At 72.6% G+C, this 55,221-nt stretch carries 50 protein-coding genes and 7 pseudogenes (1 of these 57 only partly in view); 16 read left to right on the top strand and 41 right to left on the bottom strand.

Going from position 1 to position 55,221, the window contains the following annotated elements; translation table 11 throughout:
- Nucleotides 1-356: 356 nt before the first annotated feature.
- Together ACQ86J_RS33035 and ACQ86J_RS33030 are read right to left on the bottom strand one after the other, a co-directional pair.
- Entirely contained in the window at nt 357-1,154 is a 798-nt protein-coding gene (locus ACQ86J_RS33035; RefSeq protein ID WP_431268831.1) for a DMT family transporter, read from the bottom strand.
- Nucleotides 1,155-1,267: 113 nt separating this feature from the next.
- Nucleotides 1,268-2,267 (bottom strand): annotated as a pseudogene (locus tag ACQ86J_RS33030) (NAD(P)H-quinone oxidoreductase).
- A 132-nt stretch (nt 2,268-2,399) separates the two neighbouring features.
- On the opposite strand from ACQ86J_RS33030, the gene ACQ86J_RS33025 reads away from it, so the two are divergent.
- The gene (locus tag ACQ86J_RS33025; protein WP_431268830.1) at nt 2,400-3,632 is read left to right on the top strand and encodes an ABC transporter substrate-binding protein; all 1,233 of its coding nucleotides are present in this window, start codon (nt 2,400-2,402) and stop codon (nt 3,630-3,632) included.
- Between the two features lie 140 nt (nt 3,633-3,772).
- On the opposite strand, the gene ACQ86J_RS33020 is transcribed toward ACQ86J_RS33025, so the two are convergent.
- The 5 genes from ACQ86J_RS33020 to ACQ86J_RS33000 all read right to left on the bottom strand — a co-directional run bounded on the left by ACQ86J_RS33020 (nt 3,773) and on the right by ACQ86J_RS33000 (nt 9,481).
- Nucleotides 3,773-4,612 (bottom strand): glycosyltransferase, encoded by an 840-nt coding sequence (locus tag ACQ86J_RS33020; RefSeq protein WP_431268829.1) that lies wholly within the window; start codon nt 4,610-4,612, stop codon nt 3,773-3,775.
- Nucleotides 4,613-4,926: 314 nt separating this feature from the next.
- Nucleotides 4,927-5,667 (bottom strand): hypothetical protein, encoded by a 741-nt coding sequence (locus ACQ86J_RS33015; protein ID WP_431268828.1) that lies wholly within the window; start codon nt 5,665-5,667, stop codon nt 4,927-4,929.
- A gap of 133 nt (nt 5,668-5,800) precedes the next feature.
- Entirely contained in the window at nt 5,801-6,322 is a 522-nt protein-coding gene (locus ACQ86J_RS33010; RefSeq protein WP_431268827.1) for a hypothetical protein, read from the bottom strand.
- A complete protein-coding gene (locus ACQ86J_RS33005; protein WP_431268826.1) occupies nt 6,220-8,940 on the bottom strand; it encodes an SLBB domain-containing protein in 2,721 nt (906 codons plus the stop codon). The genes ACQ86J_RS33010 and ACQ86J_RS33005 overlap by 103 nt, the downstream gene beginning before the upstream one ends.
- A 181-nt stretch (nt 8,941-9,121) precedes the next feature.
- A complete protein-coding gene (locus ACQ86J_RS33000; RefSeq protein ID WP_431268825.1) occupies nt 9,122-9,481 on the bottom strand; it encodes an STAS domain-containing protein in 360 nt (119 codons plus the stop codon).
- A 135-nt stretch (nt 9,482-9,616) separates the two neighbouring features.
- Between ACQ86J_RS33000 and ACQ86J_RS32995 the strand changes: the two genes are divergently transcribed.
- Complete coding sequence (locus ACQ86J_RS32995) at nt 9,617-11,053, top strand: glycosyltransferase (protein ID WP_431268824.1); 1,437 nt, start codon at nt 9,617-9,619, stop codon at nt 11,051-11,053.
- A pseudogene (locus tag ACQ86J_RS32990) lies at nt 11,050-11,271 on the top strand (Lin0512 family protein); the annotation flags it as partial. The gene ACQ86J_RS32995 and the pseudogene ACQ86J_RS32990, both read left to right, overlap by 4 nt.
- A gap of 120 nt (nt 11,272-11,391) precedes the next feature.
- Here ACQ86J_RS32990 and arsC read toward each other — a convergent pair.
- From arsC to ACQ86J_RS32970, 4 genes and pseudogenes are all read right to left on the bottom strand, one after another.
- Nucleotides 11,392-11,784 (bottom strand): arsenate reductase (glutaredoxin), encoded by a 393-nt coding sequence (gene arsC / locus ACQ86J_RS32985; RefSeq protein WP_431268823.1) that lies wholly within the window; start codon nt 11,782-11,784, stop codon nt 11,392-11,394.
- A gap of 51 nt (nt 11,785-11,835) precedes the next feature.
- On the bottom strand, nt 11,836-12,795 hold the full coding sequence (locus tag ACQ86J_RS32980; protein WP_431268822.1) for a glycosyltransferase family A protein: 960 nt from the start codon (nt 12,793-12,795) through the stop codon (nt 11,836-11,838).
- A gap of 102 nt (nt 12,796-12,897) precedes the next feature.
- Nucleotides 12,898-13,467, bottom strand: a complete 570-nt coding sequence (locus ACQ86J_RS32975) for a hypothetical protein (protein ID WP_431272769.1) — start codon at nt 13,465-13,467, stop codon at nt 12,898-12,900.
- 87 nt (nt 13,468-13,554) lie between these two features.
- Nucleotides 13,555-13,796, bottom strand: a pseudogene (locus ACQ86J_RS32970) (glycosyltransferase family 2 protein); the annotation flags it as partial.
- A gap of 296 nt (nt 13,797-14,092) precedes the next feature.
- On the opposite strand from ACQ86J_RS32970, the gene ACQ86J_RS32965 reads away from it, so the two are divergent.
- The 3 genes from ACQ86J_RS32965 (at nt 14,093) to ACQ86J_RS32955 (ending at nt 17,975) form a co-directional block, all read left to right on the top strand.
- Complete coding sequence (locus ACQ86J_RS32965) at nt 14,093-15,595, top strand: glycosyltransferase (RefSeq protein ID WP_431268821.1); 1,503 nt, start codon at nt 14,093-14,095, stop codon at nt 15,593-15,595.
- On the top strand, nt 15,502-16,722 hold the full coding sequence (locus tag ACQ86J_RS32960; protein ID WP_431268820.1) for a lipopolysaccharide biosynthesis protein: 1,221 nt from the start codon (nt 15,502-15,504) through the stop codon (nt 16,720-16,722). Before ACQ86J_RS32965 ends, ACQ86J_RS32960 begins: the two co-directional genes overlap by 94 nt.
- A 323-nt stretch (nt 16,723-17,045) precedes the next feature.
- Nucleotides 17,046-17,975, top strand: coding sequence for an NAD-dependent epimerase/dehydratase family protein (locus ACQ86J_RS32955; protein WP_431268819.1), 930 nt, complete (start codon nt 17,046-17,048; stop codon nt 17,973-17,975).
- A 49-nt stretch (nt 17,976-18,024) separates the two neighbouring features.
- On the opposite strand, the gene ACQ86J_RS32950 is transcribed toward ACQ86J_RS32955, so the two are convergent.
- The 3 genes from ACQ86J_RS32950 to ACQ86J_RS32940 form a co-directional block, all read right to left on the bottom strand.
- Nucleotides 18,025-18,270 (bottom strand): hypothetical protein, encoded by a 246-nt coding sequence (locus ACQ86J_RS32950; RefSeq protein WP_431268818.1) that lies wholly within the window; start codon nt 18,268-18,270, stop codon nt 18,025-18,027.
- Entirely contained in the window at nt 18,240-19,202 is a 963-nt protein-coding gene (locus tag ACQ86J_RS32945; RefSeq protein ID WP_431268817.1) for a hypothetical protein, read from the bottom strand. Before ACQ86J_RS32945 ends, ACQ86J_RS32950 begins: the two co-directional genes overlap by 31 nt.
- Before the next feature lie 78 nt (nt 19,203-19,280).
- The gene (locus tag ACQ86J_RS32940; RefSeq protein WP_431268816.1) at nt 19,281-19,940 is read right to left on the bottom strand and encodes a GntR family transcriptional regulator; all 660 of its coding nucleotides are present in this window, start codon (nt 19,938-19,940) and stop codon (nt 19,281-19,283) included.
- Nucleotides 19,941-20,473: 533 nt separating this feature from the next.
- Between ACQ86J_RS32940 and ACQ86J_RS32935 the strand changes: the two genes are divergently transcribed.
- Both ACQ86J_RS32935 and ACQ86J_RS32930 read left to right on the top strand, forming a co-directional pair.
- Nucleotides 20,474-22,006, top strand: coding sequence for a sodium:solute symporter family transporter (locus ACQ86J_RS32935; RefSeq protein WP_431268815.1), 1,533 nt, complete (start codon nt 20,474-20,476; stop codon nt 22,004-22,006).
- Between the two features lie 11 nt (nt 22,007-22,017).
- Complete coding sequence (locus ACQ86J_RS32930) at nt 22,018-22,653, top strand: glutathione S-transferase N-terminal domain-containing protein (protein WP_431268814.1); 636 nt, start codon at nt 22,018-22,020, stop codon at nt 22,651-22,653.
- 133 nt (nt 22,654-22,786) lie between these two features.
- Here the strand turns inward: ACQ86J_RS32930 and ACQ86J_RS32925 are convergent, their stop codons facing one another.
- The 7 genes from ACQ86J_RS32925 to ACQ86J_RS32895 are packed head-to-tail and all read right to left on the bottom strand — an operon-like array spanning nt 22,787 to nt 27,762.
- Entirely contained in the window at nt 22,787-24,424 is a 1,638-nt protein-coding gene (locus tag ACQ86J_RS32925; RefSeq protein ID WP_431268813.1) for a GMC family oxidoreductase, read from the bottom strand.
- A 28-nt stretch (nt 24,425-24,452) separates the two neighbouring features.
- A complete protein-coding gene (locus ACQ86J_RS32920; RefSeq protein ID WP_431268812.1) occupies nt 24,453-24,734 on the bottom strand; it encodes a fumarylacetoacetate hydrolase family protein in 282 nt (93 codons plus the stop codon).
- A 41-nt stretch (nt 24,735-24,775) separates the two neighbouring features.
- Nucleotides 24,776-25,234 (bottom strand): hypothetical protein, encoded by a 459-nt coding sequence (locus tag ACQ86J_RS32915; protein WP_431268811.1) that lies wholly within the window; start codon nt 25,232-25,234, stop codon nt 24,776-24,778.
- Nucleotides 25,209-26,138, bottom strand: a complete 930-nt coding sequence (locus tag ACQ86J_RS32910; RefSeq protein ID WP_431268810.1) for an alpha/beta fold hydrolase — start codon at nt 26,136-26,138, stop codon at nt 25,209-25,211. The genes ACQ86J_RS32915 and ACQ86J_RS32910 overlap by 26 nt, the downstream gene beginning before the upstream one ends.
- The gene (locus ACQ86J_RS32905) at nt 26,098-26,406 is read right to left on the bottom strand and encodes an epoxide hydrolase N-terminal domain-containing protein (RefSeq protein WP_431268809.1); all 309 of its coding nucleotides are present in this window, start codon (nt 26,404-26,406) and stop codon (nt 26,098-26,100) included. Before ACQ86J_RS32905 ends, ACQ86J_RS32910 begins: the two co-directional genes overlap by 41 nt.
- 2 nt (nt 26,407-26,408) lie before the next feature.
- Nucleotides 26,409-26,801 (bottom strand): hypothetical protein, encoded by a 393-nt coding sequence (locus ACQ86J_RS32900; RefSeq protein WP_431268808.1) that lies wholly within the window; start codon nt 26,799-26,801, stop codon nt 26,409-26,411.
- A complete protein-coding gene (locus ACQ86J_RS32895; protein ID WP_431268807.1) occupies nt 26,746-27,762 on the bottom strand; it encodes a hypothetical protein in 1,017 nt (338 codons plus the stop codon). Before ACQ86J_RS32895 ends, ACQ86J_RS32900 begins: the two co-directional genes overlap by 56 nt.
- A 154-nt stretch (nt 27,763-27,916) precedes the next feature.
- Between ACQ86J_RS32895 and ACQ86J_RS32890 the strand changes: the two genes are divergently transcribed.
- Nucleotides 27,917-28,285 (top strand): hypothetical protein, encoded by a 369-nt coding sequence (locus tag ACQ86J_RS32890; protein WP_431268806.1) that lies wholly within the window; start codon nt 27,917-27,919, stop codon nt 28,283-28,285.
- Nucleotides 28,266-30,137: a hypothetical protein gene (locus tag ACQ86J_RS32885; protein WP_431268805.1), complete on the top strand. Its 1,872-nt coding sequence runs from the start codon at nt 28,266-28,268 to the stop codon at nt 30,135-30,137. The genes ACQ86J_RS32890 and ACQ86J_RS32885 overlap by 20 nt, the downstream gene beginning before the upstream one ends.
- Nucleotides 30,138-30,759: 622 nt before the next feature.
- Here the strand turns inward: ACQ86J_RS32885 and ACQ86J_RS32880 are convergent.
- Nucleotides 30,760-31,500, bottom strand: a complete 741-nt coding sequence (locus ACQ86J_RS32880) for a hypothetical protein (RefSeq protein WP_431268804.1) — start codon at nt 31,498-31,500, stop codon at nt 30,760-30,762.
- Here ACQ86J_RS32880 and ACQ86J_RS32875 point away from each other — a divergent pair.
- Nucleotides 31,487-32,218 carry an O-antigen ligase family protein gene (locus tag ACQ86J_RS32875; RefSeq protein WP_431272620.1) on the top strand — a complete coding sequence of 244 codons (732 nt, stop codon included), beginning with the start codon at nt 31,487-31,489 and terminating at the stop codon, nt 32,216-32,218. The two genes, ACQ86J_RS32880 and ACQ86J_RS32875, sit on opposite strands and share 14 nt — an antisense overlap.
- Before the next feature lie 201 nt (nt 32,219-32,419).
- Here the strand turns inward: ACQ86J_RS32875 and ACQ86J_RS32870 are convergent, their stop codons facing one another.
- From ACQ86J_RS32870 to ACQ86J_RS32860, 3 genes are all read right to left on the bottom strand, one after another.
- Nucleotides 32,420-33,784, bottom strand: a complete 1,365-nt coding sequence (locus ACQ86J_RS32870) for a response regulator (RefSeq protein WP_431268803.1) — start codon at nt 33,782-33,784, stop codon at nt 32,420-32,422.
- Nucleotides 33,785-33,876: 92 nt separating this feature from the next.
- Nucleotides 33,877-35,250 (bottom strand): hypothetical protein, encoded by a 1,374-nt coding sequence (locus tag ACQ86J_RS32865; RefSeq protein ID WP_431268802.1) that lies wholly within the window; start codon nt 35,248-35,250, stop codon nt 33,877-33,879.
- A gap of 185 nt (nt 35,251-35,435) precedes the next feature.
- Entirely contained in the window at nt 35,436-36,299 is an 864-nt protein-coding gene (locus tag ACQ86J_RS32860; protein ID WP_431268801.1) for a glycosyltransferase, read from the bottom strand.
- Between the two features lie 284 nt (nt 36,300-36,583).
- Here ACQ86J_RS32860 and ACQ86J_RS32855 point away from each other — a divergent pair, with 284 nt between their 5' ends.
- The 4 genes from ACQ86J_RS32855 (at nt 36,584) to ACQ86J_RS32840 (ending at nt 39,569) form a co-directional block, all read left to right on the top strand.
- Complete coding sequence (locus ACQ86J_RS32855; protein WP_431268800.1) at nt 36,584-37,594, top strand: PhoX family protein; 1,011 nt, start codon at nt 36,584-36,586, stop codon at nt 37,592-37,594.
- Nucleotides 37,521-38,528 (top strand): PhoX family protein, encoded by a 1,008-nt coding sequence (locus ACQ86J_RS32850; protein WP_431268799.1) that lies wholly within the window; start codon nt 37,521-37,523, stop codon nt 38,526-38,528. The genes ACQ86J_RS32855 and ACQ86J_RS32850 overlap by 74 nt, the downstream gene beginning before the upstream one ends.
- Before the next feature lie 211 nt (nt 38,529-38,739).
- Nucleotides 38,740-39,096, top strand: a complete 357-nt coding sequence (locus ACQ86J_RS32845) for an NUDIX hydrolase (RefSeq protein ID WP_431268798.1) — start codon at nt 38,740-38,742, stop codon at nt 39,094-39,096.
- Nucleotides 39,093-39,569 carry a protein-tyrosine phosphatase family protein gene (locus tag ACQ86J_RS32840; protein WP_431268797.1) on the top strand — a complete coding sequence of 159 codons (477 nt, stop codon included), beginning with the start codon at nt 39,093-39,095 and terminating at the stop codon, nt 39,567-39,569. The genes ACQ86J_RS32845 and ACQ86J_RS32840 overlap by 4 nt, the downstream gene beginning before the upstream one ends.
- 143 nt (nt 39,570-39,712) lie before the next feature.
- On the opposite strand, the gene ACQ86J_RS32835 is transcribed toward ACQ86J_RS32840, so the two are convergent.
- The 4 genes and pseudogenes from ACQ86J_RS32835 to ACQ86J_RS32820 form a co-directional block, all read right to left on the bottom strand.
- A complete protein-coding gene (locus ACQ86J_RS32835) occupies nt 39,713-40,045 on the bottom strand; it encodes a carboxymuconolactone decarboxylase family protein (RefSeq protein WP_431272619.1) in 333 nt (110 codons plus the stop codon).
- Nucleotides 40,046-40,143: 98 nt separating this feature from the next.
- Nucleotides 40,144-42,490 (bottom strand): annotated as a pseudogene (gene clpA / locus ACQ86J_RS32830) (ATP-dependent Clp protease ATP-binding subunit ClpA).
- Between the two features lie 221 nt (nt 42,491-42,711).
- The gene (gene clpS, locus ACQ86J_RS32825; RefSeq protein ID WP_133219238.1) at nt 42,712-43,059 is read right to left on the bottom strand and encodes an ATP-dependent Clp protease adapter ClpS; all 348 of its coding nucleotides are present in this window, start codon (nt 43,057-43,059) and stop codon (nt 42,712-42,714) included.
- 335 nt (nt 43,060-43,394) lie between these two features.
- Complete coding sequence (locus tag ACQ86J_RS32820; RefSeq protein ID WP_431268796.1) at nt 43,395-44,069, bottom strand: phasin family protein; 675 nt, start codon at nt 44,067-44,069, stop codon at nt 43,395-43,397.
- 507 nt (nt 44,070-44,576) lie between these two features.
- On the opposite strand from ACQ86J_RS32820, the gene ACQ86J_RS32815 reads away from it, so the two are divergent.
- Nucleotides 44,577-45,638 carry a D-alanyl-D-alanine carboxypeptidase family protein gene (locus tag ACQ86J_RS32815; protein ID WP_431268795.1) on the top strand — a complete coding sequence of 354 codons (1,062 nt, stop codon included), beginning with the start codon at nt 44,577-44,579 and terminating at the stop codon, nt 45,636-45,638.
- A gap of 195 nt (nt 45,639-45,833) precedes the next feature.
- Here the strand turns inward: ACQ86J_RS32815 and ACQ86J_RS32810 are convergent, their stop codons facing one another.
- From ACQ86J_RS32810 to ACQ86J_RS32755, 12 genes and pseudogenes are all read right to left on the bottom strand, one after another.
- The gene (locus ACQ86J_RS32810) at nt 45,834-46,940 is read right to left on the bottom strand and encodes a DSD1 family PLP-dependent enzyme (RefSeq protein WP_431268794.1); all 1,107 of its coding nucleotides are present in this window, start codon (nt 46,938-46,940) and stop codon (nt 45,834-45,836) included.
- A gap of 102 nt (nt 46,941-47,042) precedes the next feature.
- Nucleotides 47,043-47,405, bottom strand: a complete 363-nt coding sequence (locus ACQ86J_RS32805; RefSeq protein ID WP_431268793.1) for a hypothetical protein — start codon at nt 47,403-47,405, stop codon at nt 47,043-47,045.
- Nucleotides 47,406-47,507: 102 nt separating this feature from the next.
- On the bottom strand, nt 47,508-47,837 hold the full coding sequence (locus ACQ86J_RS32800) for a hypothetical protein (RefSeq protein WP_431268792.1): 330 nt from the start codon (nt 47,835-47,837) through the stop codon (nt 47,508-47,510).
- Nucleotides 47,838-47,893: 56 nt separating this feature from the next.
- Complete coding sequence (locus ACQ86J_RS32795) at nt 47,894-48,055, bottom strand: hypothetical protein (RefSeq protein ID WP_431272768.1); 162 nt, start codon at nt 48,053-48,055, stop codon at nt 47,894-47,896.
- Nucleotides 48,037-48,627 carry a class I SAM-dependent methyltransferase gene (locus ACQ86J_RS32790; RefSeq protein ID WP_431268791.1) on the bottom strand — a complete coding sequence of 197 codons (591 nt, stop codon included), beginning with the start codon at nt 48,625-48,627 and terminating at the stop codon, nt 48,037-48,039. The genes ACQ86J_RS32795 and ACQ86J_RS32790 overlap by 19 nt, the downstream gene beginning before the upstream one ends.
- A gap of 130 nt (nt 48,628-48,757) precedes the next feature.
- Nucleotides 48,758-48,949 (bottom strand): annotated as a pseudogene (locus ACQ86J_RS32785) (gamma-glutamylcyclotransferase family protein); the annotation flags it as partial.
- Nucleotides 48,950-49,002: 53 nt separating this feature from the next.
- A complete protein-coding gene (locus ACQ86J_RS32780; protein WP_431268790.1) occupies nt 49,003-49,977 on the bottom strand; it encodes a Bug family tripartite tricarboxylate transporter substrate binding protein in 975 nt (324 codons plus the stop codon).
- Nucleotides 49,978-50,063: 86 nt separating this feature from the next.
- Nucleotides 50,064-51,478 (bottom strand): annotated as a pseudogene (gene pgmG, locus ACQ86J_RS32775) (phosphoglucomutase/phosphomannomutase PgmG).
- Nucleotides 51,479-51,519: 41 nt separating this feature from the next.
- Nucleotides 51,520-52,840: pseudogene (locus ACQ86J_RS32770) on the bottom strand (UDP-glucose dehydrogenase family protein).
- Nucleotides 52,841-52,929: 89 nt separating this feature from the next.
- Nucleotides 52,930-53,805 (bottom strand): UTP--glucose-1-phosphate uridylyltransferase GalU, encoded by an 876-nt coding sequence (gene galU / locus ACQ86J_RS32765; protein WP_431268789.1) that lies wholly within the window; start codon nt 53,803-53,805, stop codon nt 52,930-52,932.
- 331 nt (nt 53,806-54,136) lie between these two features.
- Nucleotides 54,137-54,556: a hypothetical protein gene (locus ACQ86J_RS32760; RefSeq protein WP_431268788.1), complete on the bottom strand. Its 420-nt coding sequence runs from the start codon at nt 54,554-54,556 to the stop codon at nt 54,137-54,139.
- 196 nt (nt 54,557-54,752) lie between these two features.
- On the bottom strand, nt 54,753-55,221 hold the 3' portion of the coding sequence (locus ACQ86J_RS32755) for a hypothetical protein (protein ID WP_431268787.1). It continues 248 nt past the right edge of the window; the window shows 469 of its 717 coding nt (coding positions 249-717); its start codon lies off the right edge, out of view; its stop codon occupies nt 54,753-54,755.

Below are 55,221 nucleotides of genomic sequence, written 5' to 3'. Positions count from 1 at the left end.
GGTTGCGATACCGAATGCCCGAGATGGATGTCTTCCCCGAGTCCATGACCGCTCCCCATAGGCCTCACGGTCCGGGGCGTGCCTCCGGCCGAGTCGTCCTGCGGCACGGCGCCCTGCGACGCACGCCTTGGTTCCTCCACCCTCGCCCCGCGCCCGTACCCTCCCCCTGGCTGGCCTCCCGCCCTCAACTCGCAAGACAAGGTCAGAAACAGGTGAGTGGTTTTAAGATCGTTCGTTTCGAGATCAGCCGGAAACACGTTGTAAGCTTATCGGAAGCGTCGGACTGCCGCACCCGGCCGGCACCACCCATTCCCGGAACGCCGGTATGGTTGCCGCTCCGGCCGTCGCCGGAAGCGCTATCCACGCGCCGCGAGCACCACGCTCGCCCCGATCAGCACCCCACCTGCCAGCACGTCCCAGCCCAGCGCCTCGCCGAGCCAGAGGCTCGAGATGGCGACGCCGAGCGCCGGCACCATCAGGAAGCCGACGGAGGCGACAATGCCCGAGAGCTTGCGCCCTGCCTCGATCGTCGCCCAGGTGCCGATGGGTGCGGCGACTGCGCCAATGAAGGCGGCATGCGGCCAGGACTCCCGGCCGATGCCGCCCGCCGGCTCGTGCCACAGCGCCAGCGGCAGCAGCAGCAGCGCCCCGAGCGCGAAGCACCAGGGCAGCAGGTCGAGCACCGGCTTGCCGGGCGGGAAGCGGCGGGTCACCAGGATCGCCAGGCTCCAGAACAGGCTGGCGGCCAGCAGCATGGCATAGCCCGGCAGCACGCCCGGCCCCTGGCCGGCCAGGTCCCAGGGCTTCATCAGCGCCAGGACGCCGGCGAGACCGACCGCCACCGCCCACCATTGCGGCCGCGAGACCCGCTCGCCCAGCACCCAGACCGAGAGCGGGATCAGCCAGAAGATCGTGACGTTCGCCAGGATGGCCGTGCGCCCGGCCGGGACGAATTCCAGCGCCAGGTGCGCCAGCGCAAAGAAACCGCCCAGCTGCAGCAGGCCGATGCCGAGGATGCAGGGGAGGTCGCGCCGGTCCGGCCAGCGCAGCCGGCCGAGCAGGGCCAGCAGCAGCGCCGCCGCGACCGATGCCATTGCCGCCCGGTTGAAGGCGAACCAGAGCGGCGTGGCATGCGCCAGCCCCGCCTTGGTCACCGGCCAGACCCCGCCGAACAGGCAGACGGAGACCGCCAGGTAGGGCAGCCCCGCCGCGAGGCCCCCTTCCCTGGTCAGGGTGCGGAGCGGCCGCGGCGGCGGTCGTGCCCAAGCTAGTCCGCCACCTTCAGCATGATCTTGCCGATATGCGCGCTGCTCTCCATCAGCGCATGCGCCGCGGCGGCCTCGGCCAGCGGGAAGACCTTCCAGATCGGCGGCGCGACCTTGCCGGCCTCCAGCAGCGGCCAGGCCTTCTCGCGCAGCGCCTGCGCCAGCGCGCCCTTCTGCGCCGTGGTGCGCGGCCGCATGGTGCTGCCGGTCACCGTCAGGCGGCGGGTCATCACCGGGCGCAGGTCGGCCTTCGCCACCTCGAACCCGCCGAGGAAGGCGATGATCACCAGCCGGCCATCCATCGCCAGGCACTTCAGGTTGCGGTTGAAATACTCTGCCCCGACCATGTCGAGCACCACATCGGCCAGCTTGCCGTCTGTCGCCGCCTTCACCGCCTCGACGAAATCCTGCTCCTTGTAGTTCACCGCGACATCGGCGCCGAGCTTCTGCATCGCCGCGCATTTGTCGGCGCTGCCGGCGGTGGCGATGACGCGGGCGCCGAAGGCCTTGGCCAGCTGGATGGCGGTGACGCCGATCCCGCTGGTGCCGCCATGGATCAGCACCGTCTCGCCGGCCTGCAGCCGGCCATGGCCGAAGAGGTTGGCCCAGACGGTGAAGAAGGTCTCCGGCAGCGCCGCGGCCTGGACGGCGTCGAAGCCCTTCGGCCAGGGCAGGCACTGCGCCGCGGGGCGGTGCAGTACTCGGCATAGGCGCCGCCATTGGTGAGCGCGCAGACCTTGTCGCCGACGTTCCACGGGCCGGCTTCGGGCCCGACCGCCACCACCTCGCCCGCGGTCTCGAGCCCGATGAGCGGGCTGGCGCCGGGGGCGGCGGATACTCGCCCTTGCGCTGCGCCACGTCCGGCCGGTTCACGCCCGTCGCCATGACCCGGATCAGCACCTCGTCCGCGCGGGGCTCCGGCAGCGGTCCGGTCTTCGGCACCAGCACCGCCGGCGCGCCGCCCGTGCCGTGGTCGATATAGGTCATGGTCTGGGGCAGCATGGCGTTCCTCGTTGTTCGGCGGCCGCGGAGGTTCCCCGCGTGATACCGCCCCGTCAAGCAGCGCGCGGGGTTGCGCGCAAGCCGCAGCGCGGGGAGTATCCTGCGATTCCACCCCGCCCCGAAGGCATCGGCATGGCCAAGACCGCCCGCCGCCCGCTGCTTGGCGGCCTCGCCGCCATGGCGGCCATGGCCGGCCGGGCCGCTGCGCAGCCGGCCGGCGAGACCACCCGCATCGGCGCCCTGTTCCCCTTCACCGGCCCGCTCGCGCTGCTGGGGGACGAGCATTTCCGCGGACTGGAGCTGGCGGCCGAGGAGCGCAACGCCGCCGGCGGGCTGCTCGGCAAGCCGATCCGCCTGGTGCGCGGCGATGCGGCCGACGCCGCCCAGGCCCAGGCCGAGCTCAAGCGCCTGATCGGGCCGGAGCGGGCGCTGGCGGTCTTCGGCACCTGTGCCTCGCCGCTCTCCTTCGCCGCGACCCAGGCCGCCGAGCTGCAGGGCGTGCCCTATGTCGAGCTCGGCGCCGTCGCAGACCCGATCACCGATCGCGGCTTCCGCTTCCTGTTCCGCATTTGCCCGCGCGCGACGGAGATCGGCCGGCTCGGCGTCGAAGCGGTCGCCGACCTGCTCGCCCCCGCCTGGGGCAAGCCGGCCGAGGCGCTGAAGATTGCCGTGCTGCACGAGGACAGCCTCTATGGCCAGTCGGTCGCCGCGGCACAGGAGGCGCAGCTGAAGGCGCGCGGCCTGACGCTGGCGGAGAAGCTCGGCTATCCGGCACGCGGCATCGAATGGGCGCCGGTGATCCAGCGGATGCGCGGGATCGGTGCCGAGGTGCTGCTGCAGACCGGCTACCAGAACGACATCCTGCTGCTCTACCGCGGCATGCGGGAGGCCGGCTGGATGCCGCGCATGCTGGTCGGCGCCGGCGCCGGCTACAGCCTGACCGATACGGCGCATGCGGTCGGCCCGGATTTCGAGGGCACGCTGAACGTCGATGTCCCGCAATCCGAGGTCAACGACCGCCTGGCGCCCGGGGTGAAGCCCTTCATCGAGGCCTATCGCAAGCGCTACGGCAGCGACCCGCGCTCCGGCCACAGCCTGTCCAACCTGGTCGGCGCCCGCGCCGCCTTCGATGCGATCCAGCGCGCGGCGCAGCCGGACCGCGAGCGCATCCGGGCGGCGCTGGCGGCGACCGACGTGGCGGAGGGCGCCACGGCGAATGGCTGGGGCATCCGCTTCGACGAGAAGGGGCAGAACCAGCGGGCACGGCCGCTGCTGCTGCAATGGCAGGGCGGCCGGCAGGTGGCGGTGGCGCCGGGCGATGCGGCGGTGGCGCCGCTGCGGGCACGGATGGGGGTGGTCGGATAGCGAAAGGCCGGGGAGAAGTATTCTCCCCGGACCCCTCATCTATTTTTCTGAGTCCGGCACTCTCCGCGACACGAGTGCCGACTCACAAAGAGGAAGGGTGGGGTTTGGGGAGGGAGTACCCTTCCCGCTCCAAACTTGCTTCAGGGCAGCGTGTCGATCAGCGCCGCCGCCTCCGCCGCCCGCGCCGCCCAGCTTTCCGCCGCCACCGGATCGCGCCGCGCCGCGGCCGCGCCGGGCGGGTCCGCCAGCGTCGCCTGCAGCGCCGCGGCGAAGGCCTCCGGCCCCTCCACCTCGGTGACCAGCGCCCGGTAGGGCTGCAGCGCCGGGAAGGGCGTGCTCACGACCGGCCGCCCGGCCGCCAGGTATTCCCGCAGCTTCAGCGGGTTGCTGGCACGGATCTGCGCATTGTCGACGAAGGGGATGATCCCGGCGGTCCAGTGCTGCGCATAGGATGGCAGCGCCGCATGCGGCCGCGGCCCGGGCAGCAGGATGTTCGGCAGGCCCTGCAGCGGCGTGAGGTCGGTCGCCGGATGGCCGATCAGCAGGAAGCGCCATTGCGGCAGCCGGCGCGCCACCGCGGCGACCAGCCCGAGATCCAGCCAGGGCGCCAGCGTGCCGTAGAAGCCGGCGATGGGACCGCCCTCCGGCAGGTCGGCGGCGCGCGGCGCCGGCGTCGCGAAACGGGCGAAGTCGACGCCATGCGGCAACAGGTGCGTCCTCGGCGGCGCGAAGCGCGCGGCCAGCAGCGGGCTGGAAGCGAGGATGAGATCGGCCCTGGCCGCGAGTTCCGCCTCCATCCGCAGCGCCGGCGCGTGGTCCACCCCCGCCAGCGCGCCGAAGTCGTCGCAGCAGTAGTAGACGACCGCCGTCTCGCCGAGCGCGCCGAGCGCCTGCACCGCCGAGGGCAGCGAGGCCCAGACCACCGGCCGACGCAGCCCGGCCGCCGCCGCCGCGCCGCGCACCGCGCGGCCGATCAGCAAGCGGTTGGCGGCGCGGCCGAGGTCCGCCCTCCGCCATCGGGATCGCCAGGGCATTCACCAGCGGGAAGGGCGCAGGCTCCCGCGCCGCCGCGGCCGTGGGCCCGCCGCCGGCCAGCGCGCGGCGAAGCTTGGCCGCGGCGCGGCCCAGATCGGCCACCGAGAGCTTGGGCCGCCGCAGCCCGATCGAGTTCACCCAGACCACCCGGCGCCCGGGCGCCAGGTGCCGGATCAGGTGCTGGGTCGAGGAGGGATGCGCGCCCCAATCCTCGCCGAAGACGATCAGGTCACGCAGCCCCTGCCCTGCCGCGACGCCGTCAGCCATGCGGGACGCCTCCCCGCGCTTCGCCGGGCGGGATGGCGCGGATCACCCGGCAGGGATTGCCGGCGGCCAGCACCATCGGCGGCAGGTCGCGGGTGACGACGCTGTTGGCGCCCACCACCGTGCCGCGGCCGATGGTCACGCCGCCCAGCACCGTCACACCGGTGCCGAGCCAGACATCGTCCTCGAGCACGATGTCGCCGATCTGCGCCTCCGTGCAGGGGGCGCCGGCGGCCCGCGCCGCGGGGTCGAGCGGATGCCCGGGGTAGCCGGCCAGGAAGTTGCGCCCGGCGAGGCGGACATTGTCGCCGAAGCGCACCACGGTGCCGACCGCGATGGTGGTCTGCCAGCCGATGTCGATATTGTCGCCGACCTCGAGCAGCGGCGCAGGCTGGGTGCCGGGCCGGCCGGATAGGGTGGAGGCGCCGGACAGCCGCACGTCCCGCCCCAGCCGCAGCCGCAGCGGGCCAAGCACCAGCGGCATCCCGCCTTCCAGCCGCAGCCCGGGCGCCGGGGTCTCGACGCGGGAGAGGAACATCGGCGTCCACCAGGCCGCGCGCATGATCTGCGCGACGAGGCCGCCGAGCGTGCGGTGGGCGGCGTAGAGCAGCCGGTGCAGCGGGCGGATCAGCGGCACCCGCGCCCCGCGCACGGCCTGGATGCCTGCCCAGGCGGCGCGCGCCGCCGGGGTCTCGCCCGCCTTGATGCTGCGCTTCAGCGCGACGAGGCTGGTCATTCGGGGTGCTCCGCGGGCGTCGATGGGATGAAGGTTGGCGAGAGGCTCGCGGCCCGCGCTGCCGGCCGCGACGCAGCCTTGGCGCCGAGGCCGGGCCGGCGCCGCGTGCCCCGGGCGACCGCGGGCGCGTCGGTCAGATCTCGACGCCAAGCACCGGCAGCCGCCGCACCCGCGAGCGCAGCCGGCGAGCGAGGCCTGGCAGGAAGCCGGCGATGCGGCTCACCTCCCGCTCCAGCTCCTCCTTCAGCGAGGGGTTCTCCCTGTCGTTCAGCACGATGCCCAGCAGGTTGGCGCCGGCGCGGCCAAGCCGGTCCTGCGCCTTCTTCACCGCCTCCGCCTTGGTCTTGCCGGCCAGCACCACCATCAGCGTGCAGGCGGCATTGGCGGCGACCGAAAGGCTGCCCATGCCCTCGCCCGGGGCGGGGGAGGCGAGCACCGGCGCGAGGTCGAGCACCACGAGGTCGTAGTCGCGCTGCCAGGCGGCCATCCGCCAGGCGAAGAAGTCGCGCTGCTGCCAGTTCGCCGGGCCGTTCGCCGGCACCGACAGGGCACTCAGGCCCTCGGCGCCGATCCGCACCGGCTCGCCGGGCGGCAGGTGCATGCCGCAGCGATTGGCCAGCATCGGCTTGTCGGCGAAGATCTCGGCCAGCAGCACGGTCTTGCCGGCATGCTCGGCGCGCCGGGCCAGGGCGGCGGCGATGGTCGAGGTGCCCTCCCGTTATGCGCCGCGGTCACCGCGACGCAGTGCAGGCCGCTCGCGGTCAGGCTGCGCCAGACCGTCTCGATCTCCTCGGAGAGCGCTTCGGGGGCCAAATCCTTCGGCATGCTCAGAGCACCTTCAGCAGGGCGATGACGGAGAGGATGCTGACAACGTCGCGGAACCCCTCGAAGAAGATGCGCCATTCGCTCTGCGCCGTGCTCGGCACGTAGACGGTGTCGCCCGGGCGGACCACGGGCAGCATCGCGAAATCGCCGGTGCGGGCGAGATCTCTGCAGGTCGAAGGTTCGCGCCTCGTTGGCGCAGCAGGAGAGGTTGACCACGACGATCCGCGTATCAAGCGCCGTGCCAGAGGTGCCGCCGGCCTCGGCCAGCAGGTCGAGGATCGTCATCCCCTCGGTGATCGGGTAGCGGCCGGGCTTGCCGACCGCGCCGAGCACGCGGACCACGTTGCTGGCCGGCGTCTCCAACCAATTGCGGTTGCGGTCGGGCACGTAGATCACGTCGCCCGGCCGGATCCGCGGCATCAGCAGGTCGTCGCCGGTCTCGAAGTAGTTGGCCAGATTGACGCGGGAGACGCGGTCCCGGCCCTCGCCCCGGTGGGTGATGCGGATGTTCTGCAGGTCGGCCGCGGTGGTCGGGCCGTTCGCCGCCGACAGGATGTCGAGGAAGGACAGCTTGGCGTCGAAGGCGTAGCGCCCTGGCGCGCCGACCGAGCCCATGACGTAGATGCTGCGGTCGGCCTCCTGCCGTAGCCAGGTCCCGCGCGTGTCGTTCGGCGCCGAGAGCTGCTCCGGCACGGTGATGGTGTAGCCGCCGCGGATCACCGGCAGCGCGGCGAAGCGGCCGCCCTGCTCAAGGAATTTCTGCAGGTCGAAGCGCACCGGCGCGGCGCGGTCGCCGGGCAGGATCTGCACGGCGGAGGTATCCGCCCGCTCGTTCGGCCCGCCGGCCTGGGCCAGCAGGTCGAGCAGCGACATTTCATCGGACCATTCGAAGCGGCCGGGCTGGCGCACCGCGCCCATGACGCGGACCGCGCGCGTGGTCGGCACCCGCAGCCAGGCCGCGGTCTGCTCGCCCTGGGTCTTCTCCGGGATGAAGACCGCGTCGCCCGGGCGGATTTCCGGCGGCCGGCCGCCGCCCTTCTCGATGAAGCCGCCGAGGTCGAAGAAGTCGATGGTCTTGCCGTCGGCGCGGATGATGCGGACCTGGCGGGTCTCGGCGAAGCGGGTCGGGCCGCCGGCATTGGCCAGGATGTCGAAAAAGCCGGTGCCCTGGCGGACCTCGTAGGCGCCGGCGCGCTGCACCTCGCCCATCATGTAGACCACGCGCGGGCCGACCTTCACCTCCTCGGTCAGCACGGGCACGAAGATGGTGGTGCCGCCGGCGATGCGCGGGTTCAGCCGGGCATCGCCGGTGTCGAGGAAGGTCTTCAAGTTGAACAGCTTCGGTTCGTTCCCGGCGATGATGCGGACCTGCTCGGTGCCGGCGAAGCGGCTGACGCCGCCGGCCCGCATCAGCGCGTCCATCACCGTCATGCCTTCCTTCCAGGCAAAGGTGCCGGCCGCGTTCACCTCGCCGAAGACGCGGATCGAGGGGGTGTCCTGGCCGGCATCGCCCTGCCGGGTCAACGCGCCGGAATCGAAGGGCACCTCGACATTGCCGGTCAGCGGGGAGACGGGGACGAAAATCTCGTCGAGCGTCCTGAGCGTCGGCAGCAGGCTGGAATCGCCGGTGTCGAGGTAGCGCTTGTAGTCGAAGGTGATCGGCTTGCCGTCGCGGCGGACCTGCAAGCGGTCGAGCTGCGCCCCGGGCAGCAGCCCGCCGACCGCGGTGATCGCCTGCTGCACATTGGCGCCGCGCGGCAGCTCCACCTGCCCGGGCGTGCGGACATAGCCGCCGACGGTGATCAGCAGCTTGCGCTCGCGCAGCAGCAGGTTGAAGCGCGAGAGGTCGCGGAACCGCTGCGAGAGCACGCCGCGTACCTGCTCCCGCGCTTCCCGCAGGGTCAGGCCGGCGACCTGGACGGGGCCGACCTCGGGCAGCTCGATGCGGCCCTCGCGGTCGACCTGGACGGTATTGGCGAAGCTGTCCTCGCCCGGCACCACCACCTGCAGCACGTCGCCGACCGCCAGCCGGACCGACTGCTGGGCGGCGGCGGGGGCGTCGGCGGTGCCGCCGGTCTGGGCCAGCGCCGGCAGCGTTCCCGCCAGCAACAGCAGCAGGACCAGCAGGGAGCAGGCGATACGACGGATCATGCGGGGGGACACTCGCGCGGCAGCTGGACACCGGGGGGCAGCAGCGGCCCGAGTGCGACGAAGCTCGGCCTGCAGCCGGTCCAGGGTTCTCGCCGGATCCCCGTGCAGGCCGCCATAGGATCCGCGCTGGGCGCGGATGGCGAGATCGCTGGCCGGGAGGATCCGGCCGGTCAGCACGCCCTGCGCCTGCAAGGCCTCGCGCAGCGCATCAGTCCGGTCCACCTGACAGGCGAGGCGGAGGTGCAGCGCCGCGACCCCGGCCTTGTCTTCCGGCTTCGGGGCGCGGATTTCGGCCATGCCGCCGGCGCTGCTGCGGGGAAGCTGCACCCGGCCAACAGCAGGGGCAGCAGAGGATCAGAAGGGACGCCAGCCGCATCGCGTCAGGGTAGAGGGAAAAACCCAGATTGGCGAAAGAATGTCGCGTGCCCGTCGCGCCGCGGAACGGCCGGTCCGGCGGTCGGGCCCATCAGGCGGCCGCTCAGGCCGCGCGCGCGAAGCCGAGCGCCGCGGCGAAGCCGAAGCCGCGGCGGGCCGGGACGGGCAGGCCGAGCACCTGGCCGAGGCCGAGCCGGCGGAAGGTCGCCAGCGGCTGCGCCGTGGCGCCCGCTACCTTCAGCGCCCGACCCTGCGCCGCCAGCCGCTTGAACAGGAAGGCCACCGCGCCGACGCCGCAGCCATCCATGAACCCGACCGCCGTCATGTCGAGCACCACGTCGCCGGTGGTGCCGGTGACCACCTGCTCGAGCACCGGGCGCAGCGCCAGCGCGCCATCGCCATCGAGCGCGCCGCTGACCTGCAGACGGAGGCCGGTGCGGTCTTCGGAAAGGAAGGCGTTCATGGGAGCAGTCCTTGTGAAAGCGGTTTCGAAGAGGTTAATCGCAACCCCCATGCCGCCCTCTTCGGCCGCAGCCTGCGAGTCCGGCGCCCCCTGTGGCCGGGCCGCCGCAGCCTGCGTTGCAATATGCGAGACAGGATGACCCGCGAGATCTGGCTGCTGCTGGACAGTTCCGGCCTGGGCGGCATCGAGAGCCATGTGGCGGAGCTGGCAGCCGGCCTGGACGCCGCCGGTCAGCGGCCGCGGGTAGTCTTCCTGACCGATTTCGGCCCGCACCCGCTGCGCGACCGGCTGGACGCCGCGGGCCTGGCCTGGGAGGCCCTGCCGGGCGGCCTCCGCGCCCTAGCCCGCCGGCTGCGCCAGGCCCGGCCGGCGCTGCTGCACACCCATGGCTACAAGGCCAACCTGCTCGGCCAGATCGCCGCAAAGCTGGCCGGCATCCCTGCGGTGAGCAGCTTCCATGCCGGGGAGCGTCCGGCCGGTGCTGTCGGGCTCTACGACCTGGCGGACCGCTGGACCGCCGGGCTGGCGGCGCGGGTCGCGGTCAGCCGGCAGATCGCCGGGCGGCTGCCGTGGCCGGCCGAGGTGGTGCCGGACTTCGTCGCCCTGCCGGACTCGCCGCTGGGCGGCAGGCCGCTGACGGTCGCCTTCGTCGGCCGGATGGTGCCGGAGAAGGGGCCGGACCTTTTCGCCGCGCTGGCCGGGCTGGTGCCGGGGCCGCGCTTCCTCGCCTTCGGCGACGGGCCGGAACGCGTCGCGGCGGAGGCCGCCGCGGCCGGCCGGGTGGCGTTCCGCGGCGCCGTCCCCGGCATGGCCGGGCATTGGGCGGAGGTCGGGCTGCTGGCCATCACCAGCCGGGCGGAGGGCCTGCCGCTGGCGGCGCTGGAGGCGATGGCGGCGGGCGTGCCGGTCGCCGCCTTCGCCCTCGGCGGGCTGCCGAAGCTGGTGACCGACGGCGTCGATGGCTGGCTGGCGCCGCCGGGGACCTGCCGGCCCTGGCCGCGAAGGTCGCCGCCTGGGCGGCGCTGGACGGCGGGGCGCGGAAGGCCCTCGGCGCCGCGGCGCGCGCCACGATCGCCGCCCGCTTCGGCCGGGAGGCGGGCGTGGCACGGCTGCTGGCGGTCTATCGGCAGGCCGGCGCCGCGCTGTAGCGGGGCCATGGACGGCGGCGGCGCCGCGCGGGACACTCCGCCCCGGGGCAATGCCGGGAGGGGAATGCATGGCCGAGGCGCGCATGGTGCTGCAGATCGGGATGGGCACCGATATCCGCGGGGGCGAGCCGACCAAGGCCGCGGTCCGGGCGCTGCGCGACGCGCTCTGGCACAGTCGCTGACCATCACCCATGCGCTCGGCGTCGATGTCGACAGCATGCGGGTGAAGGTCACCATCGGCGTGCCGCATCCGGAGAAGGTCGACAAGGCGCAGGTGCTGGCGGTGCTGCCGCACGGCACCGGCACGGTCGAGGTGGTCGAGGGCGGGCTCGAGATCCCGACCGAGGACGGGCGCGGCGTCACCCTGCTGGCCCAGGCGGCGGCCGAGGTCTTCCTCGACCTGCCCGGGAGGACCGCGGCATGAGCGGCAAGACCCTGCGGCGCGTCATCCTCGAGATGGGCAGCGGCAACGACCTGCATGGCGGCGACTACACCAAGGCGGCGCTGCGGGCGGTGCAGGACGCGCTGCACCACTCCTCGCTCTCCATGCTGCGGGCGCTGCAGGTGCCGCCCGCCGAGATGGTGGTCGAGGTGACCATCGGCGTGCAGCGGCCGGAGCGGGTCGATCTCGGCCGTGTCGCCGCCTCCCTGCCCTATGGCAAGGTGAGCGCGAAGGCGGTGAAGGGCGGGCTCGACGTGCCCTCCCTGGGCGCGACCCGGCGCAGGACGACCCGGCGGTGGTCGCCAGCGCGGCGATCGTGGTCAGCCTGCCGCTGTAGCGGCGCTGGCGGCACCCCGCGCGGCCGGCAGGATCTCCAGCACCGTCTCGCTCGGCCGGCACAGCCTGGTGCCGCCGGGGGCGATGACGAAGGGGCGGTTGATCAGGATCGGGTGCGCCAGCATGGCGTCCAGCAGCGCGTCGTCGGACAGGCCGGGATCGCCGAGGCCGAGCTCGGCATGGGGCGTGCCCTTCTCCCGCAACGCCTGCCGCACCGTCAGCCCGGCCGCGGCGATGGTGGCGGCCAGGGTCGCGCGGTCGGGCGGGCTCTTCAGGTACTCGACGACCCGGGGCGCGATGCCGGCCTCGCGGATCAGGCCGAGGGTGTTGCGGGAGGTCCCGCAGGCCGGGTTGTGCCAGATGGTGACGTCGCTCATGCCGAACCCCGCTTGGTCAGGCGGGCAGCATCGCCCAGGCCGGCCGCCGCGTCACGCCGGCTGGGACGGCCCAGGGCGGGACCGCCCGGGGATCGCCGCGCGCAGCACCGCCGCCGCCGCCGCCCGCGCCGCCCGCTGGTCCGGCGCCCGCAGCAGCGCCTGCACCTGCTTCCAGGCCGCCCGCCAGCCCTGCCCGGCCGCCGCCGCCGCCTCGGCCTCCGCGACCAGCAGCCGCGCGGCGCAGCGTTGCGCCGCGCCGGCGTCCAGCGCCGCCGCCGCCGCCTGGTGCCGCGCCGCGACCAGCCGCAACGCCGCCGCCCGCGCCGCCGCATCCTGCGACAGGTTGCCCGGCCGGTGCATCAGGTAGTCGGCCCCGACCAGCGGCAGGCAGCCGACCGGGGCGCGGGCGGCCAGCCGCAGCCAGAGATCCCAGTCTTCCGCCTGGCGCAGCGTCTCGTCGAAGCCGCCGAGGTCGCGCAGCAGCGCGGTGCGGACCATGACGGTCGAGGTGCCGACGACATTCTCGGCGAAGAGCTGGGCCAGCCCGTCGGGACCCAGCACGAAGGGCTCCAGCCAGTCTCCGTGGCGTGCCCGGAAGCCCGGCCAGTAGCCGAAGCAGGTGCCGCGGTCCTCGCCCGCTTCGGTCACGTGCCGGTAGTCGGTGAAGGAGAAGCCGATCTCCGGCCGCGCCGCATGCAAAGCGAGCTGGGCGGCCAGCTTGCCCGGCCGCCAGCGGTCATCGGCATCAAGGAAGGCGACCAGCGGGGCGGCGGCCACCGCGAGCGCCGCGTTGCGCGCCGCTGCGGCGCCGCGGCGCGGCCCGGCCAGCGGGACGATCCGCGGATCCGCCGCGGCCAGCCGGGCGAGCAGCCCCGCGGTCTCGTCGGAGGAGCCGTCATCGACCACCAGGATCTCGACCGGCGCCGCGCCGATCGAGGCGATGCTGCCCTCCAGCCAGCGCGCCGCGTTGCGGGCCGGGATTACCACGCTGCATTCGGGGCATTGCGGCATCGCCCGGTATCCTCTGGTTGCGGCGCTCGCGTCGCTATGCACCGACACGGCGGTGAAGGCGAGATCGCAGCACGGCCCTGCCGGGGCCGCCGCCCGCCTGCATCATGCGGCAGATAATCGCCGCACGGCAAAGAGCCCGCGGATCGCCTCCCGCAGCACCCGGCGGTTGGGGGCGATCGCCAGGGCGCGCAGCCGCAGCAGCAGCGCCCAGCGCCGGCGCTCCGCGGCCTCGGCGGCGGCGACCAGCAGCCCGGCCTCGCCGACCCGGCCCAGGCCCGGGTTGAGCAGCGCCGCCGCCGCGTGGTGCTCGGCGGCGATTGCCCGGACCGCGCGGGCCCGCCTGCCCGCCTGGCCGGACACCGCGCCCGGCCGATGCATCAGGTAGTCGACCAGCACCGCCGGCACGCAGCCGACCGGCGCCCGCGCCGCGAGCCGCAGCCAGAGGTCCCAGTCCTCGGCCGAGCCCCATTCGGTGCGGAAGCCGCCGACCTCCCGCAGCAGGTCGGTGCGGGCGACGACGGTCGAGGTGCCGACCACGTTCTCGGCGAAGATCTGTGCCTGCGCGTCGCGGCCGAGCGCGAAGGCCGGGCCCTGCGGCTGCGGCGCATGCCGCGCGGCGAAATGCGGCCAGTAGCCGAAGCAGCTGCCGCGGTCCGCGCCCGCCGGGGTCACGTGGCGGTAGTCGGTGAAGGAAAAGCCGAGCCGCGGGTGCTGCCGGTGCAGCGCCAGCTGCCGCGCCAGCTTGCCCGGCCGCCAGCAGTCGTCGGCATCAAGGAAGGCGACCAGCGGCGCGCTGGCGGCGGCGATGGCCAGGTTGCGCGCGGCGGAAGGCCCCGCCCCTCGCCCCGCAGCAGCCGGATGCGGCCGTCCTGCCGGGCCAGCGCCGCGGCGAGTTCCGCGGTGCCGTCGCGCGAACCGTCATCGACCAGCAGGATCTCCAGCTCCGGGTCGGGGCCGATGGAGGCGATCGCGCTGCGCAGGAACGGCGCGACATCCCGCATCGGGATCACGACGCTCATGCTGGCCAGGTCCGACATCAAAACTGCTTCCCCTCTATCATCCCACGGTAATCGCCGCGGTCCCCGGGAAACTCACGCAAAGTTCATACCACGATATTCCACTGCCTGCGTCGCAAAATGCGAGCTTGGCAATAGGCTGGACATAGGGTTGCGGAACAAAGAGATTCGCTTGCAGGTTGCATCGTCGCCGATGCAGGCGGCGTGGCATGGCTGCTGCACCTCCTCCGGCAGGCCGCCACGGACCCGCCTTGGGGCCTGTCAGAGGAATCCAGCCGCCCATGTCCGACGGTCCCGCCCATGCCGCCCCGCCCGTCGCCACCCTGCATGTGCTGGCGGCCTTCCCGGTGCTGTCGGAGACCTTCGTCAGCAATGAAATCCGCGCGCTGCGGGCGCGCGGCCACCGCGTGGTGCCGCTGGCCATCGCCCCCTATGACGGTCCCTGCCAGCCGGAGGACGAGGCCTTCCGGGCGGAGACGGTGGCGCTCGGCGCCCAGCCGCGGCTTGCGGCGATGCTCGGCGCCCTGGCCGATCCCCTCGGCCTCGCCCGGGCGCTGGCCTTCTGCCGGGCGCAGACCGCGCTCTCCGTCCCCTCCCTGCTGCTGGCCGGTGCCCGCGCCGCCCTGGTGGCGCGGCGCGAGGGGGTGCGGCACGTGCATGCGCATTACGCCCATGGCGCCGCGGCCATCGGCATCGTCGCCGCCCGGCTGGCCGGGCTGACCTGCAGCTTCATCTCGCATGGCTACGACCTCTATGGCTCGCCCACCGACATCCCGGCGAAGCTGGCCGCGGCGGATGCGGTGGTCGCCACCTGCGAGGACATGAAGGCCGACTTCCTGGCCATGCGCCCGGGCACCCGCGTGCATGTCATCCCCTGCGGCGTCGATCCCGCCCGCTTCCGCCGTCCCGCCGCCCCGCCGCCGAGCAATGGCCGCATCCTGGCGATCGGCCGGCTGGCCGAGCAGAAGGGCTACCCGGTGCTGATCGAGGCCCTGGCCCGGCTGCCCGAGGCCGAGCGCCCGGTGGTCGAGGCGGTCGGCGCCGGCCCGCTGCTGGACGACCTCCGAGCCCTGGCGGCCGCACGCGGCGTCGCGGACTGGATGCGCTTCCTCGGCCCCAGGCCTTCCGGCTGGATCGCCGAGCATGGCCCGGCCTATGCCGGCTTCGTCGCGCCATACGTGATCTGCGCCAATGGCGACCGCGACACCAGCCCGGTCTCGGTCAAGGAGGCGATGGGGATGGAATTGCCGGTCCTCGCCGCCGCCGTGATGGGCAACAAGGAGATGGTGACCCCGGAGACCGGCCGGCTGGTGCCCATGGCCGATGCCGCCGCCCTGGCCGAGGGCTGCGCTGGCTGGCGGGCCTCGCGCCGGATGAGCGCCGACGGCTCGGCGCCGCCGGGCGGCAAAGGCTGCTCGACTGCTTCACGCTCGACTGGCAGGCCGAGCGCCTTGGCCGGGTCTTCGCCGGCTGCCAGGGGGCATGAACGTGCTTCGTGCCCGCTGGGCCGCCCTGCCGGAAGGGCTGCGCGCCACCATCCTCTATGCCGGCGCTACCGGCTGGACCAAGGGTATCGGCCTGCTGCTGCTGCCGCTGATCACCGGCCTGCTGCCGGCCGCGGAATTCTGGGCGGCTCGAACTGCTCTCCTCCGCCGCCGAGATCGCCGCGGTGCTGGCCGGGGCCGGGCTGGTGGACACCCTCTACCGCTTCGCCAGCCAGCCCGGGGCCGAGGGACGCCTCGGCGCCGCCCGGGTCACCGGCCTCGCCATCGTCGTCACCCTGATCGGGCTGGTCGGCGCCGTCGCCGCGGCGCCGCTCGGCGCCTGGCTGCCGCTTCCTGCCTTGCCCGGCGAGGTCATCCTGCTCGGCATCTCGGTGGCGCTCGAGGCCGCGATCGGCGTGCCGCTGGCCTGGCTGCGGATGCAGAACCGCGCGGCCGCCTATGCCTTCGTCGTCATCCTGCGCGGCACGCTGCACACCCTGCTGCTCGGCCTCCTGCTCTGGCAGGGCTTCGGCATCGCCGGGATGCTGGGGGCAGGCGCCGCGGCATCGCTGATGGCCGCCATGGTGCTGCTGGCCGGCCAAGCGCGGGATACGGGGATCCGGATGCAGCCGGCGGCCTGGCGGCCGCTGCTGGCCTATGGCGTGCCCCTGATCGGCAGCGGCCTCGCCTCCTTCGCGCTCGGCACCGCCGACCGCTGGTTCCTGGCAGGATCGGTGCCGGCCGAGGCGCTCGGCCACTACGCGCTGGCCTCCAAGCTGGCGCTCGCCATGGCCTTCCTGATGCAGCCCTTCGAGTTGTGGTGGTACCCACGCCGGCTCGGCGTCTGGGCCGCGGCGGACGGGGCGCTGCACTCGGCGCGGCTGGCCGGCACCGGGGCGGCGGTGACGCTGCTGGCGGCGGGCGTCGCAACGCTGGCCGGGCCGGTGCTGATCCGGCTGGCGACGCCGGCGGCCTACCACCCGGCCGCGGCGATGGTGCCCTTCGTCGTCGTCTCGCTGGTGCTGCAGAGCTTCGGCAGCCTCTTCAACATCGGCGCCTATATCGGCCCGCACCGGGCGGCTGCCCTTCCTGGTGAACTCGCTCGCCGGGGCGGTGGCGATCGCCGCCTACGCGCTGCTGATCCCCGCTTCGGCGTCCCCGGCGCGATCGCCGCGACGGTGCTGGCGCAGGGCGTGCGGCTGGTGGTCTTCGCCATCCTGTCGCAGCGCCGGGCGCGGGCGGACTACCCGCATGGCGCCACCGCCCTGCTGGCCCTGGCGACCGCGGCGGCGGCGGCGATCCCGCAGGCGCTGGCGCCCTTGCCGGCTGCGGCGGCAGCGCCGGCGGCCTTCCTGGCACTCGGGCTGCTCGCCATCCGGCTCGGCCTGCTGCCGGCGCCGCGGCTGCCGCGCCGGGCCATGGCATGACTTGGCGACTCCGCGGCACTGTGCGCCAGCGCACAGCGCAGTCACCGCCCGGCGCGCATAAGGCAGGGGCGAGGCGAAGATCCCCTCCGCCTCCCGCCTGGCATTTCAGTCTTCCGCCGGTCCCGCCCCGGGGTCTCCGGGGCGGTATGGCGGCGATAAAGACCGGACCGCATTGCGTTGCCGCAGCCGGGACCCTTGCCCCGGCTGCGGCGACAGCCCTTGCCAGGGCGCCCCGGCACGTCCTGCGAATCCTTCCCGCAAACTGCGACGGCGGGCTGGCCCGCCCTTCGCAGGCAGCCCCTCACCCCAGGCGGAGCGCATCCATGTCCCTTTTCGTCGTGACCGGCGGCGCCGGCTTCATCGGGTCCCACCTCGCCGATTCGCTGCTCGGCGGCGGCCATCAGGTGCGGGTGGTGGACGACCTCTCGACCGGGCATCGCCGCAACCTCGATCCGCGGGTCGAGCTGCTGGTCGGCGACGTCGCCGACCCGGCGCTGATGGGCCGGGCGCTGCAGGGCGCCGCCGGCGTCTTCCACCTGGCCGCCATCGCCAGCGTCGCGCGGTCCAACGAGGACTGGCTCGGCACCCACCGCGCGAACCAGACCGGCACAATCACCGTGCTGGATGCCGCGCGCCAGCAGGGCGGCATCCCGGTGGTCTATGCCTCCTCGGCCGCCATCTACGGCGACCAGGGCGAGGGCGCGATCGACGAGGGCGCCATCCCCGCCCCGAATACCGCCTATGGCGCGGACAAGCTGGGCTCCGAGCTGCATGCCCGGGTCGCCTTCCACGTCCACCGGGTGCCGACGATGGGCTTCCGCTTCTTCAACGTCTTCGGGCCGCGGCAGGACCCGGCCTCGCCCTATTCCGGGGTGATTTCGATCTTCGCCGCCCGCATCGCCGCCGGCCTGCCGCTGACCCTGCATGGCGACGGGTTGCAGACCCGCGACTTCGTCTATGTCGAGGACGTGGTGAGCCACTTGCGGGCGGGAATGAAGGTGCTGCCGGCGGCGCCGCAGGCGACCGTCTTCAACGTCTGCACCGGGCGGGCGACCAGCGTGCTGGAACTCGCCCAGGCCCTGGCGCGAATCGACGGCAGGCCGCTGGCGACGAGCTTCGGCCCGGCCCGCGCCGGCGACATCCGCGCCTCGCTCGGCGATCCCTCGGCCGCCACCGCGGTGCTCGGGGTCAGGGCGACGACCAGCCTCGAGACCGGGCTGGCGGCGACGGTCGGGTCGATGGCCGCCGCCTGACGCCAGGACCAAGGTCGCCCTGGGCGTTTCCACCCAGGGCGATCGCGGGCTACCCCGCCAGGCCGAGCCGGCGCGAGGCGATCCGCGCGCCCTCCGCCATGGCGGCCAGCTTGGCCCAGACGATGTCCTCCGCCACCCGGCCCCGCCCGGCCGAGGTGTCGAAGCCGCAATCGGTGCCGGCCAGCACCCGCGCCGGGTCGCCGACCACCCGCGCCACCTGCTCCAGCCGGTCGGCCACCACCTCCGGATGCTCGACGAAATTGGTCAGCGGGTCGATGACGCCGGCGACCACCACCTGGCCGTCCTCGAGCGGCAGCGCGTCGAGGCAGCGATACTCGTGCGCGTGCCGCGGATTGGCGATGGGCAGCACCCAGCCCCCACCTTCGCCCGGCCGACCGCCGGCAGGATGTCGCGCATCGCCACGTCGCAGTCGTGCGGGCCCTCGTAATTGCCCCAGCACGCATGCAGGCGCACGCGGTCGCGCGGGATGTTGGCCAGCGCGGCATTGATCACCGCCACCACGCGGTCGGCGAAGTCGATGAACGCAGCCAGCGGCCGGTCCTGGTAGGAGAGGTGCCGCTCCATCGCCAGGTCCGGCGCGTCGATCTGCAGCAGGAAGCCGGCGCGGACGATCGCCTCGTACTCCACCTGCAGCGCGCGGCCGAGCGCGGCCAGATAGGCGTCCTCGGTGTCGTAGTGGCGGTTGCGCATCGCCGCGGCGATGATCCCGGGCGAGGGCGCGGTCATGAAGGCCTCGGCGAATCCCTGCGGCGCGACCTCCGCCAGCGTCGCCAGGAACTCGTCGCATTCCGCCTGCACCAGGGCGGGGTCGAGGTAGCGGACCTCGCCCACCGCCTCCGGCACGCCGTCGCGGTTACTGACATTCGGGCGGCCCGAGGCGGTCGCGTCGCCCCAGGCCTGGAAGCCGGGATAGCGCGCGACGTCGGCGAAGGTCTTGCGGGTCCAGCCGCCGCCGAAGCCGGACATGCGGTGCCGGACATAGAGGAAGAAGGCCTCCCGCATCTGCTCGCCGTTATTGCCGACATCGATGCCGGCCTCGATCTGGCGGCGGACGACATGGCGGGTCGCGGCGCGGCCGGCGGCGTCGAGCGCGGCCTCGTCCACCGGCTCGCCGGCGGCGCGCTTCGCATAGAGCGCGGTCAGGGCAGCGGGGCGCGGCAAGCTGCCGGTGTGGGTGCAGAGGATCCGGGTGTCGCTGCGGCGCATGTTGTCTTCCTCCCAGGACGCGTTCGCCTGATCCTGGAAGGCAGGAAGTCCGGGGGAAGTCTCCCCTCGCCTTCCCTCCTAGTTTTCCGGGTCGAGGCGCGACAGGATGCGGCTGCTCGCCAGGGCGTGATGCTGGGCGAGCTGGGAGGCCGCCAGGGCGTCGCGGCCGACGACGGCCTGCAGGATCTGGTCGTGCTCGTCCCAGAAGGGGCCGAGCTTCGTCGGCTCGCCGGCCAGCAGCATGATGCTGCGCCGGACATGGTGCCAGTTCATCCGCGCGGTCGAGGCGATCAGCCGGTTGCCGGCCAGGTCGTAGAGGAAATCGTGGAAGGCGAAATCGGCGCTCGCCATCGCGGCGAGGTCGCCCTCCGCCACCGCGGCGCGGCCCTCCCGGATGATCCGCTCGCCGCGCGCCCGGTCCTCCGGCCCTGCCCGCTTCGCCGCGGCCACCGCCGCTGCCGCGTCCAGCGCCGCCCGCATCTCGTAGAGCTTGGCCGCGAAGCCGCGGTCGAGCGGCGCCACCACCAGGCCGCGCCGGCCGGTATCGACGACGAAGCCGTCCTTCCGCAGCTGCTGCAGCGCCAGGTGCACCGGCTGGCGGCTGGTGCCGAGCCGCTCCGCAAGCTCGTCCTGGATCAGCCGCGTGTCCGGCGCCAGCACGCCGTCGCAGATCGCCTCCCGCAGGGTCTCGTAGACCGTGTCGGTGATCTGCGGCGTGGGCGCGAGCCGGGTGATCAAGGCTTGACTCTCCTGGTTTGGCTGGGCACCGTAATCGAAACACCGTGTTCGGTATACGAAACTCGACACACGGTGTTTGGCAATCCCGGGCGAGCCTAGCAAGGACCCGGGGCCGGGACGAATCCGCTTCGTGACGCGCGGCTACCGCCAATGCCCCCGGGGCCGGAGACCGTCCATGCCACCCGCCACGCCACCAACGCCGGAGGCCGCCGCCTCCTCCGCCGCCGCCCGGCTCGGGCTCGGCCTGACCGCGGCGATCGCCGCCGGCATCCTGGCCTTCTTCGCCGTGGCTGCCTTCGCGCCGACGCTGCTGGCCGTCCCCGCCCTGCCCGGCGGCACCGTGACGCTGTGGTTCCCGGTCGGCTGGGCGCTGATCCTCGCCCTCGGTCGGCTTCGCCGCGCTCTATGTCTGGCGCACCAACCGGGCCGAGGATGCGCTGAAGCGCGGCCTGCCCACGCTGGCCGCCCTGCTGCTGCTGGCCGGCCCGGCCGAGGCAGCGACCGGGGCGGGCCCGAACGTCCCGGCCATCGCGATGTTCCTGGTCCTGGTCGCGGGCACGCTCGCCATTACTTGGTGGGCGGCGCGGCGCACGCGCTCCGCGGCGCAATTCTATGCCGGCGACGGGCAGTTGACCGCCTTCCAGAACGGCCTGGCGATCGCCGGCGACACGCTCTCGGCCGGCGCCTTCCTCGGCCTCTCGGGCCTTGTCTTCGGCGCCGGATTCGACGGGCTGGTCTATGCCGTCGGCTACAGCGTCGGCTACCCGATCATCGCGTTGCTGTTCGCAGACCGCATGCGCCGGCTCGGCCGCTTCACCTTCGCCGACGTGCTGTCCTACCGGCTGGGCGAGATGCCGGTGCGGGCCTTCGCCATCGCCTCGACGCTCACCATCGTCATCTTCTACCTGATCGCCCAGATGGTCGGCGCCGGGCAGCTCATCCAGCTGCTCTTCGGCCTCGACTATGTCTGGGCCGAGGTGGTCGTCGGCGGGCTGATGATCTGCTACGTCATGTTCGGCGGCATGACCGCGACGAGCTGGGTACAGATCGTCAAGGCGGTGCTGATGCTGGCCGCGGGCACCGCCATCGCCCTCCTCGCGCTGTCCCGCTTCGGCTTCGACTTCGGCGCCCTGCTGGGCGAGGCGGTGCGGCTGCACCCGAAGCACGAGGCGATCCTGGCGCCGGCCTCCTTCGCGCTGATGCCCATCTCCGCCCTCTCGCTCGCCCTGGCGCAGCTCTGCGGCAGCGCCGGGCTGCCGCATGTGATCATGCGCTTCTTCACCGTGCCGGATGCCCGCACCGCGCGCGTCTCGATGCTCTGGGGCTCGGTCTTCATCGGCTTCTTCTTCGCCATCGTCTTCGTCATCGGCTTCGCCACGATTGCCCTGGTCCGCGGCAACCCGGCCTATGCCGATGCCGCCGGCGCGCTGGTCGGCGGCGGCAACATGGCGGCGGTCCACCTGGCGCATGCGGTGGGCGGCGACCTGATGCTGGGCTTCGTCGCCGCGGTGGCCTTCGCCACCATCCTCGCGGTGGTGGCCGGGCTGACGCTCTCGGGCGCCTCGGCCATCAGCCACGACCTCTATGCCAGCGTGCTGCGGAAGGGCCGCGCCGACAGCGCGGTCGAGATGCGGATCTCCCGCATCGCCGTGCTCGTGCTCGGCGTGCTGGCGGTGGTGCTGGGCATCGCCTTCCGCAGCCAGAACGTCGCCTACATGATCGCCCTCGTGGTCGGCATCGCGGCATCGTCGAACTTCCCGCTGCTGCTTCTGGCGATCTACTGGCGCGGCCTGACCACCGCGGGCGCGGTGGCCGGCGGCGTGGTCGGGCTGGCCTCGGCCATCCTGCTGACCGTCATCGGCCCCGCGGTCTGGGTGAAGGTGCTGGGCCATGCGGCGCCGATCTTCCCGCTCGACCCGCCGACCCTCGTCACCATGCCGCTGGCCTTCGCCACCTGCGTCGCCGTCTCCCTGCTCGACCGCAGCCGCCAGGCGGCGCAGGACCGCGCCGGCTTCGAGACCCAATCCGCCCAGATGGCCGGCATCGCCCCGGCCGCCGCCGAATAACGGAGACCCCCATGCTGCAGCTCATCAGTGCGACCCCCAGCCCCTATGCCCGCAAGGTGCGCATCGCGCTCGCCGAGAAGGGCATCCCCTTCGAGCTCGTCACCGAGGTGCCCTGGAACAGCACCACGGCGACGCCGAAGCACAACCCGCTGGAGAAGCTGCCCGTCCTGATCTTCGAGGATGGCAGCAGCGTCTATGAAAGCCGCTACATCCTCGAGGTGATCGAGGCGAAGTGGCCCGAGCCCGCCCTGGTCCCGGCCGATACCTGGGAACGCCTGGCGGCGCGCAAGATCGAGGTCATCGTCGACGGCGTCTGCGACGCGCTGGTCCTGCTGTTCTGGGAACGCCACCGCGCGCCGGAGATCCAGAGCGCCGAATGGATCGCCCGGCAGCGCCGCAAGGTGGATGGCGGCCTGCGCGCCCTGGCGGAGACCGCGGGCGACCGCGAATGGGTCGTCGGCGACCGCTTCGGCCTGGCCGACATCGCGACGGGCACGTTGCTGCGCTATCTCGACGTGCGCTTCCCCGAGCATCCCTGGCGCAGCCAGTATCCCAACCTCGTCGCCCTCTCGGCCCGGCTGGAGGCACGCCCCTCCTTCGCCGGGACCGTGCCGGTGCCGCAGGTGATCAGCGACAAGGTGGTCTGAGCGCCGCCTGCGGTCGTCCAGGGTCGGCTGACCCGGGAGGACCGCAGGGGTCCGAGCGGCGCCGTGTGCCGGACGTCCGGTCCGGCAAGCCGGCGTCACGCCCCCGGGCGGTTCCGCCCAGCCGCGATCGGCATCAGGCTGCCTCCGCCACCGCCTCCCGCCCGCGGATGAAGTCCGCGGCCTTCTCGGCGATCATCAGCGTCGTCGCATAGGTGTTGGCGCTCGGCATGCCGGGCATGATCGAGGCGTCGACCACCCGCAGCCCCTGCATGCCGTGCACCAGCAGGCGGTCGCTGACGACGCTCGTCGGGTCGGTCTCCGGCCCCATTCGCGCCGTGCCGATCAGGTGGTAGGTCGTGCTGCCGTTCTTCTTGGCGAAGTCCAGCAGCTCGTCATCGGTCTGCACGTCGGGACCCGGCAGCGTCTCGGCATCCACGTACCGGCCGAGCTCGGGCGTGCCCAGCATCCGCCGCAGCAGCCGCATGCCGCCGAGATGGACGCGGATATCCATCGGGTCGGAGAGGTAGTTCGGGTTGATCTCCGGATCCTCGAAGACATTGGTGCTGCGGGCGCGCACCCAGCCCGTGCTCTCCGGCCGGTGCTGCCAGGCGCCGGCGGTCACGCCGGGGATCTCGTCCAGCACGTAGACCTTGCCTTCGGCATAGCTGCCGGGGGTGAACACGCATTGCAGGTCGGGCTCGTCCAGCCCTTCGAAGCTCTTCCAGAAGACATGCACATGCGATGGCGCGGTCGCCAGGATGCTCGGCTTGCCCATCGCCCAGCGGGCGATCTGCGCGCCGAGCTTGAGCCCGCGCGCCAGCTCGTTCAGCGTCTCGACCCCCGGCTTCGCCCGCATGACGAAGCGGGAGGCATAGTGGTCGCGGAAGTTCGACCCGACGCCGCGCAGCTCGTGCACGACGGGCACGCCGAGCTTGCCCAGCAGCTCGGCCGGCCCGACGCCCGAAATCTGCAGCAGCCGCGCCGTGTTCACCGTGCCGGAGGAGAGGATCACCTCGCGCCGCGCCCGCACCTCCTGCGCCGGGGCGGCGGGCGCCGCGACATAGCGGATGCCGACCGCGCGCTTGCCCTCGAACAGGATGCGGCTGGCCCGCGCATTGGTGCGGACCTCGAGGTTCGGCCGCGCCAGCGCCGGCTTCAGGAAGGCGACGGCGGCCGAGACGCGCCGCCCCTTGCGGATCGCCCGCTGGAAATAGCCGACGCCCGCCTGGTTGCCGCTGTTGTAGTCCTTGCAGCGCGGGATCCCGATTCCCTCGCAGCCCTTGATGAAGGCCTCCGACAGCGGGTGGATCCAGTCCATGTCGGTGATCGGGATGCCGTCCTCGTTCCGGCCGCGGCTGTCGTCGCTGACGCCGATGCGGTTCTCGGACCGGCGGTAGTAGGGCAGGCAATCCGCATAGCCCCAGCCGCGGTTGCCGCGCTGCGCCCAGTTGTCGAGGTCGGCCGGCTGGCCCCGGTTGTAGATCATCCCGTTGACCGAGGAGGACCCGCCGAGGGTCCGCCCCTGCACCGTGCTGATCCGACGTCCCCCGGTCATCTCCAGCGGCTCGGTCTTGAATTGCCAGGTGACGCCAGGGTCGGCCAGCGTCTTGATGAAGCCGGCCGGGATGTGGATGAAGGGGTTGCGGTCGGGCGGCCCGGCCTCCAGCACGCAGACCGTGACCTTGGGATCGGCGCTGAGCCGGTTGGCCAGCACCGAGCCGGCGGCACCGGAGCCGACGATGACGTAGTCGAAGGTATCGGCGTCGCTCATGCCGCGGGGCTTTCCTTGAACTAGAGGCTCATTCTACGAAGCGCACCGAGACCGTGCCAAGCCGGCCGAAATCGACGGTGACGTCGTCGCCCGGCTGGATCGCCAGCGGCGTCGCGCAGGTGCCGGTCGTGACGAACTGCCCCGCGCGCAGCGTGGTGCCCTGCCGCGTCATCTCGTTCACCATCCAGGCGAGCGCGACGCGTGGGTCGCCCAGCACGTTGGCGCCGATCCCCTCCCGCTCGTAGCGCGTGCCGACCCGGGCGAGGCAGCCGGCCGCCGCCAGGTCCAGCCCGCGCCAGTCCGCCGCCACCGGGCCCAGGACGTGCAGCAGCGCGCAGGCATTGTCGGCGATCAGCGCGGCCCGCCGGCCGCGGTGAAGTCGGCGAAGCGGCTGTCCGGCACCTCGATGCCGATGCGGAGGTCGGCCACGGCCCGCATGACCTCCTCCAGCCCGTATTCGGCCTCGCGCGGCGCCAGGTCGCGCGCCAGGGTGAAGGCGAATTCGGGTTCCGCCACCAGCATGGCATTGCCGCGCAGCGAGACCTCGGCGCCGTCCGGCAGCACCATGCCTGCGGCATAGCGCCCGACCAGCGGGCCATCGACGTTGATGTGCCGCTGCCCCGCGACATTGGTCGCGGCGATCTTCCAGCCGATGATCTCTCCCGGCACCACGCGCGCCTGCACGGCATAGCCCTCGGCGCGGGTCTTCGGGCGGATCGTCGGCGGCAGCGTCACCATCCGCGTGCGGGACGCCATGTGCCGCCGCAGCGGCGCCGCGGCGGCCTCAATGGCCAGGCCGTCGAGGCTCATGCCGCCCCCGCAGGCTGCGGAAGAAGGCCTGCACCTCGGCGGCCAGCGCCGCGGGCTGTTCCATCGCGGCGAAATGCCCGCCCTTTTCCATCACCGTCCACCGCCTGATATCGGTATAGGCCCGCGCCGCCAGGCTGCGCGGCGGCCGCATGATCTCGCGCGGGAATTGCGTGTAGCCCGTGGGGACGTCGACGGTCTTGCCGTCTGGGATCGGCCAGGGCCCGTGCATCCGCGCGTAGTAGGGCCAGAAGGACGCGCCGATGCAGCCGGTGAACCAGTACAACGCGATGTTGCCCAGCATGCGGTCGCGGTCGATGGCGCTCTCGATCCTCCCGTCATTGTCGCTCCAGGCGTGGAATTTCTCGGCGATCCAGGCGGCAAGGCCGGCCGGGCTGTCGGTCAGCGCCGCGGCCAGGGTCTGCGGCCGCGTGCCCTGGATCCACTGGTAGCCGGTCTCCTCCTTCAGCCAGTGTTCCAGCTCGGCCCGGTAGGCCGTCTCCTCGGGCGTCGGCTCGCCCACGAAGATCGAGGCGTCGCGGCGGATGGCCAGCAGGTTCACATGGATGCCGATCAGCGATTGCGGCTGCGTCGCGCCGAGCGCCGCGGCGATCATGCCGCCCCAGTCGCCGCCCTGCGCGGCGTAGCGCCGATGGCCGAGCACCTCGGTCATCAGCGCGTTCAGGCAGGCGGCGATGTCGTGCACGCCGAAGCGCGCCTGCCCCGGCGCGAAGGACAGGCCGTAGCCGGGCAGGGATGGCGCGACGACGGTGAAGGCATCGGCCGGGTCGCCGCCGAAGGCCGCCGGGTCGGTCAGCCGGGGGATGATGTCGAGGAATCGAAGACCGAGCCGGGCCAGCCATGCATCAGCAGCAGCGGCGTGGGGTTGGGCCCCTTCCCGGCACATGCAGGTAATGCAGGTCGATCCCGTGCAGCGGCACCTTGTATTGCGGAAAGGCGTTGAGCGCGGCTTCCTGGGCGCGCCAGTCGAAGCGGTCCCGCCAATGCGCGACGAAGCTCGGCCAGGTAGGCGGCGCTGGTGCCGTAGGCCCAGGGTCGCCGCCGGGCGGCACCGGCGCCTGGTCCGGCAGCCGGGTGCGGGCGAGCCGGTCGCGCAGCTCGGCAATGGCTGCATCGGGGACGGCCAGCGTAAAGGGCTGGGGCTTCGGGGCCATGGTCACGTTCCTCCTGCTTGGGCGGGAGGATGCGCCGGCAGCCGGCCGCGGGAAAGGTCGGGGAGGGAAAACTGTGCCCTCCCCGAGCCCCACCCCGGCATTTGCGGGCCTGGAGGGAGGTCCGGGGGGCGCCTCCTCCTCGGCCTCAGCAGCCCACCTTGTACAACGCCGGCACGTAGCGCTCGCGCCGCAGATAGGCCGCGGCGCCGCGCCGGCACCGCCGCCTCGACCCCCAGCACCTCCATCAGGTCCCAGGCCAGGCTGGGCGAGGTCGTGCCGCGCGCCACCTCCAGCAGCCGCGCCACCCCGTTCGGGCAGACGGCCGCCAGGTCCAGCCCGTCATTGCCGGGGAAGCCGAGGAAATAGGCCCCCGCCGCCGGCGGCGCGCCCGTCACCCCGCCCGGACAGCCCGGCCTCGCGCAGCGCCAGGCGCGAGGTCGCCTCGATCGGGCCGGAGACATGCAGCCGGGCCCCGGCGACGCCGCCCTGCAGCAGCCCGACCACCTGCGGCACCACCGGCCGCGGCGCCGGGTTCAGGTCGGCGGCGATCGGCCCGGCCACCGCCAGGCCGAGGATGCCGAGGATCGCCAGCCCCGGCAGCCGCTCCGCCAGCCGGGTCAGGCCGAGCGCCAGCACCATCGCCGCCAGGTAGGTCGCCATGGAGAAGTAGCGCGGCTCCGGCGCCAGGGTCAGGACGAAGACCACCACCACATAGACGCAGGCCATCATGACCAGCACGTCGCGTCTGAGGCCCGGCTGCTGCCCGGCGAAGGCGAAGCCCGGGAAGGCCAGCAGCACCAAAGCGGGGATCCAGGTCAGCACGCCGGTCGGGTAGGTCACCAGCCGCAGGAAGGCATCCACCGTCCAGTGGACGTGCAGCAGGCCGAGCGTGGTGTTCTGCCAGGCCGCGCCGAGCGCCGGGTTGAAGAGCGGGTTCCCCATGGTGGAGACGCCGCCCGGCAGCGGCTGGCCCTCGACCAGCACATGCCCCATGTCGATCCGCAGCCGCGCCAGCGGGTCGCCGGTCATGGCCCAGTAGAAGATCGCCTCGGCGACCACCGGCAGCGCCGCCACCGCGGCCAGCAGGATGGCATCCGCCAGCCGCCGGTTGAGCAGCAGCGCCAGGCCGAGCCCGATCGCGACCGCGGCCGAGGTTTGCCGGGTGACGATGGCGAGGCCGAGCAGCAGGCCGGCGGTGACGAGCTGCGCCAGCCTGGCGCCGCCGATCCGCTGCCGCACCAGCCAGAAGGCGGCGCCGGCCAGCAGCCAGCTCCAGAACCTCGATCTGCAGCCGCCCGGCGATCTGCTGGGTGAAGGCCGCCATGGCCAGCACCGCGGCGAAGGCCACCGCGGCACGCGGCCCGATCACCGGTCGTGACAGCCGCCACGACATCAGGATCAGGGCAATACCCAGGGTGATATGCAGCGCCAGGACCGAGGTCGCCGTCGTGCCCGTGGCGGCGATCAGCAGCACATAGGGCAGCCGCGTCTCCCAGTGGTTGCGGGCGAGGTGGACACCCTCGGCCAGCCAGGCCTCGGCGCCCGCGATGTAGCGGGCATCGTCCGAGCCCTGGTAGCCGTTCATGTCGGAGATCAGGATGGCGCCGAGGAAGAATATCAGCACCAGGGCGATGGCGATCCGCTCGACCGACAGGGCGACGGTCTCGGCGGGGGTCAGGGCGGGCAGGCTGGCGGCGGGGCGCATGGCGGCTGGATCCTGGCGGCAGCGGTCGGGCGGGGTCGCTGGCCGGGAGTCTGGCCCGGTCGGCTTGCCGGACTCCTTGCACGCCACGCGCCAAAGGCGACCTGCATCTTGCATCGCTTCGCGAGAAAGCTGTGGGCCGGCAGCGGCATGATGGTTGCGAACCGCCAGGCATGAGACGCATCGACACCTTCGCCGCCCGCATCCTGCGGCTGGCCCTGCTGGCCGCCGGGGTCGCCCTGCCGGCCGCGGCGCAGCCCTGCCCGGCTTCCGGCCCGGCCCCACCCAGCTCAGCCTCGACGGGCCGCGCGACCTGGCCGCGGCGCAGGAGGTGGTGCTGGAAGGCGAGAACCCGCAGCCCGGCGCCGTCGTGCTGGTGCTGCGGATCGACGACGCGCAATCTGCCAGCTACGCGACGCGGTTCGAGCTGGAACGCACCGTCCTGCCCGGCCGCTTCCGGATCCGCACCGCGCCCGGCGCCTGGCGCACGCCCTCCGGCCGTTTCCTCGACGCTGCCGCGATCCGCCGCATCATGGTCAATACCGGCTATGGCGCCGCCCCGGTCCGCGTCACCGCGCTGCGGGTCGAGACCCCGGTGACGCTGCCCGCGGATGTCGCCGCGCTCTCCTTCGGGCCGGACGACGCGCCGGTCTTCCCCGGCTTCACCCGTGTCCCGGTCAAGGACCCGCGGATCGAGAACGGCGCCAGCCCGCGCGTGGCGATCCGCCGTTCCTCCCAGCAGCCGCTGATCGGCACCGGGCTGCGCGGGGTCGAGCGCTTCGTGCTGCCCTGGCCGAACGGGCGTTGGGACGTCTCGCTCTGGACCGAGGATCCGGGCGACTGGGAATACCTCCCCCACCCGCGCCAGCGCCGTGTCCTGATCAACGGCGCCGCCCCGGTCTGGTACCTGAAGACCCCCGAAGAATGGCTGCGCGACGTCTATTTCGCCGGGCGCGAGGCGGAGGACGTCACCGATCCCTGGACCGCCTTCTATGGCCGCCGCGGCGGGCTGCTGACCCAGACGGTCGAGGTCAAGGACGGCCGGATCGTCGTGGAAGCTGGCCGGCAACACGATCGAGGCGACCTACCTTTCCGCCATGCTGGTCGAGCCCGCCGGCACCGGCCAGGCGGCGCTGAAGCTGGTCGAGGCGGCGCGGCGCGAGCGCTTCCTCGAGGCCTGGCCGGTGGTGGGCCCGCGCGCCGGGACGCCCTCCGCGATGCTGGAGATGGGCCTGCTGCCGCAGGGCGTCGCCGCGCAGGCGGATTGGCGGCCGGACGGCGCGGTGCCGCCGCCACCCGCCATCGCCCGCGGCACGATCGGCTGGCTGGACGCGATGGTCGCGGCGCCCGAGCCGGATACGTCGCCGCGCGTCACCCTCATCCCGCTGGAACGCAACGGGCGCTCGCTGCCGGCAGAGCTGCGCTGGGGCCATTGGCGCTACACCCGGCACAACCCCGCGGCCGGGCAGCTGACCCTGGAAGCCGAGCAGCTGCGCGGCGAGATGGCGCGGATGACGCTGCGCCCGGGCTTGCCGCGGCGGCTGAACATCCTGGTCCGGGTGCCGGAGGACGCCGCTCCCGGCCGCTACGAGGGCCGGCTGGTGGTCGAGAGCCGCGGCCGGCTGGCCACCATGCCGCTGGTGGTCGAGGTGCCGCCCGTATCCTTGCCCGCAGCCGACCGGCCGGTCGGCATCTACCACGACTGGGCGCCCTATGCGGCCTGGTTCGAGGAGCTCGGCCGCGACGCCCGGCGCGGCATGGGCTGCGAGCTGCGGACCCTGCGCGGGCTCGGCCTGACCGGCCTCTCCCCGGCGCTCGCCACGCCCTGGCCGGGCGATCCCAGCGGCATCGCCGCCGACCTCGCCTTGGCGCGGGAGGCCGGATTCGCCCAGGACCTGCTGGCCTATACGCCGATCAAGCGGATGGTCGAGCAGCGCGGCATCGCCATGCTGCCGGAGCTGATGCAGCAGGTCGCGGACGGCTTCGCCCGGCGCGGCTTGGCGGCACCGGTCTGGAGCATCGCCGATGAGCCGGGCAATCCCGGCTCCATGCCCGCCGACCTGGAACGGCTGCGCGGCGCGATCCGGCTCGGCGACCCGAAGGCGCGGGTGGCCGGGCAGCTCAACCGCCCGGCCGACCGGCAGCTGCTCGGGCTCTTCGACGTGGTGCTGCTGAATGCCGGCTTCGGCATCGACGCGCAGGAGATCCAGCGCTGGCGGAAGACAGGCCCGACGCCCTGGCTGTACAACATGCCGGAGGTCGAGGCCGCCTCGGGCTTCCACCTGTGGCGCACCGGCGCGGCCGGCTACCTGCAATGGCACGGCCGGGCGATCGGCGCCGATCCCTTCGACCCGACCGACAGCGGGGAGGCCGACGTGCAGCTCTTCCCGATGCAGCCGGAGGCCTGCCCCGCGGTGCCGGACCTCGACCTGCGGCTGCTGCAGATCGGCCGCGGCGTCGCCGACCTGCGCTGGATGCTCTGGCTGGAGGCCGCCGCCGCCCGGGATGCCGGGGCGCGTGCCCTGCTGGCGAAGCTGCGGCAGGAGGTCCCAGCCGGCTGGCGGCGCGAGGAGGCGCCGGTGCTGGACCTGCCAGGCTGGCGGCAGAGGGCTGGCCGGGCTGGCGCAGCGCATGGGAGCCCGATGAAGCTTTCAGAGGCCATTACCCACCCGGTCGGCCAGGTCGTCTTCGCGCTGGCGATGACGCTGGCCATCGCCGGGCTCTGGTGGGCGGTGAAGGATCCCTTCGTGGTCGCCGGGCTCTGCCTCGCGCCGGTCGTCGCCATCGTCGCGGTGCGCGACCCGTTCCCGCTCTGCCTCGGCTTCATCATCTTCAGCTTCTTCCGGATCCACGAGGCCTATCCCTTCCTCGAGCCCTTCAAGATCCCGAAGCTGCTGGCGCTCGGCACCATCTCGGTGCTGGCGCTGCATTTCTTCTTCGGCCGCATCAAGCCCTACTGGCGGCCGGAGCTGAAATGGCTGTGCTGGTTCTTCGCCCACACGACGGTGGCGATGATCTTCTCGGCCGGGCGCGACCAGGCGATCGCCTACTGGTCCGACACCTTCGTCAAGATCTTCATCATGGTCTTCGCCATCGCCTGGCTGACCACCACCCCGAAGCGCTTCGGCATGGCCGCCGCCGGCTTCACCCTGGCCGGCATCGCCACCTCCGCCGTCGCCATCAGCAACGCGTTGCAGGGGATCGGCCTGGTCGAGGGCTCGCGCGTCACCATCGGCCGGGCCAATGGCTCGGTGCTGGGCGACCCGAACGACCTGTCCCTGGTGCTGCTCTTCCCGCTGGCCTTCGCGGTGACGGCTGGTCTGCACCAAGGGCGTCGGCTTGCTCAACCGGGCGCTCGGCGTGGTCGGCTTCGCGGTGATGGTCTGGGCCATCCTCTGCACCCAGAGCCGCGGCGGGCTGCTCGGCATCGTCGCCATCATGGGGCTCTTCGGCCTGCGCGTCATCAAGTCCAAGGTGGTGCTGATCAGCATCGGCGTGGTCGGCGCGATGGGCCTGTTCGCCGCCGCCGGCATCTCCAGCCGCTCCTCCGGCGGGGCCGGCGAGGCGGGGCTGGTGGACGAGAGCGCGCAGGGCCGCTTCAACGCCTGGGAATGCGCGTTCTGGATGGCGGTGGACCATCCGCTCTTCGGCGTCGGGATCGAGAATTTCCGGCTGAACTACTACACCTATTCCTCGATGCTCGGCACCTTCGAAGGCATCGCCAAGGCGGTGCACAGCACCTGGTTCGCCGCACTCTCGGAGGGCGGCTTCCTCGGCTTCTGGCTGTTCATGATGGTCACCGTCGGCACGGTGAAGGCATCCTTCAAGGTGCTGAAGCGGATGGACCTGGCGGTGGCCAGGGGCATGGTGGTGCCGCCGGCGGCCTTCGCCATGGCCGCCGCCATGCCGGCCGGCATGCTGAGCTTCATCGCCTCCGGCAGCTTCCTGACCCAGGCCTTTACCTGGCCGCTCTACATCAACGTCGCGCTGACCGTCGCCGTCGCGCATTACGCGACCACGCTCGGCATCGACGTCGACGGGCAGACGCCGGAACAGGTCAAGGCGGGCGGCTGGAAGGTGCGGCTCGGGCTGAAGGCAAAGCCGGGCTGACCCGCCCCGCGCTCATGCGCCTCGGACGCCGGGCACGGCGCCCCGGTCCTTCGGGCCGCAGGTCGGAAGCTGGTGCGGCGGGCGTCAGTCCTCGCGCTGCAGCAGCAACCAGGTGCCGCCGTCGCCGTCCGACAGCAGCCGCGCCGCAGCGCCACGTCGCGCTCGCCGCTCGGCAGGTCGCTGACGAAGTCGAAGGCGACGTCAAGCGTCCCGCCGGCGCGCGCCCGCTCGATCCGCCCGCTCACCTCCGGCCGCTGCATGCAGGGCGCGATGTCGGTGAAGAAGTGCCGCCCGATCACCTGCCGGCGAAGCCCCGAGATTCTCCCGCTCCCGCGCGCTGTAGAGCGTCACCGTCCCGCCCGCGTCGAGCCGAATGACGCCAAAGCCCAGCGCGTCGATCGCCTCCGGCGTCATGGCCGCCAGCCGCCGCGCCAGGTCGGGCGCGTCGATCTCAGGGGCGTCGCTGTCCATGGCTGCGCTATTCTCCTGCGATGGCTTCAGCCGGCCTCGGCCGGCTGGGTCGTTCCCGACGCCGCATCCTCGTGGAACAATACCACGCCCACCAGATGCGTCACCGCCTCCCCGTCCTGCGACAGCGGCAGCGTCAGCCGCTCGAAGCGCAGCGGCGAGCCCTCGCCGAAATCGAAATCCGCCGCCTCGAAGACCGGGGCGCGGGTCCGCGCCGCGCGGCGGTAGGCCGCCTGCAGCGAGCCCGGCACCTCCATTTCCTCGCCGGTCAAGCTGGATCGGCGTGCCGTCCAACCCGTGGCCGAGCCGGTCGGTCAGCGCGCGGCCGACCGAGACGAAGCGGAAGCTCGGCTCCTCCGCCGGCCCGTCGAGCGCCACCAGCACGCAATGCTCCTGCAGCGCCAGCCGGTCGAGGTCGAGATTGGCCAGCCGCGGCAGCGCCTCCCCCGCCACGCGCGCGGCGTGCCAGGTCAGGAAGGCGGCGCGCAGCGAGGGCGTCCGGAGCCGCCGCAGCAGCCGCATCCCCGGCGATGGCGGGCGCAGGCTGCGGCGGCGCTGCAGCAGTTCGAGCACCGCCTCGGCGAGCGCGGCCGGGGGCACCGGGCGTTGCAGCACCGCCTCGCCCGCCAGCACCGGGCCGGGCGGCGCGAGGGTGACGAACAGCACCGGCAGGGCCGGCCGATCGGCCCGCAGCCGGGCGGCCAGCGACGCGCCGTCCGCCCCGGGCAGTTCCAGCGCGGTGACCACCAGGTCGAGCGATCCGAGCCAATGCGCCAGGCTCTCGGCCGCCTCGGCATTGCCCGCCTCGGCCACGGTGTAGCCGAGGTCGCGCAGCAGGGCTGCCTGCCGCGCCCGGGCGGCCTCCTCGATATCGACCAGCAGGATGGCGGCGCCGCCATGCAGCCGCGGGTCCAGCGCATCGGCGTCCTCGGGGATCATCTCCGAGGCCTCCGGATCGGCCCGCGGCAGCAGGATCTCGACCCGCGTGCCGGTCCCAGGCCGGCGCTCGATGCGGCAGGTTCCACCCGATCGCTCCGCGAAATTCCGCACCATGGCGAGGCCGAGGCCATGCCCGGCCGCCCCGCCGGCCGTGGCCACGCCGTCGCCCGCGTCGCAGACCGCGATCGCGGCATAATCGCCGGCCCGAAGCCCGGCCGGCAGCTCCTCCGGCGCCAGGTTGCGGGCGCTGATCAGCAGCGACCCGCCGGGCGGCAGCCCGCGCGCGACAGCGCCGCGAGGTTGAGCAGCGCGGCCTCCAGCCGGTGCGGGTCGGCCAGCACCGGCCAGAGGCCGGGCGGCAGCTCGACCACCACGGAAAGTCCCTTGCCGATGGTGTAGTGGACCATCTCCCTCACCTCGGCCAGCAGGCCGGGCAACTCCAGCGGCACCGGGCGCAGCTCCTCCCGCTGGGCGAACTCGACCAGCTCGCGCAGCAGCGCCGCCGTCCGTTCCGCCGCCCTGCCGCCATCCTCGACCGCCTGCAGCAGGGCCGGGTCGGTGACCCGCCGTTCGATCAGCCGGTAGCTGCCGACCATGGAGGCGAGCGCGGTGTTGAATCCATGCGCGACCCTGCCGGCCAGCGCGCCCAACGCCTGCAGCTTCTGCGCCTGCAGCAGCGCGGCCTGGGCTTCCTCGCGCCGGCGCAGCGCGCCCTCCCGCGCGGCCTCGGCCCGGGCGGCGGCCAGCGCCCCGTCGCGCTCGGCGACCTGCCGCTCCAGCGCCGCCGCCTGCTCGGCCGCCGCCCGCGCCGCCTCCAGCAGCCGCGCCCGCAGCGTCGCCGCGGCCGCCTGCAGGGCGGCCTCGAGCGCCGCCAGCTCGGCCACCACCGGCGCGCGCGGCGGCGGGCGGGCGTCCCCGGCCGGGTCGGGCTCCGCCACCAGCCTGCCGGCCTGGGCGAGCAAGCGGGTCAGCGGCCGGCGCAGCGCCGCGGCAAAGCCGAGCGCCAGCAACCCGGCCATCGCTGCCGCCAGCAGCGCGCCCAGCCCCCAGACCAGGATGGGATGCCGGCCGGCCGCATCAATCGCCGCGGCCGGCTGCGCCACCAGCAGGGTCCAGCCGGGAATGGCGGCGAGGGCGGCCTGGGCAAAGTCCCGCGGCTGGCCGTCGCGGCCGGCGGTGCGCCGCGGCGCGGCGGGGCCGAGTGGCGGCACCGGCAGGGCGGCCAGGGCGTCGCCCCGCCCCGCCGTGCCCGCGACCAGGCCGCCGCGGTCGTCCAACAGCAGCGCGACCGCCCCCGGCGGCAGGCCCGGGCCGCCGAGCAGCGCCTGCAGCCGCGGCAGGGCGGGCAGGATGCCCTGCGCCTTCGCCGCGCTGGCGAAGACCGGATTCCGCACCGCGGCAGGGCCTCCGGATGTCGCGGCGAGTCCCTCGACCTCCCGGTCCAGCGCCGTGGCCAGCACCGTCGCCGCCTCGGCCAGCCGCGCCAGCGCCACGGCACGCTGCGCCGTGGCCGATTGCCAGGCCGTCAGCAGGCCGACCAGCAGCGCGGGGCAGAGCGCGAGGAAGACCAGGGCCAGGAGCCACCGGCGCAGACCCGCCGGGCGGGATGCGGCGCGGCGCGTCATCCGGCCGCCCCGCCGCCAGGGCCGGGCCGGTCGGTCGGGGCGGGCACGGGATGGCATCCCTGCGGGCGAACACGCTCGGTTCTCACCTCATTGCAGATAGCGGCGCGCGGCGGCGGGGAAAGGACGATCCGTGGACGGTGCGGTCGAGGGGTCCGGGCCGCGGTCCCGAACGCGTGCTCCGGCCGTCAGGCGCCCGGCGCGCGGTGCGCCAGGTAGGCCAGCCGCTTCGATTCCTTGCGGCCACGGGCGACGCTGTCCAGCACCAGGCCGCAGACCTGCGCCAGGAAGGACATCAGGACGACGCCGGTGGCCAGCACCGCCGTCGGCAAGCGTGGCACGAGCCCGGTCCCGAGGAACTGCCAGACCACCGGAACGCCGAGCCCGAGGCCGAGCAGCAGCAACCCGAGCGCCGCCAGCGAGAAGAACTGCAGCGGCCGCTCCTCCTTCACCAGCAGCAGGATGGTCCGCAGGATGCGGAATCCGTCGGCATAGGTCCGGAGCTTCGAGCTGCTGCCCGCCGGGCGGTCCCGGTAGGCGCAGGGCACCTCGCCGACCGGCATGTTGAGCTCGAGCGCATGGATGGTGAACTCGGTCTCGGTCTCGAAGCCCGAGGAGAGCGCCGGGAAGGACTTGACGAAGCGGCGCGAGAAGACCCGGTAGCCCGACAGCATGTCGGAGATCCGGTCGCCGAAGACCTGGGCGACCATGCCGGTCAGCATCCGGTTGCCGAAGCGGTGGCCGGGCCGGTAGGCAGCCTCGATCTCGGTCACCCGGGTGCCGGTGACCATGTCCAGCTGGTCCGCCAGCAGCAGCGCCACCATCGCCGGCGCCGCGGCGGCGTCGTAGGTGTCGTCGCCATCGACCAGCACATAGAGGTCCGCCTCCACATCGGCGAACATCCGGCGGACCACATGGCCCTTGCCCTGCAGTCGTTCGGTTCGCACCAGCGCGCCGGCGGCGCGGGCGGCGGCGGCGGTGCCGTCGGTCGAGTTGTTGTCGTAGACATGGATGGCGGCGTCCGGCAGGGCGCGGCGGAAGGCCTCGACCACGAGGGGATCGCCACCGCCTCGTTGTGGCAGGGAATCAGCACGGCGATGCGTGGGGCGTCGCGGCCCATGCGCGCGGCGGGAAGACCCGCATCGGCCAGGTGGAAGGGGATGTCGAGCATGGCGGCGCCTCCGGATCTCCGGGCCGGCCTCGCAAGCGGCATACCGCGCAGGCTGCGTCGCAGAATGCGAGGGCCGGGGCCTGTCATCCGAGTGTCGCTGGACAAGCCGGCCCGGCCGATGTCCGACTCGCGCCCCAGACGCTCAGCGAAGGCGCGGAGTCCAGCATGACCGAGACTGAGGGCGCCGAAGACCCGATCGAGATCGAGGATATCGGCAGCAACCCCGACCCGCGCCGGCCGATCGGCGAGATGATCGCGGCGCGGCTGTCGCGGCGCGGCCTGCTCGGCGCCGCCGCGCTGCTGCCGGCGCTGCCGGCCGTCGCGCAGGACAGCGGCAACACCCCGAACGGCGGCCCCTCCTCCCTGGGCTTCCCGGAGCTGCGCCACCAGCTTTCGCAGCGCGACGCGGTGGCCGAGGGGCACGAGATCCAGCTGGTGATCCGCTGGGGCGACCCGATCCTGCCCGACGCCCCGGAGCACGACCCGCACCGGCAGACCGCCGAGGCCCAGGCGCGCCAGTTCGGCTACAACAACGACTACCTGGATTTCTTCCCGCTGCCCCAGGGGAGCAAGGCCGCCGACCGCGGCCTGCTGGTGGTGAACCACGAATACACCAACACCAACCTGATGTTCCCCGGCCTCGGCGCCGGCCGCCAGGCCGGCAGCCGGGCCAGCGCCGAGCAGGGCGCGGTGGAGCGGGCCGCGCACGGGCTTTCGGTCGTGAAGCTCCGCCGCGAGGCCGGCCGCTGGTCCTATGCCCGGGACGGCCGCTGGAACCGCCGCATCACGCTGGAGACGCCGATGCGGATCAGCGGGCCGGCGGCCGGGCACGACCGGCTGAAGACCGCCGAGGACCCGACCGGCACCCGGGTGCGCGGGACCATGAACAATTGCGCCGGCGGCAACACGCCCTGGGGCACGGTCCTGACCTGTGAGGAGAACTTCAACGTCGCCTTCGGCGGCGAGGCCGCGACCACCGGTCCCCAGGCCGCCGCCTACAAGCGCTACGGCATCCAGAAGGACCCGGTCTATGGCTGGCGCCGCTTCGACGCCCGCTTCGACCTGGACCAGACGCCGAACGAGCCGAACCGCTTCCGGCTGGGTGGTCGAGTTCGACCCCTACGATCCCGAAAGCGTGCCGGTGAAGCGCACCGCGCTCGGCCGCTTCAAGCATGAGTGCTGCACCCATGCGGTCTGCCCGGATGGCCGCGTCGCCTTCTATTCCGGCGACGACGAGCGGTTCGACTACCTCTACAAATTCGTCACCGCCAAGCCCTGGAACCCCGCCGACCGCGCCGCCAACCGCGACCTGCTGGACGAGGGCACCCTCTACGCGGCAAAGTTCGAGGCTGACGGCACCTTGCGCTGGCTACCGCTGGTGCAGGGCCAGGGCCCGCTGACCGCCGCCAATGGCTTCTCCACCCAAGGCGACGTGGTGATCGAAGCTCGCCGTGCCGCCGACCTGCTGGGCGCGACGCCGATGGACCGGCCGGAGGATGTGGAGACCAACCCGGCCAATGGCCGGGTCTATGTCATGCTGACCAACAACAGCAGCCGCAAGCCCGCGCAGGTGGACGCCGCCAATCCCCGCGCGGCGAACCTGCACGGCCATGTGGTTGAGATCATCCCGCCGGGTGCCGGCACGGCCCAGGTGGATCATGCCTCCGTGACGGCCCGCTGGGGCATCTTCCTGGCCGCCGGCAAGCCGGGCATCGATCCCGGCGCGCAGTACCACCGCGCGACATCCGACCAGGGTTGGCTGTCCTGCCCCGACAACTGCGCCTTCGACAGCAAGGGACGGATCTGGATCGCCACCGACGGGTCGCCCTTCACCTCGGGCGTTGCCGACGGGCTCTACGCCGCCGACACAGCCGGGCCTGGCCGCGCCCTCACCCGGCTCTTCTACCAGGCGCCGACCGGGGCCGAGGTCTGCGGCCCGCGCTTCACCCCGGACGACCGCACCATCTTCCTGGCGATCCAGCATCCCGGGGAGGACGCCGGCAGCAGCTTCGACCGTCCCTCCACCCGCTGGCCGGACTTCAGGGACGGCGCGCCGCCGCGGCCCTCGGTGATCGCCATCGTGCGGAAGGATGGCGGGGTGATCGGCTGAACACCCTGCCGTGGGATCAAATATGCCCGCACAGGCTGCAAAAGCGGGAAAATCCGCAACAAATCGGCGGCTCATCCGTATAGTAGGCTGCGCGTCCATGCGAGAGTAACGATTCAAAAGCCGGGACACCATGCCGAGCCGCCTCGCCTTATCCCGCCGCCGCCAATGCGCCGCCCTGCCGCTCAGCCGTGACGGCGCGGAGGTTCGGGTCATGCTGGTCACCAGCCGGGAGACGCGGCGCTGGGTGATCCCCAAGGGATGGATCGAGAAGCGGCACAGTCCGGCCGCCCAGGCGGCGCAGGAAGCCTTCGAGGAAGCCGGCATCCGCGGCCGCATCGGGCAGGCGCCGATCGGCCACTACGCCTATCCCAAGCGCCTGGCCAACGGCGCCAGCGTGACCTGCGAGGTCGAGGTCTACCCGCTGGAGGTCGAGCGCCTGCTGGAGCGCTGGCCGGAAATGGCCGAGCGCGAGCGCCGCTGGTTCACCCTGGCGGAAGCGGCGGCGGCGGTGGAGGAAGGCGAGCTCTGCACGCTGATGCTGGGCCTGGAGCCGCCGCGCGCGGCGTGAGGATCGACGCCCTGCCGCTGCCCGGCGGCGGCATCCTCGGCATCACCCATTCCCCGGGCCGCGCTGGCGGCAACTTGGCCGCCGACCTCAAGGCGATCCGCGCCTGGGGTGCTGCCGACCTGCTGACCCTGCAGGAGCCGGCCGAGCTGCCGCCGGGGATGGCGGCGGCGGTGGCCGCGGCGGGCCTCGCCTGGCACTGCATGCCCGTCCCCGACCTGCAGCCGCCCGGCGCGGCGGCGCTGGCCGCCTGGGCCGGCATCGCCCCGCTGCTGCGCCGCAGCTGGGCGGCGGGGGGCCGGGTGGTGGTGCATTGCGCCGCCGGGCTCGGCCGCAGCGGCACCTTCGCCGCCTGCCTGCTGCTGCAGGCGGGGGTGGAGGCTGGGGCGGCGATCGCCGCGGTGCGCGCGGTGCGGCCGGGTGCGATCGAGACGCCGGAGCAGGAAGCCTTCATCCGCGCCGGCGGGCTCGGGTAAGGCAAGGCCGGGGAGAAGGTATTCTCCCCGGACCCCTCATCGATTTCTGTGAGTCTGGCATTCGCCGCGCGGTGGCAGCCGACTCACAAAAAGGAAGAGTGGGGCTTGGGGAGGGAATACTTTTCCCTGCCCAACCTTACTTTTCACTCAGTGCCCGCCGCGTCCAGCACATGCAGCGAATAGGTGAAGGCCGCCCCGGCATTCAGCGCGATGGCGACGCCCAGCGCCTCGGCCATCTCGGCCTTGGTCGCGCCGGCATGCTTGGCCTTCCGCACATGCGCATCGATGCAGCCGTCGCAACGGGTGGTGACGGCGACGGCGAGCGCGATCAGCTCTCGCGTCTTGGCGTCCAGGTGGGCGGTGGTGGCGGCGCCGCGGCTCAGAGCGCCGAAGCCCTTCACCAATCCGGGGTGCAGCGCGTTCAGCGCCTTGCCTTGCTCGCGCGCGGCGGCGTTGTAGGCGTCCCAATCCTTGATGGCGCTCATCTGGCGTTCCTGCCCCTGAATCGAAAACGGGCGCGGGGTCATCCCCCGCGCCCGCCCAATGATACTCAACCGCGATCGAAGCGGGAGCCCTACTCGATGGTCTCCGGCTCCTTCTCCGCCTCGCCGTCGCCCTCCTCGGGCTTCGGCAGGGCGGGCGCCGCGGCTTCCAGGTAGTCGAAGGCCAGTGCGCCGTCCTTCATGCCAACCTTGACCGCGCCGCCCTTGGTCAGCTTGCCGAAAAGCAGCTCCTCGGCCAGCGGCTTCTTGACGAATTCCTGGATCACGCGGCCGAGCGGACGCGCGCCATAGAGCGGGTCGAAGCCCTTCTCGGCCAGCCATTCCTTCGCCGCCGAGCTGAGCTCGATGGTGACGTTGCGGTCGGCCAGCTGGGCTTCCAGCTGCATGACGAACTTCTCGACGACACGGCCGACGATCTCCGGCGTCAGCCCGGAGAAGGGCACGATCGCGTCCAGCCGGTTGCGGAATTCCGGGGTGAACATGCGGTTGATCGCCTCGGTATCCTCGCCGATGCGGACGGTGGCGCCGAAGCCGATCGCGGTCTTGGCCATCTCGGCGGCGCCCGCATTCGTCGTCATGATCAGGATGACGTTGCGGAAATCCACCGTCTTGCCGTTGTGGTCGGTCAGCTTCCCGTGGTCCATGACCTGCAGCAGGATGTTGTAGAGATCCTGGTGCGCCTTCTCGATCTCATCCAGTAGCAGCACCGCATGCGGGTGCTGGTCAATGGCATCGGTCAGCAGGCCGCCCTGGTCGAAGCCGACATAGCCCGGCGGCGCGCCGATCAGGCGGGAGACGCTGTGCCGCTCCATGTACTCGGACATGTCGAAGCGGATCAGCTCGATGCCGAGCGTCTTCGCCAGCGCGCTTGGCGACTTCCGTCTTGCCGACGCCGGTCGGGCCGCTGAACAGGTAGTTGCCGATCGGCTTCTCCGCGTCGCGCAGCCCGGCGCGGGACAGCTTGATCGCCGCCGAGAGCGTCTCGATCGCCTTTTCCTGGCCGAAGACCATCGACTTCAGGTCGCGCTCGAGCGTCTTCAGCGTCTCCTTGTCGTCGTTGCTGACGGTCTTCGGTGGGATGCGGGCGATCTTCGCCACGATCTCCTCGACATCCTTCAGCGTGACGGTCTTCCGCCGCTTGCCCTCGGGCAGCAGCATGCGGGAGGCGCCGACTTCGTCGATCACGTCGATCGCCTTGTCCGGCAGCTTGCGATCATGGATGTACTTGGCCGAGAGCTCGACCGCGGCGCGGATGGCTTCCGGCGTGTAGCGGACCTTGTGGTGCTTCTCGTAGTTGGTCTTCAGACCCTGCAGGATCTTCACCGCGTCTTCCAGGCTCGGCTCGTTCACGTCGATCTTCTGGAAGCGGCGGACCAGAGCGCGGTCCTTCTCGAAGTAGTTGCGGTATTCCTTGTAGGTGGTCGAGCCCACACAGCGCAGCGTGCCCTGGGCGAGCGCCGGCTTCAGCAGGTTCGAGGCATCCATGGCGCCGCCCGAGGTGGCGCCCGCGCCGATGACGGTGTGGATCTCGTCGATGAACAGGATCGAGCCGGGCTGCTGCTCCAGCTTGTTGACCACGGCCTTCAGCCGCTCCTCGAAGTCGCCGCGGTAGCGGGTGCCGGCCAGCAGGCTGCCCATGTCGAGCGCGTAGATCGTGCTCTTGAGCAGGACCTCCGGCACGTCGCCCTCGATGATCCGCTTGGCCAGGCCCTCGGCGATGGCGGTCTTGCCGACGCCGGGATCGCCCACGTAGAGCGGGTTGTTCTTGGTGCGGCGGCAGAGGATCTGGATCGTCCGCTCGATCTCGGTGTCGCGGCCGATCAGCGGGTCGATCTTGCCGGCCTGGGCCTTCTTGTTGAGGTTGACGCAGTAGTTGGTCAGCGCGTCCTGGCTGCGGCCACGGGCGGGCTTCTCCTCCTTCTCCGGCTCCTCGTTCTGCGGGTTGGCCGGCGTGCCGGCGACCGGGCGGCTGGCGGCGCGGCCCGGCGCCTTGGCGATGCCATGGCTGATGAAGTTCACCGCGTCGAGCCGTGTCATGTCCTGCAGCTGCAGGAAGTAGACCGCGTGGCTCTCCCGCTCGGAGAACAGCGCCACCAGGACGTTGGCGCCGGTCACCTCGTCCCGGCCGGAGGACTGGACATGGATGGCGGCACGCTGGACGACGCGCTGGAAGCCGGCGGTCGGCTTCGGGTCGCCGGCCCGTTCCGTGACCAGCCCCGCCAGGTCCTTGTCGAGGAATTCGGTGAGATCGCGCTTGAGCTTCTCGGTATCGACGCCGCAGGCCCTGAGGACGGTCGAAGCATCGGTGTCGTCGGTCAGGGCGAGGAGGAGGTGCTCCAGGGTCGCGTATTCGTGCCGGCGTTCATTCGCGAGGCCGAGGGCGCGATGGAGCGTCTGCTCGAGGTTGCGTGACAGCATGCTAGAGACGCTCCCAATGAGAACCATCGTACGGGACATCGCCCGAAAGCGACGGAGGGTTTCCCCGGTTGAACATCTTGGTCTATCCGCTCCCCGGGGCATCCCCCCGTTCGGCGGAGTGGGATGAGAACGCCGGCCTGGCCTTTTCGGCATCGTTGCAACCTCGCCCGGAATGCGTTGCGTTTCCCGTAGCAAGCCGCGGCGCGGGGCGAAGGGCCGGGTCACTCCTTCTCGATGGTGCACTGCAGAGGATGCTGGTTCTGCCGCGCCAAGTCCATCACTTGTGTCACCTTCGTCTCGGCGACTTCATAGGTGTAGACGCCGCAAACCCCGACCCCGCGACGATGCACGTGCAGCATGATCCGCGTCGCCTCCTCCCGGTTCTTCTGGAAGAAGCGCTCAAGGACGTGCACGACGAACTCCATAGGCGTGTAGTCGTCGTTGAGCATCAGCACCTTGTACATTGCCGGCTTCTTGGTGCGCGGGCGGGTCTTCACCACTACGCCGGTGTTCGGCGTGGTGTCGCCGGGCGGGTTCCCTCCGTTCGGTCGCTTGTCTTGGTCGCTCATCGAATTTCCTGGTGGGAGTTTCCCGGAAGACGGGGGCTCGCCTCGCATCTGGTGTCCGGGTCAGACCCCGGCGCCGACCCGGCGAGCAGGATACCGCCGCGCGCCGCACCAGGTGAAGTGCTACGCGCAGGCACAGGCGAAGATATGGGGCGGCGGGGCGGCGGCGGGAAGTCCGGACCGGCCAGAACGCCACGGCCGCCGCCGGAAAAGCGCCCCGACGAAGAAAGGCCCGCCCCCGGCCGCCGCGCCCCCCGGCTGGGGGACGGGCGACCCGGGACGGGCCTCGTCTCATCCGTCCCGGCCGCTCGGGCCGGGACGTCGCAGCGTCGCCTCGATCAGGCGGCCAGCGGCTTGGCGAAGGTCTCGACCGCCAGCGTCATGCGGGCGGAGAGCGGCGCGAAGGAGGTCTCGGCCAGCTTCAGCGCGGCTTCCTGCAGCTTGGCGCCTTCGGCTAGGCTCTTCTCGACCGCGGCGCGGGCGAAGGTCGCCTGGATCTCGGCGGCTTCCTTCAGGCTCTTCACGCTGCCGAGCGCCTTGGCGCCGGCGACGCCGTGGTCGGCCAGGCCCTGGAACATCGCCATGGTCTGCTTGCTGAGGTCCTGCACGCCGGCGACATAGAGCTGCGTCGCCTTGGTCATCGCCTCGAAATTGCCGCGGGTGAACTCGGTGGCCTGCTCGGCGGCCTTGAGGAAGCCTTCGGTCGCCTTGGTTGCCTGGTCCATGGTGGTCTCCATCGTCATGCGCATCGGCTGCGCGGGGGCTGCGTCGCTGGTCGTGCCGGCCGGCGGAAGGGCATGCGGGGCGGCCTCGACGGCCGCGTCGCTCACGGGTTCGCCCACCGGCGCCTGCGTCTCGGGCATCGCGGCCTTGGCCGCGACGGTCCCGATCCCGGGCTCGGGGGCCGCCGGCGCCGTCTCGGCCGCCTCGGCCATGGCCTCGATCGCCTTGGCCCTGGGTCGCGCGCGCGGGGCCGGGGTGGAAGCCACCTTCGCCTCGGTCACACTCGCCATAGCCTTGCTCTTTCGGATTGCCACGTCTCGCCTCACCCTTGCTCGGCGCCGGTCCGGGACGCCAGGCCCCGCTGGTGCGCCGCTTTGCTGCACTGCAACACGAGCCTGTCTAACGGTTCGGCATGGTGAGCCGCAAGATTTTTTGCGGTGCACAAAAACAATTAAGATCACGGATCAGCGATTTCGGAAACTCTGTCGGGAGTCCGTTAACCTGTCGCCGGTAGGAGACGCTTCTGGTGTTTACACGCCGGCGCACCCCTGCAACGCAAGTGATTGCTCCTGCGAGGTTCTTGTTCCATTCCGGTGGACAATCGCGTCGGCAACACCGTATCGTGTGGACGATCTGCTGGCATGCCGGGGGGCGGTGCCGCGCATCAGGGGGCTGCCATGTTCGGGACCAGCGCATCCTTGCGCTTGAGGGCTATGCGTGCCCTCGTGCTCGCCTGCGGAATCGGCGTCGCCGTTCCGGCTTCGGCTCAAATCGGCAGCGAACGTTATGCCGCCATCGTGGTCGATGCCCGGAACGGCAACGCCCTCATCGCCGCCAACCCGGATGAGCGGCGATACCCCGCCTCCCTCACCAAGATGATGACCGTCTACATGGCCTTTGAGGCCCTGCGCGACGGCCGCATCACGCTCTCGACCCCGGTGCCGGTCTCCTATTCGGCCGCCTCCATGGCGCCCTCGAAGCTGGGCCTCACCCCGGGGATGAACCTGACGGTCGAGGAGGCGATCCTCGCCCTGGTCACCAAATCCGCGAACGATGCCGCCGCCGCGCTGGGCGAGCTGCTCGGCGGCGGGTCCGAGGACCGCTTCGCCCAGATGATGACGCTGCGCGCCCGCAGCCTCGGCATGACCCGCACCACCTTCCGCAACGCCTCGGGCCTGCCCGACATCGACCAGGTCTCGACCGCGCGCGACATGGCGATCCTCGGCCAGCGGCTGATCCGCGACTTCCCGGACCGCTATTCCTTCTTCTCGACGCCGCACTTCGTTTTCCGCGGCCGGACCCACTGGAACCACAACCGGCTGCTGAACGAGTATGACGGCGCCGACGGCATCAAGACCGGCTATGTCGACGACAGCGGCTTCAACCTCGTCGCTTCCGCCCAGCGGGACGGCGTGCGCCTGGTCGCCGCGGTCTTCGGCGGCCGCACCGGCCGGGAGCGCGACCGCCACATGATGGCGCTGCTCGACCAGGGCTTCGCCGGGCTCGGCGTCTCGCCGCGCGACCCGCCGGTCGCCCGCCGCGCCATGCCGGGCATGATGGCCAGCGCCAGCGCCGCGACCCTCGCCCGCACCGGGCGCCATCACGGCCGCCCGGTGGTGGTCGCCGGCCGGGCCGCGCCCAAGGCCGGTGGCTATCGCGTGGTGGAGACGACCAAGCCCGCCCTGCTGCGGATGACCGCGGCCAGCAAGGGCGGCAAGCCGGTGCCGCGGACCGAGCAGGGCGACACCAGCCGCGGCACCGCCCCGGTGAAGCGGACGGCGGCGGTGCCGGCCAAGGCGGCCGAGAAGCCGGCGGCCAAGCCGGTGAAGACCGCCTCCGCCAGCCGCCGCGCCGGCTGAAGCCAGCGCGGATCGCGGACGGGCGCGACCGCCCGGACGCCTGATCCCACCCTGGAAACCACACGCTGCGGCGGCGCCGCGTTCAGCTTCTGGACGCAAGCCCGGTAGCATGGCCGGTTTCGGATCATGGCCGGCGCCCGGCGCCGGCCCCGCGGATAGGCCGCGCGGGTCAGCCCCGCGCCGCACCGCCCCGCCTCAATGCATCCCGCCGCGGGCGGCGACCGGCCAGAGGCATTCCACCCGCCCCCGCCGCACCCCGACATACCAGTCGTAGCGATCGACCGTCGGGTCGCAATGGCCCGGCACCAGGCGCAGCTTCTCGCCAAGCGCCGGCGTCGCCCCGTCCTCGACCAGCAGCTTGCCGTGCTCGTCCGAGGCGCCGACGTAGCGCAGACCCGGCCGGCCCGCGACCAGCGGCAGGCCGCTGTCGATCGCCACCGCCTTGTGCCCGGCATCGACCACGGCGACGCCGGGCAGCGACCGGCTCATCACGGTGGACAGGACGAAGAGGCTCTGGCGGAAGGGCGGCGGCACGTCGTTCCGCGCATAGTCGGCATCCATGAAGGCGTAGGACCCCGCCTGGATCTCCGTGTAGACGCCGCTCGCGGCCTCCAGCGCGAAGGTGCCGGTGCCGCCGCCGCCGACGATCTCGCAGGTCAGGCCGCGCTGGCGCAACTGCTCGACCGTGCGGCGGGTGACCTCGGCGGCATGGCCGATCGCCGCCTCGCGCTCGTCCGGGCGGCGCTTGTGCTGGGCGCTGCCATGGTAGCTCTGCAGCCCACCGAAGCGGAGATGCGGGCTGGCGGCGATGCGTTCGGCCAGCGCCACGGCCTCCGGCCCCGGCGCCACGCCGCAGCGGCTGGCGCCGCAATCGATCTCGACCAGCACCCGGATGCGGACACCGGCGGCCTCGGCCGCCGCGGCGATCTCGCCGATCTGGGACGGGTCGTCGGCGCAGACCGCGACCTCGGCGATCGAGGCCAGCGCCGCCAGCCGCGCCAGCTTGCTGCTGCCGACGACCTGGTTGCTGACCAGGATGTCGGGGATGCCGCCCCAGGCCAGCGCCTCGGCCTCGGCGACCTTCTGCACGCATTGCCCGACCGCGCCGCGCGCCATCTGCAGCCGGGCGATCACCGGCGACTTGTGGGTCTTGGCATGCGCCCGCAGCCCGACGCCGGTCGGCGCCAGCAGCGCCGCCATGGCGTCGAGATTGGCCTCGAACACGTCGAGGTCGAGCAGCAGGGCGGGGGTATCGACCTCCTCCTCGCGCATGCCCGGTTCGGCTGGCGGCGGTTGCAGCATGGGCGGGCGACTCCGGCGATGCGATGAGGACAAGGATATCCATGCTGCGGCAGGCGCCACCTGACCACGCTTGATCTGGCGCAAAACGTTCCACCTTGCGGCTCACGGCGGCTCCATCCACCCGGCGATCCTGGCCCGGCCGCCCATGGCGCGGTGCATGGAGGCGATCAGGCGGAGGTTGGCCTGGCCCAGCCGGCGGCCCCAATGCTCCCTGGCGTGGCGCAGCAGGGCGAGGATGACGGGCATGTAGATCTCGGACAAATCCGGATCGGGCAGCCAGAAGGAGGGCGCCGGCAGGGCGGAGTAGAGCCGGAGCCGCCGCGCCAGGACGATCGCCCTGGGCCCATCAGCCGGATCCCCCGCCGGAAGGCGCAGCAGATGCGATGCGTCAGCCGCGCCAGCACCTCGGGGCAGTCCTCGGCGCCGACCACCTGCAGCAGGCGCATCCAGAGGTCGGCCGCGCACCAGCGGCGGTAGGTGCGCGAGACGGTGTCGGCCTTGCCGATCCGGGCGGCAACTGGTTCCAGGCGGCACGGCCGCCGCCCTGCGGGCGGGGGCGCTTCAGCGTCACCGCGCGGAAGATCGCGTCGAGCCGGGCGCGGGCATCGGCCATGGGCCGGCCGGGGCGGGGTGGTCGGCGACGCCGCAGCCATGCTCGGCGAGGATGGGGCGGAGGGCGGCCCATTCGGCATCGGTCAGCGGCGCCCAGGGCTGCGGCCTGAGCAGGCCGAAGGTCGGGCGGAGGTAGAGGTAGTTGTGCAGGTCGTGGCGGGTGGCGAAGTCGGGGGCAGGATCTCGGGCGGGATGGCGGGGTCGAAGCGGGGGCGGCGGCGCATCGGGGGTCCTTCCTGCCAGGACCCGGAATGAAGCACGAAAATAGGAATAAAAGCAAGGCAAAAGCAGGGAAGGAGGCAGCGGGGGTGAGGCTCCCCACCCGCGCCCGCCCTTTCGGGTCAGGCGGCGGCTTGCGCCGACAGCAGCAGGAACATCGGGCGCTCGCGCTCGGGGGCCAGTTCGGGGCGCTCGACGACCTGCGCTTCGGTGGGTGCCCATTCCTCGACATGGGTCAGCCGGAAGCCGGCGCCGAGCAGCGCGTTCAGCGTGGTGCCGAGCATGCGGTGCTGCTTGACCACCCCCTTGGCCAGCCAGTCCGTGACGCGCGGGCCCTCCGCTGGTAGCCGTCGAGCGGCCAGGCCCTGCGGCCCGCAGCATCGGTGGTCCAGCCGGCCCGGCTTGGCGCGGTCAGGATCGGATGCTCGAGCGAGGCGACGAGGTGCCCACCCGGAACCAGCGCGCCGCGGATGCGGGCCAGCAGCGCCGGCAGGTCCTCGATGTAGTGCAGGACGAGCGCGCTGAAGGCGAGGTCGAAGCCCGCCGCCGGCAGGTCGAGCGCCTCCAGGTCGGCGCGGCGATAGGTGACGCCGGGGTCCTCGGTCATCGCCCGGGCCCGCGCCAGCATCGCCTCCGACAGGTCGAGGCCGAGCACCGAGGCGGCGCCTGCCTGGCGCGCCCAGCGGCAGAACCAGCCGAAGCCGCAGCCGAGATCGACGACGCGGCGCCCCTCCAGCGGCGGCACCATCGCCCGCAGCGCCGGCCATTCCGGCGCCCCGTCCAGCCCCTCGACCGACCGCCTGAGCCGGGCATAGCCCGCGAAGAATTCCGGGTTGTCGTAGATGTTCTGCGCCACGGCCTAATCCCGGGCCGCGCAGGGGGCGAGGCCCTCCGGCGCGGTCCGGGGCGGCGCCCCGCCAGCGCGGCGCGACCCAGGCCCTTGCCCGCCGCGGCCCGCGCCGCGTCGTCACCCGCACCGGCAACAGCCGGTAGGACGCCCCCTCATAGGCCGCGAGCCGCGCCAGCGCCGCCGGCCCGCAGCGCAGCAGCGCGCCCTCGGTCGCGGCGCCCGTCGCGCGCACCAGCGTCGGCCAGGGCGTGCCGCGCAGCGCGACACGGGCCCAGCCTTCCAGCCGCGCCGGGCGCAGCCGCCGCGCCAGGCCCGGCTGCCCCGCCATCCGCTCCAGCACCGCCGGCCGCAGCAGCGTGCCGTAGAGGAAGAGCGGCGGGCTCACTCCACATGCATCTTCAGCTCGGCCACCAGCGGCCGCACCTGGGCGAGCTGGGCCTTCACCGCGGCGCCGAACTCCGCGGCGCTGTTGCCGCCCGGCTCGGCGCCGAGCTCGGCGATTCGGCGCGCGACATCCGGGTGCTGCGCCGCCGCGGCGATCTCCCGCTGCAGCCGCGCCAGCACCGGGGCCGGGGTGCCGGCAGGGGCGAAGAAGCCGTTCCACCCCAGCAGTTCGATGCTGGGGAAGCCCTGCTCGCGCGCGGTCGGCACCTCCGGCAGCGCGCTGGCCCGCTGCGCCGCCAGGGTCGCCACCGGCCGCAGCGCGCCGGAGCGGATATTCGCCAGGGACGAGGAGAGCTGGTCGCCGCCGAACTGGATGCGCCCGGCGAGCAGCTCCTGCACCAGCGGCGCCGCGCCGCGATAGGGGATATGGTCCAGCCTGATGCCGGCGTCGCGCTTCAGCACCTCGCCCACCAGGTTGATGGTGCTGCCGGGACCGGTCGAGCCGTAGAAGAGGTCGCCGCGCTGCCGGGCGAAGGCGACGAATTCCTTCAGGTCCTTCGCCGGCACGGCCGGGTTCACCAGCAGCATCATCGGCACGTTGGCGCCCATCGAGACCGGGGCGAAGTCCCGCTCGATGGAATGCGGCGCGCGGCCGGCGAATTCCAGCGCCGCCGTGGTCGTGCAGAAGGTCAGGTTGTGGAACAGCAGGGTGTGGCCGTCGGTCGCCTTGGACACCACATCGGCGCCGATCGAGCCGCCGCCGCCGCCGCGGTTCTCGACGACGACGGACTGGCCGAGGGTCTCGGTCAGCCGCTGGGCATAGAGCCGGGCGAGCAGGTCGGTGGTGCCGCCCGCCGGGAAGGGCACGATGATGCGGACGGGGCGGGTCGGCCAGGCGTCCTGCGCCCGCGCGATCCCGGCCGCCGCCAAGCCCGCACCGGCGCCCAGCGCCGCCCGCCTGCCGATCCGCATCCCCGTCCCCTCCCCGCTTCCAGGTCAGGATGCGAAGGCGGCGCCGGGGACGTCAACCATCCGCCGCCCCGCCGCCCTGCCCGGCCTCAGTGGCCGGCATTCTCGCCGGAGAAGTCGGGCGCGGCGAGGCCGCTGGCGGTCAGCTGCTCGACCAGCCCGGCCTTCAGCCGCTCCAGCCCCGCCTCCGACCGCGCCTCGCAGCGTGCCACCAGCACCGCCTGGGTGTTGGAGGCGCGCAGCAGCCACCAGCCGTCATCCGTCAGCACGCGGACCCCGTCGACCGCCTGCACCTTGGCGCCGGCGGCGGCGAGGCGGGCCTTCACCTCGTCGACCACGACGAATTTCCGCTCCTCCGGGCAGTCGAAGCGGAGTTCCGGGGTGTTCAGCACCTGCGGCAGGGCGGCGCGCATCTGCCCGAGCGTCTCCGGCGCGCGGGCCAGGATGCCGAGCAGGCGGACGGCGGAATAGGGCGCGTCGTCGAAGCCGTACCACTTGTCGGCGAAGAAGATGTGGCCGGACATCTCGCCGGCCAGCGGAGAGCCGGTCTCGGCCATCTTCGCCTTGATCAGGCTGTGCCCGGTCTTCCACATCAGCGGCTGGCCGCCGGCCTTGGCGATCTCGTCGAACAGCACCTGGCTCGCCTTGACGTCGGCGATGATGGTGCCGCCCGGCTTCGCCTTCAGCACGTCGCGGGCCAGCACCACCAGCAGCTGGTCGCCGAACAGGATGTTGCCCTCGCCGTCCACCACGCCGATGCGGTCGGCGTCGCCATCGAAGGCGATGCCGAAATCGGCGCCTTCCTTGGCCACTTCGGCGATGAGCTGCTCGAGGTTCTTCGCCACCGTCGGATCGGGGTGATGGTTCGGGAAGGTCCCGTCCACGTCGCCGTTGATGACGTAGTGCTCGCCCGGCAGCTTCGCCACCAGCGCCTTGGTGATGTCGGCGCCCGAGCCGTTGCCGGGGTCCCAGACCACCTTCAGCCTGCGCTCGCCGCCGTCATAGTCCTGCAGCACGCGGGCGACATAGGCCTCGGTCACGTCCACCTTGTGGTCGCTGCCCTCGGTCGAGACCGGGACGACGTCGCCCTCGGCCGCCATCCGGCCGATCTCCTGGATCTGCGCGCCGAAGAAGGGCTTCTTGCCCAGCATCATCTTGAAGCCGTTGTAGTCCGGCGGGTTGTGGCTGCCGGTCACCATCACCGCGCCGTCGGCGGCGTAGTGGTAGCTGGCGAAGTACAGCATCGGCGTCGCGACCAGGCCGATGCGGATCACCTCGAGCCCGCAGGCGCGCAGGCCCGCGACCAGCTGCGGCTCGAGGTCCGGGGAGGAGAGCCGCCCGTCATAGCCGACCGCCACCTTGGTGCCGCCGGCGCGGGAGACGATGCTGCCGAAGCAGCGACCGATCGCGAGGCGTCCTCCGGCTGCAGCGTCGTCCCGACGATGCCGCGGATGTCGTACTCGCGCAGCACGGTCCGGTCGAAGCTGTGGTGGAAGGCGGTCATTGGCAGGTCTCCGCGTTTTGCCGGGATTTTTCCCGGCGAGATCAGGGTCGGCCGATCGAGGCGTACCGGAACCCGGCGGCGCGCATCGCCTCCGGGTCGTAGACGTTGCGCAGGTCGACCAGCACGTCGCCGCGCATCGCCTTGCGCAGCCGGGCCGGCGCCAGGGCGCGGAACTCGTTCCACTCGGTCAGCAGCACCAGCGCATCGGCGCCGTCGATCGCATCCGGCGCGCTGGTCGCATAGTGCACGCTGCCGGGCAGCAGCGGCTTGGCATGGCCCATGCCGGCCGGGTCGAAAGCGCGGATCTCCGCCCCCGCCTCGGCCAGGCGGGGGATCAGCACGAGCGAGGCCGCGTCGCGCATGTCGTCGGTCTCGGGCTTGAAGGTCAGGCCGAGCACCGCGATGGTCTTGCCGGCGACGCTGCCGCCGCAGGCGGCGATCACCCGCTCGGCCAGCGCTTCCTTGCGCGCCTCGTTCACCGCGATGGTGGTCTCGACCAGCCGGATCGGCGCGCCGAAATCGGCCGCGGTGCGGGCGAGCGCCAGGGTGTCCTTGGGGAAGCAGGACCCGCCGTAGCCCGGACCGGCATGCAGGAATTTCCGCCCGATGCGGCCGTCGAGCCCCATGCCGCGCGCCACGTCGTGCACGTCGGCGCCAACCTTCTCGCAGAGGTCGGCGACCTCGTTGATGAAGGTGATCTTGGTGGCGAGGAAGGCATTCGCCGCATACTTGATCAGCTCGGCGGTCTCGATCCGCGTCGCCAGGACCGGCACCTCGATCAGGTTCAGCGGCCGGTAGAGCCGGCGCAGCACGCCCAGCGCCCGCTCGCCGCCCTCGCCTTCCATCGTGCCGATCACCACGCGGTCGGGCCGCATGAAGTCGCCGATGGCGCTGCCCTCGCGCAGGAATTCGGGGTTGGAGGCGACCTCGATGGCGAGGTCGGGGCGCGCCTTGCGGACGATCTCATGGACCTGCCGCCCGGTGCCGACCGGCACGGTGGACTTGGTCACCAGCACCAGAGGCCGCTTCGCCGCCTTGGCCACCTGCTCGGCCGCGGCGAAGACGAAGGACAGGTCGGCATGGCCGTCGCCGCGGCGGGACGGCGTGCCGACCGCGAGGAAGACCGCATCCGCCCCCTGCACCGCCTCGGCCAGCTCGGTGGTGAAGGACAGCCGACCGTCCCGGGCGTTCTCCTGCACCAGGGTCTCGAGGCCCGGCTCGTAGATCGGGATGCGGCCGGCGCGCAGCGCCGCGATCTTCTGCTCATCGGTGTCGAGGATGCAGACGTCGTGGCCGAGATTCGGCGAAGCAGGCCCCCGAGACCAGGCCGACATAGCCGGCCCCCACCATCGCAATACGCATCGTCCTGCTCCCGTTGGATGAGCGGCGCGGCCCCCGGTCGTCCGGCGGGCCGCGGCCGGCGTCAATCCGATGCGGTTAGCACGGGGTGGTCACGAATAGCGCTTCAGGGATTCGCGCACGGCCGGCGCCATGTCCGGCCGGGCCAGGGCGAAGGCGATCTGCGCCTCCAGCCAGCCGGCCTTGTCGCCGCAGTCGAAGCGGCGCCCCTCGTAGCGGACGCCGTGGAAGGGCTGGGTGCCGATCAGCTTGGCCATGCCGTCGGTCAGCTGCACCTCGTTGCCGGCGCCGCGCTCCATCTTCGCCAGATGCCCGATCACCTCCGGCATCAGCACGTAGCGGCCGATGACGGTCAGGTTGGACGGCGCCCTGTCGACCGGCGGCTTCTCCACCAGGCCCTTGACCGACACCAGCCGGCCCATGTCCTTCTCGACATCCAGCACGCCGTAGCGGTTGACCTTCTCGCGCGGCACTTCCTCGATCGCCACCACGTTGCCGCCGGTCTCGCGGTAGGCGGCGGCGAGCTGGGCGGTGCAGGAGACGTCGCACATCATCAGGTCGTCGGGCAGCAGGATGGCGAAGGGGTCGTCGCCGATGAAGCTGCGGGCGCACCAGATGGCGTGGCCGAGGCCCATCGGCACCTGCTGGCGCACCGTCACCATCGCCCCCGGCTCGATCGCCTGGGCCCGCAGCTCGGCGAGCTCGCGCGCCTTGCCGCGCTCCTCCAGCGTCTTCTCGAGCTCGTAGGCGACGTCGAAGTGCTCGACGATCGAGGTCTTGCCGCGGCCGGTGATCAGGCAGAATTGTTCGATCCCCGCGGCCCGCGCCTCGTCGATCGCGTATTGGATCAGCGGCCGGTCCACCACCGGCAGCATCTCCTTGGCCAGGGCCTTGGTCGCCGGCAGGAACCGGGTCCCGAGCCCGGCAACCGGCAGGACGGCCTTCTTCAACGGCTTCAGTGCGGACACGGGCCTCTCCTGGCGGTGACGGCGGAACGGGGCAGCATGCGCCGGCCCCACGTCGAGGGCGTGAGAAGTGCCACGCACCCGGACGCCCGGCAAGGCATGCCCGGCGGTCGGCGGTCAGCCTTGCCTGCGGCCGGGGCAACCCCTGGGCCGCGACCGGCGCCGACGTCCCGGCACATCTACCGCGGGGCAGGTTACCAAAAGCTGGCCCTGGACGGCGAAGCGCGGTGGCCTGGGCCCGGCAAGCGGCCGCCGCCCTGCCGGGCCTCCCATGCCGGCGCGGCACACGGCGCCCGGGACGGCGCGGGGCGCCGCCGGCCACGCGCGCCGGACGTCAGGGGATCAGCACGCGGAGCAGGTAGGTCTTGGTGTCGGCGACCTCCGCCGGGAAGGCGACGAAGCGGTGCTGGTCGACCTGCATCTTGTTCGGCTGCTCGTCGCTGATGTTGATGGCGATGATCGAAGCGATCGTCGGCATCTTGTCGGCCTTCAGCCCGACCAGCTCGATGCGCACGCTGCGCCGGCCGGCGACGCGCTTCACCGCCGAGGCGGAGAAGGTATAGGTGGCGAGCGGGGTGCCGCGCGGCTGCTCGGACTGGGTGATGACGAAGTTGTTCACCTTGACCCCGGCGCCCGAGAGCTCGAGGTCGGCGAGGTCCTCGGCGGTGATGATGCGCCAGCCGCTGTCGTATTGCTGCGCCATGGCGGAGAGCGGCAGGCAGGCCAGCATGGCGGCGAGCAGCAGCTTGCGCATCGGTCGTCTTCCCCCTGGTGGTCCGGCATGGACTGCCGCGGCGTCGACCGAGGAGAAACGAAAACCCCTGCCATTGCCTATGGGGTTCGCCACGGGGCGGCGGGGGTGTCGCGCCATCTTGAAGTCGGCCCCGGCCAGGAAAGCCGGCGACCGCCCGCCGCGGGACTGCCGCGCAGCGCACCGGCCGGCTCGCTCCTCAGGGCAGCAGCACGTCGCGCGCCTGGTTGACCCGCGCCGCCAGCCAGTCGCTGCCGCCCTGGTCCGGATGCGCCGCCCGCATCAGCCGACGGTGCGCCGCGCGGATCGCCGCCGGATCGGCGCCCTCGGCCAGGCCGAGTACCGCCAGCGCCTCCTCCCGCGTCATCCGGCCGCCGGGCGGGGCGCCGGGCGGCGGCGCGGCGGCCTCGGCGGCGCGCCAGTCGGGATCGAGCCGGTCCAGCCAGGCTTCCAGCAGCGCCACGCTGTCCGGGTCCTCGGCGCGGCAATCGGCCAGCAGGGCGAGCAGCTCGGGCAGGGCGAGCGAGGCCAGCTCCCGGCCCGTCTGGCGGCCGCGCCGCACCGTGCCGCTCATCCGCCCCGTCGCGTGGTCGAGCCGCATCGCCAAGGTCGCGGTCTCGACCGCGCTCTCGCCGGCGGCGCCCGGGCCGCCGGCAGCCGCATCCTGC

This window comes from Dankookia sp. P2 (assembly GCF_050632255.1).
In the GTDB taxonomy this organism is placed as follows: Bacteria; Pseudomonadota; Alphaproteobacteria; order Acetobacterales; family Acetobacteraceae; genus Paracraurococcus.
This window is presented reverse-complemented; position numbering and strand designations above follow the sequence as displayed.

What these genes read in the sequence shown, in the direction of transcription:
- ACQ86J_RS32955 (WP_431268819.1), top strand. Translation starts at nt 17,046, where the DNA reads ATGTCCCTTTTCGTCGTGACCGGCGGCGCCGGCTTCATCGGGTCCCAC.
- ACQ86J_RS32905 (WP_431268809.1), bottom strand. Translation starts at nt 26,406, where the DNA reads ATGGCCCCGAAGCCCCAGCCCTTTACGCTGGCCGTCCCCGATGCAGCC.
- ACQ86J_RS32935 (WP_431268815.1), top strand. Translation starts at nt 20,474, where the DNA reads ATGTTCCTGGTCCTGGTCGCGGGCACGCTCGCCATTACTTGGTGGGCG.
- ACQ86J_RS33000 (WP_431268825.1), bottom strand. Translation starts at nt 9,481, where the DNA reads ATGAACGCCTTCCTTTCCGAAGACCGCACCGGCCTCCGTCTGCAGGTC.
- ACQ86J_RS33015 (WP_431268828.1), bottom strand. Translation starts at nt 5,667, where the DNA reads ATGACCAGCCTCGTCGCGCTGAAGCGCAGCATCAAGGCGGGCGAGACC.
- ACQ86J_RS32880 (WP_431268804.1), bottom strand. Translation starts at nt 31,500, where the DNA reads ATGGCCCAGACCATCACCGCGAAGCCGACCACGCCGAGCGCCCGGTTG.
- ACQ86J_RS32810 (WP_431268794.1), bottom strand. Translation starts at nt 46,940, where the DNA reads ATGCTGCAACCGCCGCCAGCCGAACCGGGCATGCGCGAGGAGGAGGTC.
- ACQ86J_RS32865 (WP_431268802.1), bottom strand. Translation starts at nt 35,250, where the DNA reads ATGACGCGCCGCGCCGCATCCCGCCCGGCGGGTCTGCGCCGGTGGCTC.
- arsC (WP_431268823.1), bottom strand. Translation starts at nt 11,784, where the DNA reads ATGAGCGACGTCACCATCTGGCACAACCCGGCCTGCGGGACCTCCCGC.
- ACQ86J_RS32875 (WP_431272620.1), top strand. Translation starts at nt 31,487, where the DNA reads ATGGTCTGGGCCATCCTCTGCACCCAGAGCCGCGGCGGGCTGCTCGGC.
- ACQ86J_RS32925 (WP_431268813.1), bottom strand. Translation starts at nt 24,424, where the DNA reads ATGAGCGACGCCGATACCTTCGACTACGTCATCGTCGGCTCCGGTGCC.
- ACQ86J_RS32845 (WP_431268798.1), top strand. Translation starts at nt 38,740, where the DNA reads ATGCTGGTCACCAGCCGGGAGACGCGGCGCTGGGTGATCCCCAAGGGA.
- ACQ86J_RS32795 (WP_431272768.1), bottom strand. Translation starts at nt 48,055, where the DNA reads ATGCTCGGCACCACGCTGAACGCGCTGCTCGGCGCCGGCTTCCGGCTG.
- clpS (WP_133219238.1), bottom strand. Translation starts at nt 43,059, where the DNA reads ATGAGCGACCAAGACAAGCGACCGAACGGAGGGAACCCGCCCGGCGAC.
- ACQ86J_RS32945 (WP_431268817.1), bottom strand. Translation starts at nt 19,202, where the DNA reads ATGCGCCGCAGCGACACCCGGATCCTCTGCACCCACACCGGCAGCTTG.
- ACQ86J_RS32855 (WP_431268800.1), top strand. Translation starts at nt 36,584, where the DNA reads ATGACCGAGACTGAGGGCGCCGAAGACCCGATCGAGATCGAGGATATC.
- ACQ86J_RS33005 (WP_431268826.1), bottom strand. Translation starts at nt 8,940, where the DNA reads ATGGCCGAAATCCGCGCCCCGAAGCCGGAAGACAAGGCCGGGGTCGCG.
- ACQ86J_RS32820 (WP_431268796.1), bottom strand. Translation starts at nt 44,069, where the DNA reads ATGGCGAGTGTGACCGAGGCGAAGGTGGCTTCCACCCCGGCCCCGCGC.
- ACQ86J_RS32995 (WP_431268824.1), top strand. Translation starts at nt 9,617, where the DNA reads ATGACCCGCGAGATCTGGCTGCTGCTGGACAGTTCCGGCCTGGGCGGC.
- ACQ86J_RS32780 (WP_431268790.1), bottom strand. Translation starts at nt 49,977, where the DNA reads ATGCGGATCGGCAGGCGGGCGGCGCTGGGCGCCGGTGCGGGCTTGGCG.
- ACQ86J_RS32760 (WP_431268788.1), bottom strand. Translation starts at nt 54,556, where the DNA reads ATGCGCAAGCTGCTGCTCGCCGCCATGCTGGCCTGCCTGCCGCTCTCC.
- ACQ86J_RS32930 (WP_431268814.1), top strand. Translation starts at nt 22,018, where the DNA reads ATGCTGCAGCTCATCAGTGCGACCCCCAGCCCCTATGCCCGCAAGGTG.
- ACQ86J_RS32915 (WP_431268811.1), bottom strand. Translation starts at nt 25,234, where the DNA reads ATGAGCCTCGACGGCCTGGCCATTGAGGCCGCCGCGGCGCCGCTGCGG.
- ACQ86J_RS32980 (WP_431268822.1), bottom strand. Translation starts at nt 12,795, where the DNA reads ATGCCGCAATGCCCCGAATGCAGCGTGGTAATCCCGGCCCGCAACGCG.
- ACQ86J_RS33025 (WP_431268830.1), top strand. Translation starts at nt 2,400, where the DNA reads ATGGCCAAGACCGCCCGCCGCCCGCTGCTTGGCGGCCTCGCCGCCATG.
- ACQ86J_RS32910 (WP_431268810.1), bottom strand. Translation starts at nt 26,138, where the DNA reads ATGTGCCGGGAAGGGGCCCAACCCCACGCCGCTGCTGCTGATGCATGG.
- ACQ86J_RS32965 (WP_431268821.1), top strand. Translation starts at nt 14,093, where the DNA reads ATGTCCGACGGTCCCGCCCATGCCGCCCCGCCCGTCGCCACCCTGCAT.